This window comes from Serratia sp. PGPR-27 (assembly GCF_022678525.1).
GTDB classification, from domain to species: domain Bacteria; phylum Pseudomonadota; class Gammaproteobacteria; order Enterobacterales; family Enterobacteriaceae; genus Serratia; species Serratia nematodiphila.
Genome location: NZ_JALBYS010000024.1, coordinates 1 through 57671 on the forward strand (window position 1 = coordinate 1; position 57671 = coordinate 57671).

Annotated in this window: 53 protein-coding genes (1 of these 53 running past the window's edge); 27 read left to right on the top strand and 26 right to left on the bottom strand. The window is 60.7% G+C overall.

Annotation, left to right across the window (positions count from 1 at the left end; translation table 11 throughout):
• The 6 genes from MMS95_RS14405 to MMS95_RS14430 all read left to right on the top strand — a co-directional run.
• On the top strand, nt 1-275 hold a 275-nt coding region (locus tag MMS95_RS14405), incomplete at its 5' end, for a YtfJ family protein (RefSeq protein ID WP_277951846.1).
• 28 nt (nt 276-303) lie between these two features.
• The gene (gene lptF / locus MMS95_RS14410) at nt 304-1374 is read left to right on the top strand and encodes an LPS export ABC transporter permease LptF (RefSeq protein WP_242141826.1); all 1071 of its coding nucleotides are present in this window, start codon (nt 304-306) and stop codon (nt 1372-1374) included.
• Entirely contained in the window at nt 1371-2450 is a 1080-nt protein-coding gene (gene lptG / locus MMS95_RS14415; RefSeq protein ID WP_242141828.1) for an LPS export ABC transporter permease LptG, read from the top strand. Before lptF ends, lptG begins: the two co-directional genes overlap by 4 nt.
• A gap of 102 nt (nt 2451-2552) precedes the next feature.
• Nucleotides 2553-3302 carry a glycosyltransferase family 2 protein gene (locus MMS95_RS14420; RefSeq protein WP_033632589.1) on the top strand — a complete coding sequence of 250 codons (750 nt, stop codon included), beginning with the start codon at nt 2553-2555 and terminating at the stop codon, nt 3300-3302.
• Nucleotides 3303-3709: 407 nt separating this feature from the next.
• Complete coding sequence (locus tag MMS95_RS14425; RefSeq protein ID WP_049279661.1) at nt 3710-4468, top strand: ankyrin repeat domain-containing protein; 759 nt, start codon at nt 3710-3712, stop codon at nt 4466-4468.
• 141 nt (nt 4469-4609) lie between these two features.
• The gene (locus MMS95_RS14430) at nt 4610-5383 is read left to right on the top strand and encodes an ankyrin repeat domain-containing protein (protein WP_242141830.1); all 774 of its coding nucleotides are present in this window, start codon (nt 4610-4612) and stop codon (nt 5381-5383) included.
• 108 nt (nt 5384-5491) lie between these two features.
• On the opposite strand, the gene MMS95_RS14435 is transcribed toward MMS95_RS14430, so the two are convergent.
• Entirely contained in the window at nt 5492-6799 is a 1308-nt protein-coding gene (locus MMS95_RS14435; protein WP_242141832.1) for a serine hydrolase, read from the bottom strand.
• 107 nt (nt 6800-6906) lie between these two features.
• On the opposite strand from MMS95_RS14435, the gene MMS95_RS14440 reads away from it, so the two are divergent.
• The gene (locus MMS95_RS14440) at nt 6907-7818 is read left to right on the top strand and encodes a LysR family transcriptional regulator (protein ID WP_242141835.1); all 912 of its coding nucleotides are present in this window, start codon (nt 6907-6909) and stop codon (nt 7816-7818) included.
• Nucleotides 7819-8066: 248 nt separating this feature from the next.
• Here the strand turns inward: MMS95_RS14440 and MMS95_RS14445 are convergent, their stop codons facing one another.
• Nucleotides 8067-8456 (bottom strand): hypothetical protein, encoded by a 390-nt coding sequence (locus tag MMS95_RS14445; protein ID WP_242141837.1) that lies wholly within the window; start codon nt 8454-8456, stop codon nt 8067-8069.
• Between the two features lie 161 nt (nt 8457-8617).
• Nucleotides 8618-9028, bottom strand: a complete 411-nt coding sequence (locus MMS95_RS14450) for a hypothetical protein (protein ID WP_242141839.1) — start codon at nt 9026-9028, stop codon at nt 8618-8620.
• Between the two features lie 384 nt (nt 9029-9412).
• On the opposite strand from MMS95_RS14450, the gene MMS95_RS14455 reads away from it, so the two are divergent.
• Nucleotides 9413-10417, top strand: a complete 1005-nt coding sequence (locus MMS95_RS14455; protein WP_004935582.1) for a LacI family DNA-binding transcriptional regulator — start codon at nt 9413-9415, stop codon at nt 10415-10417.
• A 6-nt stretch (nt 10418-10423) separates the two neighbouring features.
• On the opposite strand, the gene araD is transcribed toward MMS95_RS14455, so the two are convergent.
• The 8 genes from araD to MMS95_RS14495 form a co-directional block, all read right to left on the bottom strand.
• Complete coding sequence (araD, locus tag MMS95_RS14460) at nt 10424-11116, bottom strand: L-ribulose-5-phosphate 4-epimerase (protein ID WP_033651896.1); 693 nt, start codon at nt 11114-11116, stop codon at nt 10424-10426.
• Nucleotides 11110-11979 (bottom strand): L-ribulose-5-phosphate 3-epimerase, encoded by an 870-nt coding sequence (locus tag MMS95_RS14465; protein WP_242141841.1) that lies wholly within the window; start codon nt 11977-11979, stop codon nt 11110-11112. Before MMS95_RS14465 ends, araD begins: the two co-directional genes overlap by 7 nt.
• The gene (locus MMS95_RS14470; RefSeq protein ID WP_075686122.1) at nt 11966-13453 is read right to left on the bottom strand and encodes an FGGY-family carbohydrate kinase; all 1488 of its coding nucleotides are present in this window, start codon (nt 13451-13453) and stop codon (nt 11966-11968) included. Before MMS95_RS14470 ends, MMS95_RS14465 begins: the two co-directional genes overlap by 14 nt.
• An 8-nt stretch (nt 13454-13461) precedes the next feature.
• A complete protein-coding gene (locus MMS95_RS14475) occupies nt 13462-14451 on the bottom strand; it encodes a ribose ABC superfamily ATP-binding cassette transporter permease (RefSeq protein ID WP_015378500.1) in 990 nt (329 codons plus the stop codon).
• On the bottom strand, nt 14448-15938 hold the full coding sequence (locus MMS95_RS14480) for a sugar ABC transporter ATP-binding protein (protein ID WP_085058782.1): 1491 nt from the start codon (nt 15936-15938) through the stop codon (nt 14448-14450). Before MMS95_RS14480 ends, MMS95_RS14475 begins: the two co-directional genes overlap by 4 nt.
• 54 nt (nt 15939-15992) lie before the next feature.
• A complete protein-coding gene (locus MMS95_RS14485) occupies nt 15993-16910 on the bottom strand; it encodes an ABC transporter substrate-binding protein (RefSeq protein WP_015378502.1) in 918 nt (305 codons plus the stop codon).
• A 137-nt stretch (nt 16911-17047) separates the two neighbouring features.
• Nucleotides 17048-18115: an alcohol dehydrogenase catalytic domain-containing protein gene (locus tag MMS95_RS14490; protein ID WP_033632578.1), complete on the bottom strand. Its 1068-nt coding sequence runs from the start codon at nt 18113-18115 to the stop codon at nt 17048-17050.
• Between the two features lie 284 nt (nt 18116-18399).
• Nucleotides 18400-19353, bottom strand: coding sequence for a LysR substrate-binding domain-containing protein (locus MMS95_RS14495; RefSeq protein WP_082996592.1), 954 nt, complete (start codon nt 19351-19353; stop codon nt 18400-18402).
• Nucleotides 19354-19493: 140 nt separating this feature from the next.
• Between MMS95_RS14495 and MMS95_RS14500 the strand changes: the two genes are divergently transcribed.
• Together MMS95_RS14500 and MMS95_RS14505 are read left to right on the top strand one after the other, a co-directional pair.
• Nucleotides 19494-20675, top strand: coding sequence for a M20 aminoacylase family protein (locus tag MMS95_RS14500; protein ID WP_082996591.1), 1182 nt, complete (start codon nt 19494-19496; stop codon nt 20673-20675).
• Between the two features lie 22 nt (nt 20676-20697).
• A complete protein-coding gene (locus MMS95_RS14505; protein ID WP_131164945.1) occupies nt 20698-21486 on the top strand; it encodes an ABC transporter substrate-binding protein in 789 nt (262 codons plus the stop codon).
• Between the two features lie 158 nt (nt 21487-21644).
• Here the strand turns inward: MMS95_RS14505 and tmaR are convergent, their stop codons facing one another.
• The 3 genes from tmaR to MMS95_RS14520 form a co-directional block, all read right to left on the bottom strand.
• On the bottom strand, nt 21645-21962 hold the full coding sequence (tmaR, locus tag MMS95_RS14510; protein WP_004935612.1) for a PTS system regulator TmaR: 318 nt from the start codon (nt 21960-21962) through the stop codon (nt 21645-21647).
• A gap of 160 nt (nt 21963-22122) precedes the next feature.
• Nucleotides 22123-23190, bottom strand: coding sequence for an FUSC family protein (locus MMS95_RS14515; RefSeq protein ID WP_033632575.1), 1068 nt, complete (start codon nt 23188-23190; stop codon nt 22123-22125).
• A 94-nt stretch (nt 23191-23284) separates the two neighbouring features.
• Nucleotides 23285-24052, bottom strand: coding sequence for an N-acetylmuramoyl-L-alanine amidase (locus tag MMS95_RS14520; RefSeq protein WP_021505907.1), 768 nt, complete (start codon nt 24050-24052; stop codon nt 23285-23287).
• 176 nt (nt 24053-24228) lie between these two features.
• Here MMS95_RS14520 and MMS95_RS14525 point away from each other — a divergent pair, with 176 nt between their 5' ends.
• Nucleotides 24229-24975 carry a helix-turn-helix transcriptional regulator gene (locus MMS95_RS14525; protein ID WP_004935623.1) on the top strand — a complete coding sequence of 249 codons (747 nt, stop codon included), beginning with the start codon at nt 24229-24231 and terminating at the stop codon, nt 24973-24975.
• Nucleotides 24976-25011: 36 nt separating this feature from the next.
• Here MMS95_RS14525 and MMS95_RS14530 read toward each other — a convergent pair whose 3' ends face one another.
• The gene (locus MMS95_RS14530) at nt 25012-26121 is read right to left on the bottom strand and encodes an SDR family oxidoreductase (protein WP_031300714.1); all 1110 of its coding nucleotides are present in this window, start codon (nt 26119-26121) and stop codon (nt 25012-25014) included.
• A gap of 258 nt (nt 26122-26379) precedes the next feature.
• Between MMS95_RS14530 and MMS95_RS14535 the strand changes: the two genes are divergently transcribed.
• The 3 genes from MMS95_RS14535 (at nt 26380) to sbcB (ending at nt 28347) form a co-directional block, all read left to right on the top strand.
• The gene (locus MMS95_RS14535; protein WP_033632574.1) at nt 26380-26586 is read left to right on the top strand and encodes a hypothetical protein; all 207 of its coding nucleotides are present in this window, start codon (nt 26380-26382) and stop codon (nt 26584-26586) included.
• A gap of 54 nt (nt 26587-26640) precedes the next feature.
• A complete protein-coding gene (locus MMS95_RS14540) occupies nt 26641-26829 on the top strand; it encodes a DNA polymerase III subunit theta (RefSeq protein WP_004935635.1) in 189 nt (62 codons plus the stop codon).
• 90 nt (nt 26830-26919) lie between these two features.
• Nucleotides 26920-28347, top strand: a complete 1428-nt coding sequence (gene sbcB / locus MMS95_RS14545; protein WP_049278605.1) for an exodeoxyribonuclease I — start codon at nt 26920-26922, stop codon at nt 28345-28347.
• A 71-nt stretch (nt 28348-28418) separates the two neighbouring features.
• On the opposite strand, the gene MMS95_RS14550 is transcribed toward sbcB, so the two are convergent.
• Nucleotides 28419-29786, bottom strand: coding sequence for an APC family permease (locus MMS95_RS14550; protein ID WP_004935642.1), 1368 nt, complete (start codon nt 29784-29786; stop codon nt 28419-28421).
• 535 nt (nt 29787-30321) lie between these two features.
• Nucleotides 30322-31740 carry a glutamine synthetase family protein gene (locus MMS95_RS14555; protein WP_031300715.1) on the bottom strand — a complete coding sequence of 473 codons (1419 nt, stop codon included), beginning with the start codon at nt 31738-31740 and terminating at the stop codon, nt 30322-30324.
• A 395-nt stretch (nt 31741-32135) separates the two neighbouring features.
• On the opposite strand from MMS95_RS14555, the gene puuR reads away from it, so the two are divergent.
• From puuR to MMS95_RS14580, 5 genes are all read left to right on the top strand, one after another.
• Nucleotides 32136-32693, top strand: a complete 558-nt coding sequence (puuR, locus tag MMS95_RS14560) for an HTH-type transcriptional regulator PuuR (RefSeq protein ID WP_004935648.1) — start codon at nt 32136-32138, stop codon at nt 32691-32693.
• A 157-nt stretch (nt 32694-32850) separates the two neighbouring features.
• Nucleotides 32851-34362: a sugar ABC transporter ATP-binding protein gene (locus tag MMS95_RS14565; RefSeq protein ID WP_015378512.1), complete on the top strand. Its 1512-nt coding sequence runs from the start codon at nt 32851-32853 to the stop codon at nt 34360-34362.
• Complete coding sequence (locus tag MMS95_RS14570) at nt 34359-35354, top strand: ABC transporter permease (protein WP_242141843.1); 996 nt, start codon at nt 34359-34361, stop codon at nt 35352-35354. The genes MMS95_RS14565 and MMS95_RS14570 overlap by 4 nt, the downstream gene beginning before the upstream one ends.
• 244 nt (nt 35355-35598) lie before the next feature.
• The gene (locus MMS95_RS14575) at nt 35599-37587 is read left to right on the top strand and encodes a ligand-gated channel protein (RefSeq protein WP_242141845.1); all 1989 of its coding nucleotides are present in this window, start codon (nt 35599-35601) and stop codon (nt 37585-37587) included.
• 55 nt (nt 37588-37642) lie between these two features.
• Nucleotides 37643-38596: a siderophore ABC transporter substrate-binding protein gene (locus MMS95_RS14580; RefSeq protein WP_085337412.1), complete on the top strand. Its 954-nt coding sequence runs from the start codon at nt 37643-37645 to the stop codon at nt 38594-38596.
• A gap of 33 nt (nt 38597-38629) precedes the next feature.
• Here MMS95_RS14580 and MMS95_RS14585 read toward each other — a convergent pair whose 3' ends face one another.
• Both MMS95_RS14585 and MMS95_RS14590 read right to left on the bottom strand, forming a co-directional pair.
• On the bottom strand, nt 38630-39418 hold the full coding sequence (locus MMS95_RS14585) for an ABC transporter ATP-binding protein (RefSeq protein ID WP_004935663.1): 789 nt from the start codon (nt 39416-39418) through the stop codon (nt 38630-38632).
• A complete protein-coding gene (locus tag MMS95_RS14590) occupies nt 39415-40497 on the bottom strand; it encodes an iron ABC transporter permease (protein WP_004935667.1) in 1083 nt (360 codons plus the stop codon). Before MMS95_RS14590 ends, MMS95_RS14585 begins: the two co-directional genes overlap by 4 nt.
• A 364-nt stretch (nt 40498-40861) precedes the next feature.
• On the opposite strand from MMS95_RS14590, the gene MMS95_RS14595 reads away from it, so the two are divergent.
• Nucleotides 40862-41962: a GGDEF domain-containing protein gene (locus MMS95_RS14595; RefSeq protein WP_242141848.1), complete on the top strand. Its 1101-nt coding sequence runs from the start codon at nt 40862-40864 to the stop codon at nt 41960-41962.
• Between the two features lie 45 nt (nt 41963-42007).
• Here the strand turns inward: MMS95_RS14595 and MMS95_RS14600 are convergent, their stop codons facing one another.
• The 3 genes from MMS95_RS14600 to MMS95_RS14610 all read right to left on the bottom strand — a co-directional run bounded on the left by MMS95_RS14600 (nt 42008) and on the right by MMS95_RS14610 (nt 44870).
• Nucleotides 42008-43486, bottom strand: coding sequence for an amino acid permease (locus MMS95_RS14600; RefSeq protein WP_015378517.1), 1479 nt, complete (start codon nt 43484-43486; stop codon nt 42008-42010).
• Nucleotides 43487-43707: 221 nt separating this feature from the next.
• Nucleotides 43708-44574 (bottom strand): DNA-binding transcriptional regulator YeiE, encoded by an 867-nt coding sequence (gene yieE / locus MMS95_RS14605; protein ID WP_021505917.1) that lies wholly within the window; start codon nt 44572-44574, stop codon nt 43708-43710.
• A gap of 98 nt (nt 44575-44672) precedes the next feature.
• The gene (locus MMS95_RS14610) at nt 44673-44870 is read right to left on the bottom strand and encodes a hypothetical protein (RefSeq protein ID WP_103085500.1); all 198 of its coding nucleotides are present in this window, start codon (nt 44868-44870) and stop codon (nt 44673-44675) included.
• Nucleotides 44871-45062: 192 nt separating this feature from the next.
• On the opposite strand from MMS95_RS14610, the gene MMS95_RS14615 reads away from it, so the two are divergent.
• Together MMS95_RS14615 and nfo are read left to right on the top strand one after the other, a co-directional pair.
• A complete protein-coding gene (locus MMS95_RS14615; protein ID WP_004935695.1) occupies nt 45063-46136 on the top strand; it encodes a YeiH family protein in 1074 nt (357 codons plus the stop codon).
• A 90-nt stretch (nt 46137-46226) separates the two neighbouring features.
• Nucleotides 46227-47066: a deoxyribonuclease IV gene (nfo, locus tag MMS95_RS14620; RefSeq protein ID WP_004935697.1), complete on the top strand. Its 840-nt coding sequence runs from the start codon at nt 46227-46229 to the stop codon at nt 47064-47066.
• Between the two features lie 60 nt (nt 47067-47126).
• Here the strand turns inward: nfo and fruA are convergent, their stop codons facing one another.
• Genes fruA through fruB form a run of 3 tightly spaced genes read right to left on the bottom strand, consistent with a single transcriptional unit; the run spans nt 47127 to nt 50895 of the window.
• Nucleotides 47127-48812: a PTS fructose transporter subunit IIBC gene (fruA, locus tag MMS95_RS14625; protein ID WP_156865852.1), complete on the bottom strand. Its 1686-nt coding sequence runs from the start codon at nt 48810-48812 to the stop codon at nt 47127-47129.
• 11 nt (nt 48813-48823) lie between these two features.
• Nucleotides 48824-49765 carry a 1-phosphofructokinase gene (gene fruK, locus MMS95_RS14630; protein ID WP_004935702.1) on the bottom strand — a complete coding sequence of 314 codons (942 nt, stop codon included), beginning with the start codon at nt 49763-49765 and terminating at the stop codon, nt 48824-48826.
• Complete coding sequence (fruB, locus tag MMS95_RS14635) at nt 49762-50895, bottom strand: fused PTS fructose transporter subunit IIA/HPr protein (RefSeq protein ID WP_015378524.1); 1134 nt, start codon at nt 50893-50895, stop codon at nt 49762-49764. Before fruB ends, fruK begins: the two co-directional genes overlap by 4 nt.
• Nucleotides 50896-51142: 247 nt before the next feature.
• On the opposite strand from fruB, the gene MMS95_RS14640 reads away from it, so the two are divergent.
• The 3 genes from MMS95_RS14640 (at nt 51143) to torA (ending at nt 55446) form a co-directional block, all read left to right on the top strand.
• Nucleotides 51143-51565: an NUDIX domain-containing protein gene (locus tag MMS95_RS14640; RefSeq protein WP_004935707.1), complete on the top strand. Its 423-nt coding sequence runs from the start codon at nt 51143-51145 to the stop codon at nt 51563-51565.
• Nucleotides 51566-51798: 233 nt separating this feature from the next.
• A complete protein-coding gene (locus tag MMS95_RS14645; protein WP_031300724.1) occupies nt 51799-52959 on the top strand; it encodes a NapC/NirT family cytochrome c in 1161 nt (386 codons plus the stop codon).
• Nucleotides 52960-52971: 12 nt separating this feature from the next.
• Entirely contained in the window at nt 52972-55446 is a 2475-nt protein-coding gene (torA, locus tag MMS95_RS14650) for a trimethylamine-N-oxide reductase TorA (RefSeq protein WP_242141850.1), read from the top strand.
• A 237-nt stretch (nt 55447-55683) separates the two neighbouring features.
• Here the strand turns inward: torA and MMS95_RS14655 are convergent, their stop codons facing one another.
• Nucleotides 55684-55938, bottom strand: coding sequence for a YkgJ family cysteine cluster protein (locus MMS95_RS14655; RefSeq protein ID WP_015378527.1), 255 nt, complete (start codon nt 55936-55938; stop codon nt 55684-55686).
• Nucleotides 55939-56203: 265 nt separating this feature from the next.
• Here MMS95_RS14655 and mtr point away from each other — a divergent pair, with 265 nt between their 5' ends.
• Both mtr and yeiP read left to right on the top strand, forming a co-directional pair.
• Nucleotides 56204-57448 carry a tryptophan permease gene (gene mtr, locus MMS95_RS14660; RefSeq protein WP_118891850.1) on the top strand — a complete coding sequence of 415 codons (1245 nt, stop codon included), beginning with the start codon at nt 56204-56206 and terminating at the stop codon, nt 57446-57448.
• A gap of 126 nt (nt 57449-57574) precedes the next feature.
• Nucleotides 57575-57671 carry the 5' end (the start) of an elongation factor P-like protein YeiP gene (gene yeiP / locus MMS95_RS14665; protein ID WP_004935725.1) on the top strand. Its footprint extends 476 nt past the window's final position, so only the first 97 of its 573 coding nucleotides appear in the window; its start codon is at nt 57575-57577; the stop codon falls past the right edge of the window.

Below are 57671 nucleotides of genomic sequence, written 5' to 3' on the forward strand. Positions count from 1 at the left end.
CCATCGTCAACACCGACGACGCGATACCGGGCTCCGGCTTCTTCGTGCGCGGCAAGATCGAGAAAAACAAGCGGCATTACCCCTGGGCGCAATTCATCGTCGACAGCGACGGGCTGGGGCGCATGGCCTGGCGGCTGCCGGAGGAAAGCTCCACCATCGTAGTGCTGGACAAGGCCGGGCGCGTGCAGTGGGCGAAGGACGGCGCACTCACCCCGCAAGAAGTTGACCAGGTGATCGCCCTGCTGCGCGCGCTGATCGCGCAGGAGACGCCATGAAGCGCACGCCGCCGGGAACCGATAACGCATGTCTTTGATTGAACGCTATATCACGGTTGAGATCCGCCGCCTGGTGATGATGATCGCCGGGTTTCTGATCTTCATGTTCGCCAGCTACTCCGCCCAGCGCTACCTGACCGACGCCGCCAACGGCACGCTGGCGCTGCGGGTGGTGGCCGACGTGGTTTTCTATAAATCGCTGATCGCGCTGGAGATGATATTGCCCGTCGCGCTGTATGTCTCGGTGGCGGTCGCGCTGAGCCAGATGTACAGCGATGCGGAGATCACCGCCATGCTGGCCGCCGGCGCCAGCCCGCTGCGGCTGTACAAGGCGGTGCTGATACTCGCCGTGCCGCTGGCGATAGCGGTCACGCTGCTGTCGCTGTATGGCAGACCCTGGGCGTACGCCAATATTTATCAGCTGCAGCAACAGTCGCAATCGGTGCTGGACGTGAGCCACCTGCAGGCCGACAAATTCAACGTCAGCGGCAACGGCCGCATGATCCTCGCCAGTCACGTCGACAAAACGGCCAACCACCTGACGGACGCCCTGATTTATGTGCGCGGCGGCCATCACACCAACCTGTACCGCGCGCAGTCGGTGGAGGTGCTCGACGCCTCCCCCGCCAGCCCCGCCGTGCGGCTGAAAACCGGTACCGCCTATGTGCTGGATCGTGAGGGCGCCGACGACAACGGGCAGAACTACGACAACTTCGACATCGCGCTCAAACCGTTCTTGCCCAGCGCCGAGAGCCGGCACAAGTCGGCCTCGCCGGCGGAACTGGCGCGCTCCGCCGATCCGGGCGACGCCGCCGAACTGCAATGGCGCGAGAGCCGCGGGCTGACCACCGTGCTGATGGTGCTGCTGGCGATCCCCTTTAGCCGCATCAAGCCGCGGCAGGGGCGCTACGCCGCGCTGCTGCCCCTCACGGTTCTGTTTACCGTGATTTTCTATGGCGGCAACATTTGCCGCACGCTGGTGGCCAACGGCTCTCTGCCAACGATCCCCGGCGTTTGGCTGGTGCCGATAGCGATGGCTGTCGGTATCGCCCTGCTGCTGGCGCGCGACCTATCCCTGCTGCGGAAACCCTCCCGATGACCCTTTTTAGCCGCTATCTGATCCGCAACGTGTTCATCGGCTTCGCCGCCGCGGCCGGGCTGCTCATCCCGCTGTTCACCACCTTTACGCTGATCAACGAGCTGGAGGACGTGACCCCAGGCGGCTACCGCTGGCAGCAGGCGCTGCTGGTGACCGTGATGACCCTGCCGCGCAGCCTGGTCGATCTGGGGCCGTTTATCGCGCTGCTCGGCGGCATCGTTGGGCTGGGGCAGCTCTCCAAGAGCCTGGAGCTGACGGCGATCCGTTCCGCCGGGATGTCGATATTCCGCATCGCGCTGGTGATGCTCGCCGCCGGGCTGCTGATGAACCTCTCGCTCGGCGCCCTCGATGAATGGGCCGCCTCGCCGCTGCAGCAACGCGCGCTGCAAATGAAGAATAACGCCCTGGCGCAGTCGAATAATAACGACGTTACCGTTAACCCGCTGTGGGCGCGGCACGGCAACGAGTTTGTAACAGTGAAGACCGTCGATGAGAACGACCAGCCCCACGGCATTGAGATCTTCCGTTATCAAGCCAACCGCGCGCTGGAGTCTTACATTTACGCCGACAGCGCCAGAACCGCCGCTGACGGCAGCTGGCTGCTGCACAACGTGATGCAGAAAAGCTGGCAAGGCAGAAAGGAGACGATTGCGCGACAAGACAGCCTGCTCTGGCGCTCACTGTTCGCCGTGCCGAGCCTGAAAGAGCTGACCCTGCCGGCGGGCAGTTTCTCGCTCCAACAGCTGGATCGCTATATCGATTACCTGCAAGGCTCGGGGCAGCCCAGCACCGAATACCGCCTGGCGCTGTGGAAAAAACTCGGCCAGCCTCTGCTGGTGCTGGCGATGATTTTGCTGGCCATCCCGTTTACCTTCACCGCCCCGCGCGCCCCCGGCATGGGCAGCCGGCTAGCGCTTGGCGTCATCATCGGGCTGCTGACCTACATCGCTTACCAGATCGTTCTCAACCTGGGATTGCTGTTCGCCCTCAACGCGCCCTTCACCGCCCTCGCCCCGCCGCTTTTGCTCCTGGCGTTGGCGCTGGCGCTGGTTTATCGGTTTGACCGGCGGGGTTAAGCATTTTCTGAGGTTGATAAGGGATAAGAAGAGAATCGTAATTTCCATTCCAGAGAAAATATCACGCACTCACCTGCTCGCGATTTTTAAGGATGTTAGTTAATGGCAAAGATAGCTGTTTGTATACTGACTTTTAACTCCTCTCGTTTATTACACGAGGTGCTTTCTCCACTCATGGGCATTGCGGATGAGTGGATTGTGGTGGACTCCGGCAGTACGGATAAAACGCTGTCTATTTGCCAAAGCTTTGGAATAAGCCCTATTTATCATCGTTTCGAGACTCACGGACGGCAAATGAACTTTGCGATTTCTCAAGCTCATCATGACTGGGTGTTGTGCCTGGACAGCGACGAAATCCTTGATGCCGAAACCATAGCGTCCATTTTAAAATTCAAAGCGCAGGAAAACCCACCGCCACAGCAAGCCTTTAGAATCAAAAGGAATTGGTTTGTTCTCGGACAGCCAGTCAGAACGATTTATCCCATCTCCTCACCGGACTACCCCGTTCGGCTGTTCAATAGAACGCAGGTCAGGTTCAATGATGCTCCGGTAGATGATGCCGCTGAAGGCTATATTCACACGTCGGTCATTCCCGGCAATGTTAAGCACGATACCTTTTACTCTCTCCATGAAATATTCAACAAGCTCAATAGCTATACGACAAGGGTAGTGAAATACAGAAATATTAGGCCCTCGTTATTTCGTGGCGTCGTTAGCGCGATCGGCGCATTTTTCAAATGGTACGTACTGAGCGGCGCATGGAAGGAAGGCAAAGTCGGCGCCGTCACTGGGTTTTATGCCGTGGCCTACAGTTTCCTGAAGTATTTTAAATCCTGGTATGGCAAAGATTGATAATGTTAAGGACAGAAACAGGGGCACATCCCCGCCGCTACTGATCCTGGCGTTGGTTTATCGATTTATGCGGCGGAGTTAACACCCTACAGCAGCCTTTAGAAAACAAGAACTTTCCAGTTAATAGTTGGCCGGCTTTACAAATTGGCCTGAGCCGTTATCATCCTTTATTTGGTGTCCTATGCGCCGTTAGCTATCGCTGGCTGCCGTTCGATAACATGCCCCTCAGGGGGCCATCGAGTGCAAGGAGTGCGAGCGCCCGCCTGAACAGGCTAAGACGCAGCAAGCAAAGGAAGAGACACACTATGTTTTCCAGTTTGAAACTGCTGTATATCGCCGATGATATTATTTCACCTGATGATTGAAGATCAGAAAGACGAGGATGTCGCCACTATCAGGGGGAGAATATGAGCAAGTTGATAATGGCAATGGCGTTACTGTTTACTGTTCTCATGATGCAAGGATGCAAAAAAAACATGGAATATGAACCACAGGATTTTTTTGAAGGCCAGCAACTGGACATCGCACAGCTGATTTATGATGGCGATGAAGTGAAACTGAAAGAGAAACTTCCCTCTGTCAGCAAGGAAGAACTGAATCGACCGGTTAAGGCAGACATGACCCTGCTGTTTTGGTCGGTGCTAAACTCAATCTATGATAAAAACACGCCAGAAAGGCTGAAAATAATAACCGACTTGGTAAAAACTGGCGCAGACCCGCTGCAACCCAGACCAGAAGGAGGTAGCAGCCCAGCGGAATTCGTCATGAAAGCCGACAAGGGGATTTGGGTCAAAGCCATGCTCGACGGCGGTTTACCGCCAAACGCAAAAGATAAGGTATTCAATGAGCCCATTGTATTCCAGACAATCAAAGCCAAGAACACGGAAACGTTAAAGGTGATGCTGGATTATGGCGCGGATATAAATATCAGAGACTCCTTACAACAAACCTTATTAATGGATGCTTTTTTTAGCTCAGCCTTTGAGCACATGACCCTACTGCTCAATCGGGGTGCGAATCCTAACCCGGTAAATATAAACAATCTTTCGCTGTTAACAGCAGTGAATCGGCAAATAAAAGATAGCCAAGATGGCTCAGAATACAATGAACAGTGTAAGAAAATACTCGAGCTCATGCTTTTGAAAGGGGCAAAGGAAGCGCAGTAATTTCATCAACGCTGATCTGACAGCTGCCGGTTATTTATACCGGGGCTGTCAGATTGCATCTGTTTTCCGATACACACGCTATAGACCACACAATAAAACTGATTGAAGAGACGCGGGTGTCACCATTCTCAGGGGGAGAATATGAGCAAATTGATAATGGCAATAGCGCTACTGTTTACTGTCCTCATGGTGCAAGGATGCAACAAAAGCATGGAATATGAGCCACAGGATTTTTTTGAAGGCCGGCAGCTGGACATCGCACAGCTGATTTATGATGGCGATGAAGTGAAACTGAAAGAGAAGCTTCCCTCTATAAGCAAGGAAGAACTGAATCGACCGGTTAAGGCAGACATGACCCTGCTGTTTTGGTCGGTGCTAAACGCAATCTATGATAAAAATACGCCGAAAAGACTGAGGATTATTACTGACTTGGTTAAAGCAGGTGCAGACCCGCTGCAGCCCAGACCGGAAGGGGGAAGCAGCCCGGCGGAATTTGTCATGAAAGCCGACAAGGGAATTTGGATCAAGGCCATGCTCGACGGCGGTTTGCCGCCAAACGCAAAAGATAAGGTATTCAATCAACCCATTATATTCGAAGCTTTAGAAGCAAAAAAACCTGAAACGTTAAAGGTGATGCTGGATTATGGCGCAGACATAAATACAAGAGACTCATTGGGAAACACCTTATTGATAAGCTCACTGGATTCTCATTCGTTTGATCATACGATTTTTTTGTTAGAGAGAGGTGCAGATAGCAAAATAAAAGGGAAATTTGGTTGGACTATGGGCAATCAGCTTCAGCGCTTTATAGATAGAGGTGTAGGCGATGCCGAGGATAAAGAGAAAATTGACAAGATAAAAGAGTTGTTAATTAAAAATGGTGGTGACTGGCCTCCACTACCTATAGAGAATTGATACTCCCCTCCCCTACGGCATGAATAGGTCGACGTCGAAAACATGTAATATGCCGCTCAGGGGCGAAATGGCAACCGCCCCTGCTCGCTCTGCCGATAGTTGCCGACGTTAACGCAACTCCTTCGCTATCGCGCTAAACATCAGCGATGCTTCCAGCGGTTGCGCGCTGAAAGAAGGCTCCGCCTGCGGCCAGGTGGACCACTGGACGATCACCAGATTCTCCGCCTGATTCACCATGATCATCTGGCCGAAGATCCCCAGCGCCCACAGGGAATGCTTGAGGGACGCCTGCGGAGCGGGTTCTACGTTAGTCGCATTCATTGGCACTTCGTTGTTCCACCACTGGTAGCCGTAGATGCCGTCAGGATGCGCCACCGATACCGAGCCCGTCGCCCGCGTCCAGTTGGACGACTGGGCTACCCAATCTTCCGGCAAGATCTGTTTGCCGTTCGGCAACGTCCCGTTATGCAGAATGAACTCACCGAAGCGCCCCCAGTCTTCCAGCGTGGCGTTGAACCCGTGCGCGCCCACGTCGTGCTGGCCTTTGGCGTAGGCATGCCACACGCCGTCGCTCGCCATGCCGTACGGCTGCCAGATGCTTTGCTCCAGATAGGCCGCCAGCGGCATGCCGGTGGCGCGCTCCAGCACATCGCCCAGCAACCAGGCACCGCCGGAGGAGTAAGACCAGTTCTGCCCGGCCGGATGCGCACGCTGCAGGCCGGCCACCAGCTTGCGCACGCAGGCATAGGTGCCGGGTTTGGCTTCACACTCGGTCAGCTGCGCGAAGTCCGACTTCGGGTTGGTGTAATCCTCATTCCACGCCACGCCGGAGGTGTGGGTTATCAGCTGCCTGAGGGTCACGCCGTCCCACGCGGTGCCTTTCAGATCGGGTTCGTATTGCGTGATGAGATCGTCGAGCGAGCGGATCTTGCCCTGTTTAATCGCCACGCCCACCAGCGTGGCGACCACGGATTTGCCCACCGAGCGCGACGTCCACAGCGTGGCGTCAGCATTGCCCTGCCCCAGATATTTCCAGGCGATTTTGCCGTCTTTCAATACCAGCATGCCGCTGACGTTCTGGCGCTGAAGATAATCCTGCAGGCTGTAGGTTTTGCCATTCACCTGATAGCTGGCATTCGTTAGCTGTTTAGCGGCAGCCGGCAGCGGCGCGGCATTGCCGTGATGAAACACATCCCCGGCATAGTTGCGGTAGTCATTACGAAAACCGATCACCCGGTCGCTCTGGCTCCAGGTGAGCATCTTGTGCGTGTCCGGCAATTGCGCATCGAAAGGCGCCGGACAGGCTCTGAGTTCGGTGCCCGCACAGGCGGCCAGCGCGGCGGGCGCCAACAGGCCGCTGCAGAGACTGATGACAACGCCCGCCAGCAGGCTGCGGTTAAACACTTTGCTTTTCATATTTCTTCTCGCTTAGCTCAGGAAGGCGTTCAGCTTAAAAAAACGCGGCCTATAATAAAAAACGCCTGATGGGGGAAAATCCCCCGAAAAATCGACGGGAGAACCGCGTGCCGAGCCTGATTTATTCCTTTGCCCAACTGGAAGCCTTCACCGCCGTAGCCGAGCACGGCAGCCTGGCGAAAGCCGCGCTCAAGCTGGGCAAAGACCGCACGACGCTGCGCGATTTGATTGATTTTCTGGAGGATGGCTTGGGCTATGCGCTGTTCCTGCGCGAGGGGCGCAGCCTGCACCTGACGCCGGAGGGCGAACAGCTGCAGCGCCAGGCGCACCTGCTGATGCGCCAGGTGAAAGCGTTTGAGGCGTTTGCCAAAGACGTGCCGAAGAGCGCGGCGCAGGAAATCTCGCTGGTCTACGATCCCTTTACGCCCCGCGCGTTGCTGCAGGCGCTGATTGCCGCCATGGCCCAGCGAAACACGCGCCTGAGCCTGATTAACGCCTCACGCGACGAAGCGGAAAGCCTGCTGGCAAGCGGCCAGGCCGATCTGGGCATCTGCCAGGCGCGCAACCGCAGCGTGGGCGACACCATGGAGTGGCGCGCCCTAGGGGCGATAGAGATGGATTTTTACGCCGCCAAAGCGCTTTTCCCCAGCGCGGAACAGCCGCTTTCGCTGCTGGAACTCTCGCTCACACCGCAGGTAATTATGCACCCGGATTCTGACGAACCGGTGGCGCGCCGCCTGCAAATTTCCGGGCACACAATATTTACCAACGAGCTGGAAATGCTGCGCGCCCTGCTCGAACAGGGCTGCGGCTGGGGATTCCTGCCGACGCATATGCATGCCGAACAGTGGAAAAACGTCAACACGCTGCGCACCGAAGTGGGCAGCCAGGGGATAAGCCAAACGATGGTGACTATCTGGAAGCCGGGCAATGACCGACGAGCGCTGATTGATGAGACGTTGGGGTTGTTGCCGGGATTGTGGCGGGGGGTTGGGGGTGAAAAGTTGCTGTTAGATTAGCGGTGTTGTTATCGGTAGTTGATCGTGGGGAGCATCGCCTGCGTTGTTGGTCCGTTCGCTCTTAAGCGGGGATTGATGCTTCCTCCAATGAGCCCCTCAGCGCCTTCGCTCCACCGCTGCTGGCGCTGGTTTGTTGCTTTGAATGGTGGCATTTGAGGGGCTTCTTTGAGCGAGGAGCGGAAGTTCGCAACTCTAACAACTACTTGACTAACATTGAGGTATCTTAACCAACGGAGATCAGGTAATAGTCACTTTAGTTGCTTCAATGGATAAGAATTAGTGGTACTGGAACCGTCGCTGTAGAGCTCGGTAATAATAATTTTTTTACCATCAATAGAATATTTGACCGTACTGTCTGCAGGATCATCCCGCCAGCGACCAGTACTGTCAGGATTGTCAGATGCCCACATAACTTGATCACCTATAAGTTTGCATTTGATTGCCCAACGGGTACCATCGCTCTGTCGGATATAATGTACATAGGCAATACCTGATTCGACTTTATCAAGCTGCATGATCTTATGGTCACGGCCAAACATCGCAGCAGAAGCAGCCCTGCAAACCTGACCTACCATGACTTCAGAAGCCTGTACCGGCGCAGTAAACACCAGCGGAACAAGAAGTAAGAGTTTCTTCATTCGGATCAATCCATTTTGTTTATTTTCAGGAATAACGCTGAATGTATATTTCGGCAACTTAAAGCATTTCTTGACAAGAATTTAGCGTTACTGTGACAGGACTGATTAATTTAGTCCCTAGCGTAATCCCAAACTCTACCTAACTGTCAGCTTTGTTCCTGCTATACATTCTCAGCGTGGTAAGCAAACAAAACATCGGGCATGAGGCCAGTTTTCTCTATGGTTTTCAGCACGGACTGAGTAGATAATTCAGCGATAACCTTCATTGCCTCATCACGGATCTCAACATATGCAGGGTTATCTCGGGGTACAAATGGCTCAAGGAGGTGACCAATCGCTTTACCGTTAACAGAGAGGCTGAATGTGCCAACGGCACGATCCACATTCCAGATATAAATGAGAGGACCTAGCTCAATACCCTCGCAATCATCTTCGTTACGGCCCCCCGGAAGATAGACGGGCATAGACAACTTTTCATCATTCAGCGTCAGCGCAATAAACTGTTTTGCCGTGATTGAGGAACCTTGCCCAGGCTCAGTTTCAGGTCTTTTCTTTCTAAAGAATCCGAACATGCCTTTTCCTTGTTAGTGGTGAGTCAGAAAGATAATTAGCAGTCCTATAGTGCTAAATCATCAGGTCAATGGAATGACCTGTTCCCGCTTGATTAATATATTATGATGTCAGTAATGTCCACTTCTGGCATAAAGCAATCATTGTTACCTAACTTCGACCATGAAACACACTTTGCCAAACTCTCCGCCAACAAAATATGGCCACATAAAATGATTTAATTCGTAACTAATAAATAAATGAAATTATTAATTTCGTTTCCATTTCGTTATTTTCCCTTTCCCACTCCAAAGTCCCAACCATTCCTCCAACCACTCCCCCCTAGCACCGCCCCCGCCCTTTCCCTACAATAAGGGATCTGTTGAGGCATAACGCAAGGAAAGACGGTGTCGAAAGCCAATCCCAATGCCACTATCGTGGATATCGCCCGCCGCGCCAGGGTGACCAATATCACCGTTTCCCGCGCCTTCAATAAGCCCGAGCTGGTCAAGCCGGAAACCCGCGAGCGCATTCACGCCATCGCCAAAGAGCTGAACTATGTGCCCAACGCGTTCGCGCAGGGGCTGAAAAGCAGCAGCAGCCAGATTATCGGCATCGTCACCAGCAGCATGTACAACCCGTTCTATTCCGGCCTGATCAAGACCGTGTCGCGCATTGCGCGCCAGCAGGGCTACCAGATCATGCTGTTCGACACCGACGGCAGCGAAGAGGCGGAAATGCGCGCCATTCAGGCGCTGTTCGGCTACAAGGCGCGCGGCATCCTGCTATCGGCGGTGCGTGACGACAAGCGCTACCGCCCCGCCTATCTCGAGCTGGCCGAGGTGTACGGCGTGCCGCTGATCCTGATCGACCGCGATCTCTACGATCAGCAGCTGAGCGGCGTGTTCCTCGATAACCGCGAGATCGGCGTGCTGGCCGGGCGTTATCTGGCGGAGCAGCCGGAGCAGAAGCTGCTGATTATCGGCGGCCCGGCGGATTCGGAAATTACGCTAACGCGCACCGCCGGCATCGTCGCAGCCTTGCAGGGCAGCGGGCGTGAGATTCATATCATCAACGGCGACTACGATTTCACCTCGCAAGAGAGCGAGGTGCGCGCCTATCTGGCGCAGCCGGAGAACCGCCCGGATTACATCATCGGCCTGAACGGCATCATCACGCTGGGTGCCATCGCCATCTGCCACGAGATGGGGCTTTATCAGCAGGTGAAGTTCTTCTCGATAGACGAGCCGCCGCGCGCCGGCGCTTACGGCCTGCACATTCCGGGGGTGTATCACGATACGCAGAAACTGGGGGAGATCGCCGCGGAGCTGCTGTTCAGCGCCATTAACAGCCCGCGCGGCGAGCTGCCAGTGCGCAGAGAGTTCTTCACCGGCTCGCTGTTGAATCGCTGACGGGTGTTATTGCCCGTAGTAGGCGTGTTTGCCGTGCTTGCGCAGGAAATGTTTGTCCAATAGCTCCGGCTGCATCGGGGCGATGGCCGGCGCCAGCTGGCGCGTCGCCATCGCCATGATCGCCACCTCCTCCAGCACCACCGCGTTGTGCACCGCATCCGCCGCGTCCTTGCCCCAGGCGAACGGGCCGTGGGAGTATACCAGCACCCCCGGCACCTGCTGCGGATCGCGCCCCGCCTGACTGAAGGTCTCGATGATTACCTTGCCGGTTTCCCCCTCGTAATCCCCGGCGATCTCCGCCTCGCTCATCGGCCGGGTGCAGGGAATGTCGCCGTAAAAGTAGTCGGCGTGGGTGGTGCCCAGCGCCGGGATCGGCTGCCCGGCCTGCGCCCAGATGGTGGCGTTGCGGCTGTGGGTGTGCACCACGCCGCCGATATCGGCGAAGGCGCGGTACAGCGCCAGGTGGGTGGCGGTGTCGGATGAGGGCTTGCGGTGCCCTTCGCGCACCTTACCCTCCAGATCCACCACCACCAAATCCTCCAGCGTCATCGCCTCGTAGGCGATGCCCGAAGGCTTGATCACCACCAGCCCGCTCTGGCGGTCGATCGCCGAGACGTTGCCCCAGGTAAAGGTCACCAGCCCGTATGCCGGCAGGCTGAGGTTGGCGGCCAGCACCTGCCGCTTGAGTTCGTTCAGCATGCGATGCCTCCCTCATTCATCTGTTGTTCGATCCAGGCCTTGGCCTGTGCGATGCGTTGCTTATCCCGCCCGTCTTCGCGCGCCCACATCTCCAGCAGATAGGGGCCGCGATAGCCGAGCGCGTTGAGCACGGAAAAGGCGTGGGCGAAATCCACGCAGCCTTCGCCGAACGGCACGTCGCGGAACTGCCCGGCGCTGCCCGGCCCCACCGCCACGGTGTCTTTGAGGTGTATGGCGGTGATGCTGCCGATGCCCAGCGCCAGCTCGGCGGCGACGTCGTTGCCCCAGGCGCTGAGGTTGCCGAGATCGGGATACACCGTGAACCACGGGCTGTTGACGTGGCGGGCGATGTCGCGCCATTTGCTGATGCTGTTGATGAACAGCGTATCCATCACCTCCACCGACAGCATCACCTGCGCCCTGGCGGCCTGCGCCGCCGCCCACTGCATGCCCTCGATAAAGCGCTCGCGGCTGTGGCGATCGGCCGGTTCGTAATAGACGTCGTAACCCGCCAGCTGGATGTTGCGAATGCCGAGATCCGTCGCCAGTTCCAGCGCCTTGCTCATCAGCACCTGCGCCCGTTCGCGGGTGGCAGCGTCGGCGCTGCCGAACGGATCGCGCCGGTGCGCCGACAGGCACAGGCTCGGCACCGTCACCCCGCTGTCGAGCCGCGCCTGGATAAACGCCAGCCGCTGGCGGCGATCCCAGTCCAGCCGCTGCTGGCGCGCCGGCTGTTCGTCTATAGACATCTCTACAAATTCAAAGCCCAGCTCGGCGGCGGTCGCCAGCCGCTGCGGCCAGTCCAGATCGGCGGGCAGCGCTTTTTCATACAGCCCCAGACAGGCAGCGTTAGTCGTTTGCATCAGTCACCTCACTCAAAGCCTGAGCGACCGCCAGATAGCGCGCCTGCTGGGCGCGCAGGCGCCGATGGGCGGCGGTCGCGGGATAATAACAGCGCAGTTTGGGCGGCGCGGCGGCGATCGCTTCGGCGAACCCGGCGTACTCCCCGGCGCCGACGGCGGCGCACAGGGCGGCGGCGCGGCAGCCGCTCTGGCGCGTTTCCACCACCTCAAGCGGCAGGTTGCCGGCGTCGGCGTACATCTGCATCCAGACCTCGGACTGCGTCGGCCCGCCGGTCATGCGCACCCGCTCGATGCGCGGGTTCAGTTGCACCATGCGCTCCTGATGGATCAGGTGCGAGAACACGATGCCCTGGTAGATCGCCTGCACCACGTCCGCCATCTCGTGGTGGGCGCTCAGGCCGATCAGCCCGCCCGGCGTGTTGCCGCCGAGGTTGGAGCCGTACAGATACGGCAGGAACAGCAGCCCGCTGGGCTGCTCGCGGCGCTCGGCCACCCAGGCGTTGAACTGGGCGTAGCGCTGCCGGTCGTCGGCGCAGAACTGGCGCAGGAACCAGGCCAGGTTGCCTGCCGAGGTCGGGCTGCCTTCGTGCACGAAATAGCGGCCGTCGATGCAGTAGCGCCCCCAGGCGTAGGGGTAATCGGCGGGAATGATGCGCTCGGTCACGCAGGTGGCGATCGACCAGGTGCCCGCCACCGCGCTGAGCGTGCGATCGTCGGCCACGCCGGAGCTGAGCGCCGCGCCCACCACGTCGAACAGGCCGCCGTACACCGCAGTGCCCGCTCGCAGGCCGCACTGCGCCGCCGCAGCGGCCGTCACCCGCCCGGCCAGCTGCGCCGAGCCGATCGTTGGCGCGGTCTTCTCCTGCGCCTCTTCGATGCCGAAGGCCGCCATCAGCGCCGGATCGTAAGCGCCGCTGCGCTGGTTAAACAGGTTGCTGCCGGAGATGTTGGTCACTTCGGCCGCCGCCTCGCCGGTGAGGCGAAAGCGCAGGTAGTCGTGCGCCATCAGGATGCGATCGACGGCGGCGTACTGCGCCGGTTGCCGCTGCTTCAGCCAGCGCAGCAGCAGCGCCGGGTGGCTGGGCCACAGCGGCTGCAGGCTGCGCGGGTAGCTCTGCGCATCCACGCCGGCGCAGCGCAGCTCAGCCACCGTGGCCGCCGCGCGGTTGTCCGAAGAGAGGATGCCGTTGCCGACCGGCTTGCCGTGGCGGTCGATGGCGTACAGCCCTTTGCCGTGCGCCGAAAAGCTGACGCCGCGCACCTGCCCGGCCTCCAGCCCCGCCGCGTGCAGCGTCTGGCGGATCGCCGCGCAAACGTCATCCCACAGCGCGTCCATATTGCGCTCGCTAAAGCCCGGCTGGGCGGCGATCGCCGCGCCGTCACGCTCGGCGATCGCCAGTTCTTCGCCGCTTGCCCGGTACAGCCCGGCCTTGATCACCGTGCCGCCGACGTCTATGCCAAGAAAGACTGACATCGCGCCTCCTATTTGCGCCGCACGGAGCTGAGGTAGATGGCGGCCAGGATAATGCCGCCCTTCACCACGTTCTGGATATACGGCGATACGTTCATCAGATTGAGGCCGTTGTTAAGCACCCCGAGCATCATCGCCCCCACCAGCGTGCCGACGATGGCGCCGCGCCCGCCGGAGATCGCCGCCCCGCCCAGCACTACGGCGGCGATGGCGTCCAGCTCGAAGCCTTCACCGGCGTTGGGCTGCCCGCTCATCAGGCGCGAGGTCAGCACCAGCCCGGCCAGCGCGGCGGTCAGGCCGCTGATCACGTACACCAGCATCTTGTAGCGCGGCACGCGGATGCCGCTCAGGCGCGCCGCCTCTTCGTTGCCGCCCATTGCATAGACGTAGCGGCCGAACGGCAGCTGGTTGAGCATCAGCCAGGCCAGCAGGTACACGCCGAGCATGATCAGGATCGGCACCTGGATGCCCAGCACCGTGCCGCGGCCGAAGAAGGAGAAGACGTCGGGCAGGCCGGAGATCGGGTAGCCGCCGGTATAGAGCAGCGCCAAGCCGCGGGCGATGCCCATCGACGCCAGGGTGACGATGATCGGCGGCATGCGCAGGTAGGCGATGCAGGCGCCGTTGGCCAGGCCGAACAGCGCGCCGAGCGCCAGCGCGGCCACCATCGCCAGCGGGATCGGCACCGCCGCCAGCATCAGCCCGGCGGCGACCGAACCGGCCAGCGCCATCACCGGCCCCACCGAGAGATCGATGCCGCCGGTCAGGATGGCGCAGGTCATGCCCACCGCGATGATGGCGTTGATCGACACCTGGCGCGCCACGTTGGTCAGGTTGTTGACGCTGAGGAAGCTGTCGTTCAGCAGGCTCATCAGCACGAACAGGACAGCGAAGCCGATAAACGGCAGAACCGCCGGGTGATGCAGCAGTTTTTCCCAGCGCTTGCCGAGGCTGGGGCCGGCGGCGCGGCGCGCCACGGCGGGTTGTTCAATTCCTATCATAAGGCACTCCCGGTCGCGTGAAGCATGATGTGGTTGGATTCGATGTCGTCGCCGGTCAGCTCGGCGACGATGTGGCCGCCGCGAAACACCAGCACGCGGTCGCACACGCCGATGATCTCCGGCAGTTCGGAGGAAATCATGATGATGGAGATGCCCTGCTGGGTCAGTTGCTGCATCAGCTGGTAGATCTCGGCCTTGGCGCCCACGTCGATGCCGCGCGTCGGCTCGTCGAAGATCAGGATGTTGCAGTCGTTGTTGAGCCAGCGGGCGATCACCACTTTCTGCTGGTTGCCGCCGCTCAGGGTGCTGACGGCGGTCTCGGCGTCCGGGGTTTTCACCCCCACGGCGCGGATCAGCCGCTGCACCACGTCGCGATCCTTGCGGGCGCTGACGAAGATCTTGCCGCGCCGGTGGTGCCGGTTGAGGGTGATGTTCTGCGCCACCGAAAACGGCAGCACCAGGCCCTCGGTTTTGCGGCTCTCCGGCAGCAGGCCGATGCCCTGCGCCAGCGCCTGCGCCGGGGAGCGCAGCGCCGCCGGTTGGCCGCCGAGGCTGACGCGTTTGCGGTGGCAGCGGCTGGCGCCGATCAGCGCCGAGACGGTCTCGGTGCGCCCGGAGCCCACCAGCCCGGCGAAGCCGAGGATCTCACCCTTGTGCAGCCGAAAACGGTCGGTCGCGCCGTGCTTCTCGCGCTGGATCTCCGCCTCCAGCAGCACCGTCGCGGTATCGACCGGATGCTGTTTCACCGGGAAGGCGTTCTCGATTTTGCGCCCGACCATCAGCCGCACCAGCTCTTCCACGTTGGTGTCGCCGGTGGCCAACGTTTCGATGTAGGCGCCGTCGCGCAGCACGGTGATGCGATCGCAGATGGTGAAGATCTCGTCCAAATGGTGCGAGATAAACACCATGCCAACGCCCAGCAGCCGCAGATCGTTCATCACGCTGAACAGGTGTTCGGCCTCGCCCGGCGTCAGCGTGGCGGTCGGTTCGTCCAGCACCAGCACCCGCGCCTCCAGCGACAGCGCCTTGGCGATCTCCACAAACTGCTGCTGCGCCACGCTCAGCTGCTCCACCGGGCAATCGAGATCGATAGCCACCGTCAGCCGCTTGAAGATCGCCTCGGCCTTGCGCCGCATCGCCCGCCGATCCAGCAGGCCCCAGCGGTTCCTGATCTCCCGGTTGAGGAAGATGTTGTCGATGGCGCTCATGTAGGGAATCAACGAGAATTCCTGAAAAATAATGCCGACCCCGGCCTCGATCGCCTGGCGATAGTTGTTAAAGCGGCGCTGCTCGCCGTCGATAAAAATGTCGCCCTCGTCCGGCTGATGGATGCCGCACATGATTTTCACCAGCGTCGATTTGCCGGCGCCGTTTTCGCCCAGCAGGGCGTGCACCTCGCCCCGTTGAATGGCCAGATCGATGCCGTCCAGCGCCTTCACGCCGGGAAAGCTCTTTTTTATTCGCTTCAGTTCCAGTAAAGGTGTCACCGCATTGCCCTCCGCGCCGAACGCCCCGCCGCAGCGGGGCGAACCTGGCCGCTGTTACCAGCTAAAGCCGGCCGCATTGCTGCGGTCGATCAGCTTCACTTTGACCGGCACGGTTTTCGGCACCGTGGCGCCCCAGTAGCGGGCCAGCGCAATGCCGAGCGCGATGCGCAGCTGGTCGCGCGGGAACTGCGCCGAGGTAGCGATGAACGGCGAATTCGGCTTGAGGATCTCTTTGATGGCTTCCGGCTGGCCGTCGACGCTCACCAGCTTGACCTTGGCGCCGTTGCTTTCGATCGCCGCCAGGGCACCGAGCGCGCCGACGTCGTTGACGCTGAAGATGCCCGCCAAATCCGGTGCCGACTGCAGCATGTTTTCGGTGACGGTCAGCGCGGTGTCGCGCTCCTGCTTGCCGTTTTGTTTGGTGACGATCTTGATGTCGGGGTATTTTTTCATCGCCGCTTCAAAGCCGCGCACGCGCTCCAGGATCGGCACCACCGGGATGCCGTCGAGGATCGCCACCTTGCCTTTGCCGCCCAGCGCTTTCGCCAGGTATTCGCCCGCCTGGAAGCCGGCGTCGTAGTTTTCCGAGCCGACGAACGAGTCCAGCGGCCCTTCGGCCTGCGCGTCGATCGCCACCACCACCGCGCCGGCCTTATGGGCGGAGATCACCGCCGACTGCACCCCCACCGAGTCGGTCGGGTTGATCAGCAGGATATCCACCTTCTTCTGCAGCATGTCTTCCACGTCGCCGATCTGCTTGGCGACGTCATGGCGGGCATCGGCCACATACACCTTGGCGCCGATATCCGCCGCCGCCTGATCCAGCGCCTGCTTCATGGTGACGAAGTAGTCGTTGTTCATTTCCTGGAACGACATACCGATAGTGATTTGCTTGGCCAGCGCCCCATGGCTGGCCGCCAACATTCCACCGGCGACGATAAAAGGCAGGGTCTTTTTGAATAATGAAAACATAGCCAATTCTCCTGTAGGGAAGCTTCTTGTTGTGGTTATCAGAGCAACAGCATGTCTTTACGTTTGGCCGACCGGCCGGCCCCCCCATTGCGGAGCGGGCCGGCGATCGTGACTGCAACAGCGGTACGGCGGGAGGGTCAGGGAACCAGGATCACCTTGATGGAGTCGGTCGAGTCCGCCAGGGCGAAGGCTTCGTCCCAGTCGTTCAATGAATAGCTGTGGGTCACCACGCCGCTTGAGGTCACCAGCCCGCGCTCGAACAGATCGATGGCGATCTCATAGCTGTAGGGCGCCAGGTGCGCGCCGCGAATGTCCAGCTCCTTGCGATCGCCGATGATCGACCAGTCGACGGTGGTTTCCTTGCCGAACACGCTGAACTCCACGAAGCGGCCCAGCTTGCGGATCATCTGCAGCCCCTGAGTAACGCCGATCGGCGCGCCGGTGGCCTCGATGTAGACGTCGCAGCCGTAGCCACCGGTCAGCGATTTGACGATCTGGTCGGCGTCTTCCTTCAGCGGGTTGATCACCACGTCGGCGCCAAATTCCTTCGCCAGCGCCAGCCGCTCGTCGATGGCGTCGATCACGATCAGTTTCTTCGGCGTCTTCAGGCGTGCCACCTGCACCATGCACAGCCCAAGCGGCCCGGCGCCGGCCAGCACCACCACGTCGTCCAGCTGAATGTCGCCGCGCGCCACGGTGTGGATGGCGCAGGCCATCGGTTCGATCAAGACCGCGTCTTCATGGCTCAGGCTTTCCGGGATCTTGTGCACGATGGCGTTCTCGGAAAAGCGCATGTATTCCGCCATGCCGCCCTCCGCCACGTCTTTCTGGAAGCCGTAAATGTTATGCGTCTCACACATCCAGTAACTGCCGGATTTGCAGTAACGGCACTCCCAGCACGGCACGATCTGCTCGGCGATCACCCGCTCACCGATCCGGTATTTGCCTTCCGCGCCCTCGCCCAGCGCGGCGATGCGGCCGTAGAACTCGTGCCCCGGCACCACCGGCGGTTTGACCCACGGGGTCTCCCCCCAAAACATCTGTGCGCCGTTCTTGCACTTGCAGTCGCCTGCGCAGATGCCGCAGCCTTCCACCTTGATCACCAGCTCGCGCGCCTTCGGCAGCGGCGTGGGCACCTGTTCGAAACGGTAGTCCTGCGGGCCGTGGCAAACGACCGCGCGCATTTTTTCCGGCAACTGGCTCATCTATTCCTCCAATACTCTCATTAAACTCTTGAAAATTATAAATGTTGACGTTGTCATTTTTATCAAACAAAAAACGAACTGAGTTATAAAATTATAAATTTCAACAAATTAACCATTACACATCCCGATAACTAAAAATGACAACGTGAACATAGAGCGACATATAACCAAAGCTGCAAAAATAATTATTTGAGCAAAATCACAGTTCGTTAACATTGCGGCTAAAAATGCTACAAATGCGGATCGCGATCCCATTTACGGGATCGGCGATCCGGGCAGATCCGCTAAATCAGCAGGCGCACGCGATCGTAGATCTGGCGATCCTCCGGCCGCGACGATCGCACCTGCTGGCGCAGGGTGCGCACCAGCGTGTCGATAAACGCATGGGCGGCGGCGCTCAGAATGCTGTTGCGCCGGGTGACGATATTCAGCTGCGCCGGTTGGCAGCTCTCGCGCAGCGCCAGCGGCTGCAGGCGAGAGGCGAATTGCGGCAGCGCGGCGATCGGCCGCGGGCACCAGGTGCACATCTCGGCGGATTCCACCAGCGCCTGCAGCATGCCGAACGAATGCGCCTGGATAATGCGCTGGCGCGGCAGGCGCGCGCCGTGGCGGTGGAACACCTCGTCGAGCAGCGCATCGAAACTTTCCTGGGTATAGCTCATCACCCAATCCTGCTCCAGCAGCTGATGCAGCGAGGTGCTGTGCGCCAGCGGGTGGCCGCGCCGCACCATGTACGCCGTTTCATACTCCAGCAGCGGCTCGCAGTGAAACTCCTGCGGCGCCGACGACGCCGGCAGCGGCGTGATGGCGAAATCCATCGTGCCCTCGCGCAGCTGCGACTGCGCGTTGGCCATCAGGCTTTCCGACAGTTCCAGCCGCACCGCCGGCACTTTGCCGCGAAACGCCATCACCGCCGGCGGCAGCACCGTCAGCATCAGCCAGGGAGTGATCGCCGCCTTGACCAGATCCGCCGCACTCCCGCGCAGCGCCGCCATTTCGCCCTGCGCCTGCTCCAACTGGTTCAGCACCAGCCGGGCGTGCGCCAGCAGGGTTTTGCCGTAGGGGGTAAAACCCAGCCCGGTCGGCGTGCGGATCAGCAGCGGCAGCGCCTGTTCTTGCTCCAGTTCGCGCAGTGCGCGGGTCACCGCCGCCTGCGACAGCCCCAGATGCCGCGCCGCCGCGCGAATGCTGCCGCTGTCGGCGCTGGCCACCAGCGCCTGCAGTTGGTGCAGTTTCATGTCCACCTCCTGACAATCATAAGTTGTCAGCATAACCGAACGGCGGCTACCCGGCAAAAATGGAGTTTGCTAGTCTCGATGCCTATCCCCTCTGCCCCGTTCCCCGCCCACTGGCCGGGACCCTTTTGCCGGAGACCGTGATGATGCATTCACTGCTACTGCCTGAGATCGCCGCCGTTCATGATGAGATGGTCGCGCTTCGCCGCCACCTTCACGCCCACCCGGAGCTGGGCTTCCAGGAGTTCGCCACTTCGGATCTGGTGGCACAGCGGCTGGAGGAATGGGGTTACCGCGTCACGCGCGGCGTAGGACAAACCGGCGTTGTCGCCACACTGCAGCGCGGGCCGGGAAAATCGCTCGGCATCCGCGCCGACATGGACGCCCTGCCGATTGCCGAAACCACCGAACTGCCTTATGCCAGCACCCATTCCGGGGTGATGCATGCCTGCGGCCACGACGGGCACACCGCCATGCTGCTGGCGGCGGCGCGCTATCTGGCGCGGCAGCCGAACTTTTGCGGCACGCTGCATCTGATCTTTCAGCCGGCGGAAGAAGGCGGCGGCGGCGCCAGAGTGATGATTGAAGACGGCCTGTTTGAGCGCTTCCCCTGCGACGCGGTGTTCGCCATGCACAACGTGCCCGGCTTACCCACCGGCCACCTGGGCTTCGCCTGCGGCCCCTTCATGTGCTCGGCCGATACGGTGCACATAACCCTGCACGGCCACGGCGGCCACGGCGCGGTGCCGCAGAGCACCGTCGATCCGGTGGTGGCCTGCGCAGCCATCGTTATGAGCCTGCAAACCATCGTGGCGCGCAATATCGATCCGCAGGAAACGGCGATCGTCACCGTGGGGGCGATGCAGGCCGGCCAGGCCGCCAACGTGATCCCGGCGACCGCCACCCTGACGCTCAGCGTGCGCGCGCTGACGGCGGCGGTGCGCGCGCGGCTGGAACAGCGCATCACCGAACTGGTCACGGCGCAGGCCGCCAGCTTCGGCGCCCGCGCGGAGATCGACTATCAACACGGCTACCCGGTGCTGGTGAACCACCCGGCAGAAACCGAACTGGCGCGCGCGGTAGCGCTGGAATGGGCCGGAGAGAGCCGAGTGATCCCCACGCTGCGGCCGTTCACCGCCAGCGAAGATTTCGCCTTTATGCTGGAGAAGTGCCCGGGCAGCTACATCTCGATCGGCAACGGCCCCGCCACGCCGGGCAATTCCCTGCACAACCCCGGTTATGACTTCAACGACGACAGTCTGTCGTTGGGCGCCACTTACTGGGTCAAATTGGTCGAGCGCTTTTTGGCTCGCCCCGCGGTTTAATCGCCAACACAGAGGAAATGACATGAAAATCATCAAAGGGCTGTTGTTGCTGCTGCCGCTGGCCGCGAGTTTTCCCGCGCTGAGCGGTGAATTCAGCGGCAAAGTGATCAAGCTGGGCATCGATCCCACCTTTCCGCCGCTGGAGTATAAAAATCAGCAGGGCAAGCTGACCGGCTTCGGCGTCGATATCGCCCAGGCGCTGTGTGACCAGATGCAGGCCAAATGCGTGTGGGTGGAAAGCAGCTGGGACGGCATGATCCCCGGCCTGCAGGCGAAGAAGTTCGACGCCATCGCCTCGTCGATGACCATCACGCCGCAGCGCCGGCAGCAGATCGCTTTCTCCAGCAAAGTCTCCAACGCCCCGGCGCGGCTGGTGGCGCATAAAGGCAGCAATCTGCAGCCTACCGCCGCCTCGCTGAAGGGTAAATCGGTCGGCGTGCAGCAAGGTTCCAGCCAGGAGACCTACGCCAACGCGCTGTGGCGGCCGGCCGGCGTCAACGTGGTGGCTTACCAAAGCCAGCAGGAGGTGAACGAAGATCTGGCCAACGGCCGCCTGGATGCGTCGCTGCTGGCCAGCGTCAGCGCCAGCGAATTCTTCAAAACGCCCGGCGGCAAAGACTTCGCCTTTATCGGCGCCGAATTGAGCGACAGCAAGTACTTCGGCGTCGGCGACGGCATCGGGGTGCGCAAAGAGGATACCGCGCTGCTTAACGCCTTCAACGCCGCGCTGCAGGCGATCCGCGCCAACGGCACTTACAAGAAAATCAACGACAAGTATTTCGATTTCGACATGTACGGTGCGGAGCAGTAACACGCGTTCCCCGGCGGTCACCTGCAGATCCTGCAGGATGGGGAGGCGCCTTCGGCCGCCGGGGAACGCCCCAACGGAAACGGCAATGTCGGCAAGAACGGAAAATCAGGCGGGATAAGGATGCGGGCCAGGCAGGACGCCCGGCCCGCTAAAGCGGGTTACTTCACTTCGCCCATCGCCTTCAGCTTTTTGGACAGCTCGCGGCGTTCTTTGGACAGATCGGCATTTTTGATGATGTAGTCATCAACGCGATCTTCGTAGTCGCTGCGCATGTTGGCGATGATGCCCTGAATGTCTTCAATGCTCATGCCGGGCTTGATGTACTCACTCAGGTTGTCGAGCAGCAGCACGCGCTTCTGGTTATCACGAATTTTCTTTTCGTTGTCGACGATCTCGCGTTGCAGTTTGTTTTTGCGGCGGAACATACGCACAAACTCCAGCACGTCCTGGAAACTCGGCTTATTTGCATTATCCATCTTTATACCCTTGCTTTAGTAATACACAGATTCATTTGCTTACGGCCACATGGCACCAAGATACAGGTTTGTGGCGGTCCGGCACAACAGTGATTGGCTTATCTTATCCACTTTGCCCCGGCGGCCAAAACCCAAAGCGCCGCCTTCATGATCTGACCCCTTATTCGCGCCCGGCGGCGGTGCAAACCTGGAGCAGATCCCCCAGCTCTTCCAACTGCTGCGCCAGCTCCATGCTGAGCCAGACATAGCCGTAAATCGGCGCTTCGCCGTGCTGGCCAAGGCTGACCTCTTGCATCAGCGTTTTCAGCTCGCCGGCGATCTCCGCCAACTGCCCCGCCGCCGCCTGCCGCTGCGCCTGCGGCCCTTCGCGCATCAGCACCGCCAACGACTCCAGCGAGCTCAGCGTCAGCAGCTGGGTGCTGCGCAGCGTGCGGGCGTTCAACATGATGAAGTGCGTTTCACGCGAGGCCCAGTAGGCGTCGGCCATCAGCTCCAGCGTGCATACCAGATTGCGGCTGAGGGTTTGCACCGCCTCGAACACCGCTTTGGGGATGCGGGTTTCCTTGCTGGCGGGCACGATCAGGCTGCGCAACTTCACCACCTGATTCAACAGATCCTTGAGCTGCGGCTCCAGCCGCGGCCGCTCAATGACGTTCGGCGAAAAATACGCGCCGTAGAGGCGGGCGGCGGTTTGCAGGCAGTCCGCCATCTGCATGCGCCACAGAATATAGGCGCGCTGCGGGTAGATGCTGGTGAACAGCAGCGCCAGCAGCGAGCCGAAGATCACGTCGCCGCTGCGCCACAGCGCGGTGTGCATGTCACCGGCGCCCGCGCCGCACACCACCGCCAGCGTGATCCCCACCAGCAGCGCCATATACGGCCGTTTGCCGAGCGTCAGGTAACCGCAGACGAACATCACCACGCCGCACCATGCCAGCATCAGCGGCAGCGAATAGAGTTCCAGATACAGGGCGATCAGGCCGGAAGCCGCGCCGAACACCGTGCCGGCAATGCGTTGCAGCGCCCGCTGCAGCACGTTGCCCCAAAACGAGATCGGCCCCATCACCACCACCAGGGTGATCAGCGGCCAGGTGCCTTCGGGCACCGCCAGCAGGCGGATCAGCAGAAAGGTCAGGATAAACGCCAGCCCGATGCGCACGCCGTGAACGATGCGATAGTGGCGATAGGTCAGCAGTTCAAGTGAAGAGATTTTTCGATCGAGGCGCACAGTGCCTCCGATAAACACCAGCCAGGCCGCTATTTTAGCGGAGGAAGCCCGGCGAGGAAAAGGCGAATGAGGCGTCCCCCATTCACCTTCAGGCTCAGGCGGCGTATTTGTCGACCAACGCGCGCAGAACGGCGGCGGTCTCCACATCCATCACGCCGTCATACTTCTGCGGACGGAAGTGCAGCTGGAACGCACGCACCAGCTGGCGATAGCCTTCTGCGGTGTTCGCCGCCGAGGTGTCGTAGCCGTATTGGGCGAACAGTTTCAGCAGCTCAGCCTGCGCCGGCAGGCCCTGGCTGCAGTATTCCTGCTGGCGCTGCTGCTTGGTCGCTTCGTCATACCAGGCGCCGACGCCGGCCTGATACAGCTGCTGCCACGGGAACTGCGGGCCCGGATCGCTCTTGCGGCCCGGCGCGATGTCGGAGTGCGCCACCACGTTCACCGGCGAGATGTCCGGATAGCGCTGCAGGATGTTCTGCGCCAGCTGGGTGACCGCCTCGATCTGCTGCGGATTGAACGGCGGGAAGGTGATGTTTCCACCGTCGCCGCTCGCCAGGTTGACGATCTCGATGCCGATCGAGGTGTCGTTGATATTGCTGCGGGTGCCCCACTGGCTGGTGCCGGCATGCCAGGCGCGCTCGTTCTCGTCCACCAGGTTGAAAATGCGCACGCCGCTGAAGCCGGCGGCCTGGTAGGTGGCATCGGTCGGATCCGGCACCAGATAGTGCGCGCTGACCGATTTTCCGGTCAACGACGTCACCGAGTCGGCGAAGTTTTGCGCCGTGTAGTGCAGCACCAGAAAACGCACGCGGTGGCCGAAGCTGGCGACCGATCGGTAGCTATTGTAATCAATCTTGTACATCGTAAAGTCCCTCTCTCGTTTGATTTCACTGAGCGGCCTCTCATCATGACAGGCCGCTCCGCACAGGTGAACCCTTGGCTCACCCTTTTTGTTTTAGCTAATTGCTAAATCATGCGCAAGCGTTTTTTAGCAAAACAGTTATTTACCTTTTTGCTAAAGAGTGCGATCATTGCACGATGGAAACTAAAGAAATCAGGCGCAACAATCTGCGCGAATTGATGGCCCGCTACGCCCGACAAGGTGTCAACCAGAATGAGTTCGCCACGCTGGTTGAGTCTTCCGCGCCGACGCTGAGCCAAATCATCGGGGAGAAATCCTCCCGCAATCTTGGCGACAATCTGGCCAGGCGGATCGAGGCCAGGCTGAATTTGCCCAAGGGCTGGTTCGACGTGTTTCATGAAAAGCAGCTGGTGCGCCCGTTTGACAACGTGGCGGCGGAGTCGGACTTCCAGCCCGCCCGTTTGAAACCGGTGGTATGGGAAGATACCGAACAAGACAAGGAAGAGTTTGTGGAGATCCCGCTGCTGGATATCGATTTTTCCGCCGGCGACGGCTGCTACGAAATCGTCGATCGCGAGGAGTTTTCGCTGATCTTCCGCCGTTACTATCTGCACAAGATGGGGGTGGCGGTCAACGCCGCGCGCATTATCCGCATCTCCGGCTCCAGCATGGAACCGCGTCTGCAGGACGGCGACGTGGTCGGCATCAACACCGACGACACGCGCATCCGCGAGGGCAAGACCTACGCCATCCGCCACGGCAATTTGCTGCGGGTGAAGGTGCTGATCGAACAGCCGGACGGCGGCGTCGTCATCCGCTCCCTCAACCGGGAAGAGTACCAGGACGAGCATCTCAGCTATCAGCAGCGCAAGGAGCAACTGGTGGTGCTCGGCCGCGTCTTCTGGTCGTCTTCGTCCTGGTAACGGACGATAACCTCGGGCGCCCGTTGCGCCCGGCGGTTATTTGAAGTCCACCACCATCTGCTGCTGGATAGACAGCCCGCGCGTCGACTGCACGCAGCCGGCGATGTAGTCGGTGAAACGCGGCGGTTTCGGCATGCCCAGCTTGAGGATCTTCTCGTTGCTGAAACGCACGTTGAGCATGGCGAACGATCCGTACAGGCGCATCGCCTTCAGCATCAGCCGCTCGTTGCACGGACCGAAAATGTCTTTCAGCTGGCGGCGCATTTTCACCAGCGCGTCATAGGTCACCTGCGCATACTCATCGCCCACCGGCGCTTTTTCCAGGGCCGCCGCCATGGCATTGTCAATTTCGGCAAAGCTGACGCTGCTCTCCTCACCGGCGGAGATGTGATAAACGTCGTTCTCCAGCGTTTCGCTGTTCATCAGCATCACCAGCGCATCCGCGCAGTAGTCCGCCGGGATCACGTCGATATTGTCCTGCAGCGAGCACATGAACTTGCGCAGCATCAGCGCCATGCCAAACACCCAGAAAATGCTGCTGGAAGGCTGGCAGCCCAGGCGGGTGTGCCCCACCACGATCGACGGACGAGCGATGGTCAACGGCATTTGCGGGCAGCGCTGGCGCATCAGCTGTTCGATGGTGGATTTGGAACGGGTATATTCCACCAGGTGTTCGGCGTCTTCCTCAAACTCGCCGCTCTCCGCCACCAGCGAACCCGGCTCCGGCGAACAGGACATGGCGGTGCCGACGTGCAGGAAACGTTTTAATCCCGGCACCTGCGCCATTCTTTCGGCAAAGGCCAGAGTGCCTTCTACGTTTACCTTCCAAATGAGCGGGTTATTACCAAATGAAGCAACGGCCGCGCAGTTAATAACGTGCGTAACATTGTTAATACGAGCGTCAGTTAAAAAGTCGGCCGGCTCGGAAAGGTCGCCCAATAATATATTTTCAATCGTAATTTTAGACAGCAGGTTCGCATCGATATTAAACTTTTCCATATTCTCGCGAATACGGGCCAGCCCTTGCTGCGCATCGTCTGCACGCACCAGTAAAAGATAATTAACAGACTGATTTTCAATCAATAATTTTTCGAGAACCGCACCACCAAGAAAGCCGGTAGCGCCGGTCAACAGTAGCGTTTTCATCATTGTCACCCACATTGGCATTGAATGTGGTTGATTGTATCCGCGGATATTTAAACAAATATTAAATAGAATTACGGCGCCCTTAAACACTTTTCTTAATATTATCTTAAGGAATCTTTTGAAACATCCATCATGGGTTTAGTAACAAAAGAACCGCGTAGATTCTATGATTAATCTCCGCCGTTTAAATACTATTGATGTAGTGCCTGATTTAATTTAACGGTCAATGTTATTTCTCTTCTCGTCCGTGGAGGACTTATGACCTATAACCAAAAAATCTGGTTGGGGGTTTTGCTGCTGTGCACCCTGTTTTGGGGGGCAGTGATAAGCGGCGCCTGTTCGCTGTATAATCGAACAGATCGCCTCAATGCGCACCAGGCGCAGAGCGAGTTCGCCGCCCGCCACAGTCTGCCCCCCTGCCCGCAGCAAAGCGTTCAGGCCTCCGCCGCCCCCCGGAATGGGTAGGGACAAGACCGGCTAACGATCCTATTATACCCTAAGATTAACAGGGAGATAACGATGGCTCGAAAGCTGGATAGCTTACCGCAGGCGCAACGCGAGAAAATAGAAACCGATTTGCTGGCCATCAGCGTGATCTACAACGAGCGCTACGGCATCGCCTCGACCCAGACGGAAACGGAACAACAGATCCCCGATCACCTGCTCCCCTACTTTCATCAGCGGCTGGATTACTATCGCCGTGCGTAATTGCGCGCATTTCGCTAACCGCCGCTTGGCATCGCTCCCCACGCCGTTACAATAGAGGCATATTGTATCCGCCACTGAAGAGACGCGATTTTGAGCAGCAAGGCAACGGCCACATTTTATATTCACGATTACGAGACCTTCGGCAAGAGCCCGTCGCTGGACCGCCCGGCGCAGTTCGCCGGCGTGCGCACCGATATGGATTTCAACATTATCGAAGAGCCGCTGGTCATCTACTGCGCCCCGGCCGACGATTACCTGCCGGAACCCGAGGCGGTGATGATCACCGGCATCACGCCACAGGTGGCGCGCGCCAAAGGCGTTAACGAGGCCGAGTTCACCCGCCAAATCCATCAGGCCTTCAGCGTGGCCGGCACCTGCATTCTCGGTTACAACAACATCCGCTTCGATGACGAAGTGAGCCGCAATATCTTCTATCGCAACTTCTACGATCCCTACGCCTACAGCTGGCAAAACGGCAACTCGCGTTGGGATTTGCTGGATGTGATGCGCGCCTGCTACGCCCTGCGCCCGGACGGCATCGTCTGGCCGGAAAACGAAGACGGTTTCCCCAGCTTCCGCCTCGAACACCTCACGCGCGCCAACGGCGTCGAACACACGCAGGCTCACGATGCGATGTCGGACGTTTACGCCACTATCGCCATGGCCAAGCTGGTCAAGCAAGCGCAGCCGCGGCTGTTCGATTTCCTGCTGCAGCACCGCAACAAGCACAAGCTGAACGCCCTGATCGACGTCGCCGACATGACGCCGCTGGTGCACGTCTCCGGCATGTTCGGCGCGGCGCGCGGCAACACCAGCTGGGTGTCGCCGTTGGCCTGGCACCCGGACAACAAGAACGCGGTGATCATGTGCGATCTGGCCGGCGACATGACGCCGCTGCTGACGCTGAGCGCTGAGCAGCTGCGTGAAAGGCTGTACACCCGCCGCGACGATCTGGCGCCGGATCAGGCGCCGGTGCCGATCAAGCTGGTGCACATCAACAAATGCCCGGTGCTGGCGCCGGCCAAAACCCTGCTGCCGGAGAACGCCGAGCGGCTGGGCATCGATCGTCAGGCGTGCCTGCAAAATCTGCAGCTGCTGAAACAGCACCCGGAAGTGCGCGAGAAAGTGGTGGCGCTGTTCGCCGAAGCCGAGCCGTTCAAAGGTTCCGAGGACGTCGACGCCCGCTTGTACGACGGTTTCTTCAGCGACGCCGACAAGGCGGCGATGAGGATTATCCAGCAGACCAAGCCGCAGAACCTGCCGGCGCTGGATCTGGCCTTCAGCGACGGCCGCATGAAAGAGCTGCTGTTCCGCTTCCGCGCGCGCAACTATCCGAATACGCTGGACGACGCCGAGCAGCGCCGCTGGCTGCAACACCGCCAGGAAACGTTGAGCGCGGAGCGCGTGCAGAGTTACCTGCTGCAGCTCGAATCGCTGTATAACCTGCACGAAGGCGACAAAGAGAAAACCGCCCTGCTGAAAGCGCTGTTCGATTACGGCAAAGAGTTGGTGGGATAAAACCCGCAGCAAGCAGAAAAGGAAAAGGCCGCGAAAGCGGCCTTTTTTGTGGCTGAGGAGACGGCTCGCGCTTAGGCGGCGTCTTCACTCGCTTGCGGCACCGGCAGACGGAAGCTGCGGGTAACGAAGGCCAGGTAGATCAGACCGATGGCCGCCCAAACCAGGCCCAGCGTCATCGAGCTGGCTTCCAGGTTGATCCACAGCGCGCCGACGGTCAGTGCGCCCATCACCGGCAGGATCAGGTAGTTGAACGTGTCCTTCACGGTGCGGTTCATCTTGTCGCGAATATAGAACTGCGAGATCACCGACAGGTTGACGAAGGTGAAGGCCACCAGCGCACCGAAGTTGATCAGCGCGGTCGCGGTCACCAGGTCAAACGACACCGCGGACAGCGCGATGGCGCCAACCAGCAGCACGTTCAGCGCCGGGGTACGCCACTTCGGATGCACATAGCCGAAGAAGCGAGTCGGGAACACGCCGTCGCGGCCCATCACGTACATCAGACGCGAAACGCCCGCGTGCGCCGCCATGCCTGACGCCAATACCGTCACGCAGGAGAACACCAGGATCACCGACTGGAAGAACTTGCCCGCCACGTACAGCATGATTTCAGGCTGCGACGCGTCAGGATCCTTGAAGCGCGAGATGTCCGGGAAGTACAGCTGCACGAAGTAAGACACCACGATAAAGATGATGCCGCCGATCAGCGCCGTCAGGAAGATGGCTTTCGGGATCACTTTCTCTGCGTCTTTGGTTTCTTCGGACAGCGAGCTGATGCCGTCGAAGCCCAGGAACGAGAAGCACAGGATGGTCGCGCCGGTAATCATCGGCACCACGTGAGCGTTATCGGACCAGAACGGGCGGCTGCTGACCAGCGTACCGGCGCCTTCGCCGTGGTAAACGCCGTTGATCACCAGACCCAGGAACACGATCATGATCGCCACCTGCACCACCACGATGATGGAGTTCAGGTTGGCCACCAGCTTGATGCCGCGCAGGTTGAAAATCGTCATCAACCCGACCAGCACCGCCACGAAGATCCAGGACGGGACGCCCGGGAAGATCGCTTCCAGGTAAATCTTGGCCAGCAAAATGTTGATCATCGGCATGAACAGGTAGTCCAGCAGCGATGACCAGCCCACCATAAAGCCGACGTGCGGGCTGATGGCTTTCTGGGCGTAAGTGTAGGCGGAACCGGCGGAAGGGAACTTCTTCACCAGCTTGCCGTAGCTCAGGGCGGTAAACAGGATCGCCAGCAGAGCGAAGGCGTACGCGGTCGCGACGTGACCATCGGTCAGGCCGGATACGATGCCGAAGGTATCGAAGATGGTCATTGGCTGCAGATAAGCCAGACCCATCATCACTACCGGAACTAATGTCAGGGTTTTACGCAGCTGAGTGCGCTGAGCCGGAGCGGCGTTAAGGGTGTTATCGGACATTGTTCAGCCCCCCCTTACCTTGAGCCTTGCGGATGGCGGACACGCCAAGACTTAAGGTTGCGGGGAAACTTCGCAACGAGCGACTTAATTCTAAAAGAAGGGGATTGTAAGCTGGATAACGGGTCGAGGTAACCTCGGCTGCTCCATAGTCGCTGCGGCCACAGCGGAAACCGGCGGGCACCGGCGCTAAAGTGAAAAATTGCCCCATCTTTCTAATCCTCATGAGTCACGACCATAAAGTTTTGTTTGATCGTGCACGAAACTATTTATCTATCCGGATCGGTGTCCGGCCTCGCTTGGTGTATGAAACGCTACGTTGGTAAAACTTAATGCAAAAAAAATAACCGACGCTTTCAAAACGTCGGCTATCTGCATTTGAGATATTTTGCACCAGAATGCCTCCGGATGACAAGATCCGGAAGCCCTCAAATACAAATTCTTTTTGTCGATCGAACGGAAAACCAGCCCGGCAGGCGAATTAATCCGCTACCGGCAGGCCGGTCGCCCGCACATACTTCTTACTTTATACGCCCATTCAGGCATTTTTCAACATCCAGTCGATCTCGGTTTCCGTCACCCGCCGTTCAAACTGCAGCAATTCGTCCGTCTTGCAGGCGTGATAAACCTGGGTGAAACGCTCGCCCAGATAGTGGGTCAACGCGTGCTGATGTTCAAACTCGTACAGCGCATCGCTCTGGCGGATCGGCAGCGGCAGCCCCTCCTGCTCCAGCCCGTTGCCGGTCACCGGCTCAGGCAACGGCAGCGCGTTGTCCAACCCGTACAACATGCCGGCCAGGATCGCCGCCATCACCAGATAGGGGTTGGCGTCGGCGCCGGCCACGCGGTACTCCACCCGATGATTCTCCGGTTCGCCGCAGGGAATGCGCAGCGCCACGGTGCGATTGTTGTGGCCCCAGGCGGCCTGGATCGGCACATACATCCCCGGTTGGAAACGCCGATAGGCATTGACGTTCGGCGCCAGCAGCGCCATCGACGCCGGCATCAGGGTGATCATCCCGGCCAGCGCCTGTTTCAGCAACGGTGAATCCTCGCCTTCGCCGTCGGCAAACAGGTTGTTGCCCGCCCCGTCCTGCATGCTGACATGCACATGCATGCCGCTGCCGGCGTAATCCTCATAGGGTTTGGCCATAAAGGTGGCGTGCATACCGTGGTTCTCGGCCACCAGCCGCACCAACCGTTTCAGCGCCAGCGCGTGGTCGCAGGCCAGCAAGATGTCGTCGGAATGGCGCAGGTTGACCTCGAACTGCCCCGGCGACGCCTCCGCCACCGCGCCGTCCGCCGGCAGCCCCTGCAGCTTCGCCAACGCGTCGATATCGTTCAGCACCTCGGCGAAATGGTTCAGGTTATCGACGGAGTACACCTGGCTTTGGGTATTGCGCTCCTGAGTGCCGGGCGCACACGGCGGCTGCAAATCGCCTTCTGCGTCGCGCTGCCTGTCGATGAGATAGAACTCCAGCTCTACCGCTGCCACCGGGAACAAGCCGCGCTGTCGCAGCGCCTGCCACACGCGGTTCAGCACATTACGGGGTTCAACGTCAAAGGGAGTGCCATCTTCATCCAGCATGGTCAGCAACACCTGGCCGATATGCTCCGGATCGGCGGCCGACGGCGTCAGCGAACCGGGCACCGGCAGGCAAATGCGATCCGGCTCGCCGAGCTCCTGCCCAAGACCGGTCTCCTCCACCACGTTACCGAGGATGTCCATGGCGAACACCGACGCGGGGAAGTAGCTGCCTTTTTCCAGTTTTTTCAACCCTGAGACGGGTATACGTTTGCCGCGGAAGGAACCATTGAGATCGGTAAGAAGGATATCGACATACTGCGTGGCGGGATGGCGTTCCAAATAATGAGCAACCTCATTTTGGAACGCGCTACTTCGCCTCTCTTCATGATGCTGTGCAAAATGTTCAACTGCTGCGCTATTGGTTTGCATACGTCACCCGCCATTATGCTCTTAAGGCGCGTTAGCGCCCGTCCGCCGTTCGATTCAACACATGATTGGATTTCTCGCCAGGTCGCGCCGCTGCCGGGCGCTCAAAATAACATCCACAATATGAAACATAGTATTAACAGAATGGGTTTGCAAATGTTACAATCCTGTTTGATTATTCACCACCGGCTGCTAAATTGATAAAATATTGACCGAAAAGGCCTTGCTGCCATTTTTACGTCAACTATTTCGTCCAACGCACCGAGAGTGAACATGGGCAATATATTTTCCAAACCTGCCCTAACTATCGATATCATGCAGCATCGTTATCGCCCAGACAGGCGCCCGATAACGATATTCATGTCTGCCTGTCGCCCCTACCAGAAGGAAGTACCGCTATGAGCGAAGCCAGCTTGGCACCGGGCAAACGCCTGTCACAGATCCGTCAGCAATTGGGTTTGTCGCAGCGCCGGGTCGCCGAACTGTCCGGGTTAACCCACAGTGCGATCAGCACCATCGAACAGGACAAGGTCAGCCCGGCCATCAGCACGCTGCAAAAGCTGCTGAAGGTGTATGGCCTGTCGCTGTCTGAATTCTTTGCCGAACCGGAGGCCGTCGACGAGCCGCGCGTGGTGATCGACGCCGAGGATCTGATTGAGATCGGCAGCCAGGGGGTGTCGATGAAGCTGGTGCACAACGGCAGCCCGACGCGCAACCTGGCGATGATGCTGGAAACCTACCAGCCCGGCACCACCACCGGCGAAAAGATCAAGCATCAGGGCGAAGAGATCGGCACCCTGCTGGAAGGCGAGATCGTGCTGACCATCAACGGCCAGAGCTATTGCCTGAGCGCCGGTCAGAGTTACGCCATCAACACCGGCATTCCGCACAGCTTCAGCAATACCTCGGCTCGCGTTTGCCGCATCGTCAGCGCACACACCCCTACCACCTTCTGACCGCTTCTCGCACCGGCGCAGCCTGACGCGGGTTGCGCCCCTGCCCACCCACGATTTTTTCATCGCCGTTATGCCATTTTGTTGGTTGCCAACGGCGCAATCTATGTTACAACAGAGCAAAACAGCCATCTAAACATCTAAACGGCCTTAACACCCTATGTCAACCGCAACGCCTTCACGCCTCGAGATGCGCAATATCTCGATCGCCTTCGCCGGCTTCAACGCGCTGCAGGACGTGGACTTCACGCTGCAGGGCGGATCAATCCATGCGCTGGTCGGCGCCAACGGCGCGGGCAAGTCGACGCTGATGGCGATCCTCTCCGGCGCCCACGATCATTATCGCGGCGAGATCCTGATCGACGGCCAGCCGGTGGCGATCCACTCCCCGTTGCAGGCGCGCCGTCACGGTATTCACGTGGTGCAGCAAGAGGTCGACGTCGCGCTGATCCCCACGCTGTCGGTAGCGGAAAACATCATGCTGGACTGGCTGAACGAGCCGGGCCACTGGCTGAACTGGGCGGAGCTGCACCGCCGCGCCGTGCAGCTGCTGCAGCAATGGGCGCTGCCGCTCAACCCGCGCAGACGCCTGGCGGACTGCACGCTGGCGGAAAAACAGCAGGTGCTGCTGGCGCGCGCGCTGTCGCACCGCTGCCGTTTTCTGGTGCTCGACGAGCCGACCGCGCCGCTCGATCGCGCCGAGAGCGAGCGCCTGTTTAACGTGGTGCGCCGCCTGCAATCCGAAGGCATCGGCATCGTGTTTATTTCCCACCGCATCCACGAACTGAGCGACATTTGCGATCGGCTGACGGTGCTGCGCGACGGCCGGCGCGTCAGCGAAGACGCCATGCGCGGGCTGAGCGGCGAACAGATCGTCGAGAAGATGCTCGGCCATCGGCTGGACGACATTTTCCCGCCGCCGCGCCCGCCACACCCTGAGCGAACGCTGCTGCAGGTGCAGGGCTTGCACGATCGCCATAAGCTGCGCGACGTTTCGCTGCGGCTGCATGAGGGCGAGATCCTCGGCATCGCCGGGCTGGCCGGGGCGGGCAAAACCGAACTGTGCAAGGCATTGTTCGGCGCCAGCGCCGTGCAGCTCGAGCGCGGCGAACTGCGCGGGCAGCCCTGGGTGCCACGCGCGCCGCACCTGTCGGTCGAACAAGGATTGGCGCTGGTGCCGGAAGAACGCCGCAAAGAAGGCATTTTCATCGACGAGGCGATCCCGATGAACCTGAGCGTCAGCGCCGACGACAGCTTCTCGCGCTGGAGCCTGTTCAGCCGGCGGCAAGAGCTGCGCTGGGCGCGCGAGATCATGCAGCGTCTGAATATTCGCGCCTCCGGCCCGCAACAGCGGCTGGCGCGCCTGTCCGGCGGCAATCAGCAAAAAGTGGCGATCGGCAAGTGGCTGCGCGGCGACGCCGAGGTGCTGATCTTCGATGAGCCGACCAAGGGCGTGGACATCAAGGCCAAACAGGAGCTGTTCAGCCTGATCGACGGCCTGGCCCGCGCCGGCAAAGGCGTGATTTACGCCTCCGGCGAGTTCGCCGAGCTGATTGGCCTGTGCGATCGCATCTGCGTGCTGTGGGACGGCCGCATCGTGGCGGAATTGAACGCCGCCGACATCGACGAAGAAACCTTATTGCTCTATTCCACCGGAGGAACCCCTGCGTGAGTAAAGAATTTGCCTTGCGGCCTGCGCTGCCCTGGCGCCAACAGCTGTTTGATTTCCTCTACAAGTGGGGCATGCTGCTGACCGTGGCGGCGCTGATCGCCCTGTTTGGCCTGGCGTCGGACAACTTTCTCGATGCCAACAACATCATCAATATCCTGCGTTCGATCGCCATCGTGACGGTGATCGCCATCGGCGTCTCCATCTCGCTGTCGGTCGGCGGTTTCGATCTGTCGGTCGGTTCGACCGCCTCGTTGGCCAACGCGCTGGTGATTTCGCTGTTCGTCTGGCACGGGTTCGGCACCGCCGGCGCCATCGTAGTGACGCTGTTGCTGTGCACGCTGGTCGGCCTGTTCAACGCCCTGCTGATCGTGGTGTTCAGAATTCCCGATATGCTGGCGACACTGGCCAGCCTGTTCGTGATCCAGGGCGTGGCGATGACCTACAGCTACGGCAGCTCCATCACCCAAAACATGGTGCTGCCGAACGGCGACATGGCGGAAGGCCCGATCCCGGAAGTGTTTGCCGCTCTCGGTCAGGTGCCGGTGATCGTGCTGATCATGCTGGCGGTCACCGTGGCGGTGCAGCTGTTCCTGTCGTTGACCAAGCACGGCCGCCGCATGTACGCCATCGGCGGCAACCCCGAGGCGGCGCGTCTGTCGGGCATCCGCACCGTGCGTTACAGGGTTGCCGCTTACGTCATTTCTTCTTGGCTGGCGGCGCTTGGCGGCATCTTGCTGGCGTCACGTATCGGCTCTTCGCAGGTCAATGCCGGCGGCGGCTATCTGATGGACGCGGTGGCGGCGGCCTATATCGGCTTCTCGCTGGCCGGCGCCGGCAAACCCAATGCGCTCGGCACCCTGATCGGCGCGGTGATCCTCGGCGTGCTGCAAAACGGCCTGGTGATGCTGTCGGTGCCCTACTACGCCATGGACATTATCAAAGGCCTGGTGTTGGCGCTGGCGCTGGCCATCACCTATATCCAGAAACGCTGATCCTCTCCGGCGCACGTCTGCTGCGCCGCTTTTCCCTTTAATTCATCCGGTTACTCTTTCCCGCCAGAATAACAAGCATACAAATGATATGAATTATCATTAGCGTTTACATTCAGTAAAAAATCCTTACAATGGCCTCACGCAACGCTGACGAAGCGACGGATTTCTCAGCGAACGATGAATTATTTCATTAGAAATTCAATTGGTTAATTACTTTCACTTCAATCCAGGAAAGGTTTACCTCATGGAAACGCCACGTTACAGCAAGCTCGCCGCTCTGGTGATCGCCTCACTCAGCGCCACCGCCGCACTGGCCGCGCCGCAGGACGGCACCCAGGACACCATGGTCGTCACCGCCTCCGGCTTCCAGCAAAAAATTCAGGACTCCGCCGCCTCCATCTCGGTGATCCCGCGCCAGCAGATCGAAGATAAGGCCTATCGTGACGTGACCGACGCGCTGAAAGACGTGCCGGGCGTAGTGGTCACCGGCGGCGCCAGCAGCAGCGACATCAGCATTCGCGGCATGTCTTCCAAGTACACGCTGATCCTGGTGGACGGCAAGCGCGTCGACACCCGCGGCACCCGGCCGAACAGCGATAACGCCGGCATCGAACAGGGCTGGCTGCCGCCGATGGAAGCCATCGAACGTATCGAAGTGGTGCGCGGGCCGATGTCTTCGCTGTACGGTTCCGACGCCATGGGCGGCGTGATCAACGTCATCACCCGCAAAACCTCGCGCACCGAGTGGAAAGGCTCGCTGCACGGCGACGCCACCCTTCAGGAAAACCGCGATTCCGGCGATCTGTTCCAGACCAACGCCTACGCCTCCGGCCCGCTGGTTGAAGGCCTGCTCGGCCTGCGGGTCAACGGCCTGCTGTCGCGCCGCGCCGAAGATAAAATCACCAACGGTTACAACGAGCAGCGCATGCGCAGCGGCACCGCGGTGTTCACCCTGACCCCGGACGAGAAAAACGAATTCGACTTCGAAATCGGTCGTTCGCTGCAGGATCGCAACAGCACGCCGGGCAAATCGGTGGTAGCGGAACGCTGCAGCAAAGGCAAATGCACGCCGACATCGCGCAGCGAAAGCCTGTATACACGCACCAACTACGCGCTGACCCACAACGGCTATTACGACTTCGGCAACTCCACCAGCTACGTTCAGCGGGAAGAGACCAACAACCCGGGCCGCAAAATGAAGATGTACAACACCATCTTCAACACCCAGAACCAGTTCGAGCTGGGTTCACACATGCTGAACCTCGGCGGTCAGTATCGCTATGAAAAACTGAGCGACAGCGGCAACCAGCTTGAATCGGCACAAGGTCTCAGCAAGCTGACGCGCTGGAGCTGGGCGCTGTTCGCCGAAGATGAGTGGGCATTGACCAACGACTTCAGTCTGACGACCGGCATCCGCATGGATCAGGACGAAAACTTCGGCAGCCACTGGACGCCGCGCATGTACGGGGTCTGGCACCTGACCGAACAGTGGACGCTGAAAGGCGGCGTCTCCGCCGGCTACAAATCGCCGGATCTGCGCCAATCCTCCGCCAACTGGGGCCAGGTCACCGGCGGCGGCGTGCGTAAAGGCATCATCGTCGGCAACCCGGATCTGCAGCCGGAGAAGAGCCTGAGCGAAGAGATCGGCCTGATGTGGGATAGCCTGAAAGGCGTCAACGCCGGGGTCACCGTCTTCAACACCGACTTCAAGAACAAGATCACCGAAGTGCGCCGCTGCGAAGACACGCCGGACTGTAAGATCGGCAATGACGTCTACGACTTTATCAGCGATCGCGTCAACGTCGACAAAGCCAATATGCGCGGCGTAGAAGCCACCTTCGGCTGGCAGATCAACAAAGACTGGAAGTGGAACGCCAACTACACCTACACCTCTTCCGAGCAGAAGAGCGGCGAGTTCCAGGGCAAGGCGCTCAACCAGATGCCGAAGCACATGGTTAACACCGTGCTGGATTGGCGCGCCACGCAGGACCTCAGCCTGTGGTCGCGCGTTAATTTCCGCAGCAAAACGTCTGAGTATCTGAGCCGCACCTCGATGGCCAAGAGCACGCCGTCCTACACCTTCGTCGATGCGGGCCTGAGCTACCAGGCGGCGAAAAACCTGCAGCTGACCGGCGGGGTCTACAACATCCTCGACAAGACCGTGGATTACGATCACTACAACACCACGCTGGACGGCCGCCGTTACACCGTCGGCATGACCTACAACTTCTGATGCCCCTGGGCGCGCGCCGCGCGCCCTTTTCATTCCATCACCGTGAGGAAGCTCCATGAAATTACGCCGCTCCCCCCTGATGATCGCCCTGCTGGCCGCGATGGCGCTGGCGGGTTGCCACAGCAAAACCGATACGCAGGTAGCCGCTACCCCGGCTACCGTCAACGTCCAGCACCTGAACGGCAGCACCGAGGTGAAGAAGCACCCGCAGCGCATCGTGGTGCTGGATTACGCCTCGCTGGAAACGCTGCAGCTGCTGGACGTCGAGCCGCTGGCGCTGCCCGGCAACCGCAAGAACTTGCCGGATAGCCTGAAGCGCTATCAGGATGACAAATACCTCAATGCCGGCACCCTGTTCCAACCGGATATGGCCGTGCTGCGCGCCGCCAAACCGGATCTTATCCTGATCGCCGGCCGGGCGTCCAAAGCCTATGACGAGCTGAACACGCTGGCGCCGACGTTGAACATGTCCGTCGATCAGCAGGATCAGTTGGGCAGCCTGAAACAGCGCACGCTGCAGCTGGGCGAGCTGTTCGATAAGCAGCAACAGGCGCAGGCGGCGATCGACAAGCTGGATGCGCAGATCGCGGCGGTCAAACCGCAGGCCGCCCAGGCCGGACGCGGGCTGGTGGTGCTGTTTTCCGGCGGCAAGATCAGCGCTTACGCCCCCAAGAGCCGTTTCAGCTTCGTCTATGACGCCCTCGGATTCGCGTCCGCACTGCAGTCCGATGAAAAAGACGTGCGCGGCAACAAGCTGACGCCTGAGCAGGTGGCCAAACTGAATCCGGACTGGCTGTTCGTCATCGACAGAGACGCCGCGACCGGACGGCCGAACGCGGTGGCGCCGCAGAAGATCCTCACCGGCACCGCGCTGAAGAAAACCACGGCGGTGAAGAAAGGCCAGGTAGTTTACCTGCCGGCGGCCGAGGTCTATCTGTCCGGCGGCATCGTCACCGCCCAGCACGTCGTCGAACGCGTGAGCGAGGCGCTAACCCACGCTGCGCGATAAAAAAAGCCCGGCGATGCCGGGCTTTTTCCTGGATTAAATCGTCGGCTGGTTTACCAGGCCGTCTATCAGCACCTGCGGCGTGCCCTGCGAACAACGCTCGATGCGCCCGCGCACGCCGTAGACCCGCGCCAGGCTCTGCGGCGTTATCACCTGATCCGGCGCGCCGTCGGCGATCAGATCGCCATCCTGCAGCATCAGCACGTGGTCGCCGTGACGCAGCGCGATGTTGATGTCATGCACCACCACCACCGTCACGATATTGCGCTTGCGGGTTTCGCGACGCACCAAATCCATCACGTGGAACTGATAGTTAAGATCGAGCGCGCTCAGCGGCTCATCCAGCAGCAGCAGCGACGGCTGACGGATCAGCGACTGCGCCAACCCCACCAACTGTTTCTGGCCGCCGGAGAGCTGATCGAGATAACTCAGCGCCAGGTGGGCGATGCCCAGCTGTTCCAGCAAAGCCATGACTTCCGCTTCGCTGCCGGCGTTGCTGCGTCCGCCCGAGGCGCGCTGCGCCACGATGATCGACTCCAGCACGTGCAGATGCACCCCGGCGGGCAGCGACTGCGGCAGGTACACCACTTTCTCCGCCCGACGGGCGAACGGCATCTGCATCAGATCGCCGTCGTCCAGCCACAGCTTGCCCTGCGCCGGGTTCAGCCCGGCCAGCGAGCGCAGCAGCGTCGATTTGCCGCTGCCGTTCGGCCCCAGCAACACGGTGATTTGCCCGCGCGGCAGCATCGGCACCGAGAGATTGTCGATCACCTGGCGTTTCGGGTAACCCGCCGAGAAGTTTTCTATCCGTAACCCCTGGCTCATACGTTCCCCCGATGGCGCAGAATAATGCTCAGGAAGAACGGCACCCCGACCAGCGAGGTGACGATGCCCACCGGAATGATCACGCCGGGCACCAGATTTTTCGACGCCACCGAGGCCATCGACAGCACCAGCGCGCCAATCAGCGCGCTGGCCGGCAGGTAGAAACGGTGATCTTCGCCGAAGATCATGCGGGCGATGTGCGGCGCCACCAGGCCGATAAAGCCGATCGGCCCGACGAAAGCCACCGCCAGCGCCGAGAGCATGCTGATGCGCAGCAGCGTGGTCAGCCGCAGGCGACGCACGTCGATGCCGAAGCTCACCGCCCGGTCTTCACCCAGACGCAGCGCGGTCAGTTTCCACGAGCTCATCATCGACAGCGGCAGCAGCACGGCGAACACCCCGAACAGAATGCCCAGCTTGTCCCACGAGGCGCGCGCCAGGCTGCCCATGGTCCAGAACACCAGCCCCTGCAGCGTATCCTCGCTGGCGATGAATTGCATCATCGAGACCAGCGCGTTGAAGGTAAACACCAGCGCGATGCCGAACAGCACTACGCCGGAGGTGGCGACCCGCGTCCAGCGCGTGATGCCGTCGAGCATCAGCGCGGCGAACAGCGCGAAGATAAAAGCGTTGGCGGAGATGAACCACTGATCGGGAATGCCCGGAATGCCGATGCCGAGCACGATCGCCAGCGCGGCGCCAAAGGCCGCGGCGGAAGACACGCCGAGAGTAAAGGGACTGGCCAGCGGGTTATTCAGGATGGTCTGCATTTCCGCCCCGGCCAGGCCGAGCGCAAAGCCCACCACCACCGCCATCAGCGCATAGGGCAAGCGGATGTCCCAGACGATCACCCGCGTGCCGGCATCGGCCGCGGCGGGATCAAGCAGCGTTTGCCACAAAGACGACAGCGACAGGCCGGATGGCCCCATGGTGAAATCCAGCAGCAGCGAGCCCAGGATCGCCAGTGCCAACACGCCCATCATCAACAGGCGATGGCGAAGAATATGCTGATAACGCCCCATCACGCCGGCGTTGGGTTGCCCCTTGGCGTCAGTCATGGGATCGGTGGATACGCTCATTCGTTAAGATACCTGTTACAACCATCATGACAGCGGCGCGAAGGCGTCCGCCGTAAACCGGAAAGCGCGCGGCGACAGCCTGCGCGCAGCCGCCCACAATAAAGCAAACGATAATACTTATCAATCATATCAATGGGTGAAAACAGCGTTGTCGAAATGTAATAATTTGTTTTTTATCGCCATTTTTCAAACCACCACGCTTTCCCCCGCCAACGGCCAGTAGGTTAATTATTCTGAAAATTATTCCTGATCCGACCAGACTCTGACAAATAGCGGCAAAACCACATAGAATCCAAAACCACAGCACCGCGCGTGCAAAAAACTTTCAGGCCGCCGCAAGAGCGGCCTTATTGACGAGGCTGTAATGAGAAGTCCATCTCCGGCGGTAACGCCCAAACGCCCGGCGCTGCTGAACTGGCTGTTGCACAGCCCGCTGCACGCCGATGACGAACCGTTTCAACGCCAGCTGCGTCTCACGCTGACGCCCTCTCCTCTCACCCCCTGGCTGAATGCCGTGGGGCCGGCCGCGCTGTTGGTGGGGTACGCCTGGCTGAACCAACCGCTGGTCGGTATCGGCCTGTTGCTGCTGTTGCTGCTGTTGACCGCCGGGCGCGCCAGGTTGGCGCAAAGGCGCCAACCCGCCTGGCCGAACGCCATGCTGGTGACGGTGTTGTTGTGGGCGCTGCTGGTTGGCGCCGGCGCCGCGCTGGCGATGCTGTCGGGCCGCTTCGTGCTGATCCTGTTCGCCGGCCTGACCATCACCGCCCTGGCCTGCTGGTTGATGCAGCGCCATGCCGCCGCGCCGCGCTTCGCGCTGCTTGAGGTGATCGCGCTGACGCTGCCCTACCTGCTGGCGGCGCCGCTGTCGCGCGTGCAAAATCTGTTTGTCATGGCGGATCTCGCGCCGCTGTGGCTGGTGCTGGCCCATGGCATGATCGCGCGCTACCACCGCCAGTTGGTGCAGCACGTCACGCTGGCCTGGGAGAAGCAGCAGGCATCGCACCGCGATCGCCTGACCGGCTTTCTCAACCGCGCAGGCGGCGAGGTGGTGATGCGCAGCATCTGCCGCCCCGCAACGGCGCAGCCGATCTCCCACCTGTTCATTCTTGAGTTCGGTCCGCTGGCGGCGCTCTACCAAAGCCACGGCGTCCAGATCGGCGACGACGTACTGCGCACCGTCGGCGAGCGTCTCAAGACGCTGATCCGCCCGAGCGACTACGTCTGCCGCTATACCGGCGGCCTGTTTTTGATTCTGGTGCACGATCTGCCCTACGGCGCGGAAAGCGAGTTCCTGGCGCGCATCGTGCCACCGCTGGAGGCGCCTTACGATTTTGGCGCATTCGGCGAGGTGAACATGCAGCTCAACGCCGGCATTGTGGCGCTGACGCAGCATTATGCGACGGTGGAAGATTTGATGAGTTCGGCGCAGCAGGCGCTGGCGGAAGCCAAAGGCGGGAAAAAGTAAAGCCAAACGCGGCGGGAACCCCCGCCGCGTATCACTCACCGAAAATTACTTCACGTCCATCTTCGGAAATTCCATTTCGCTGTACTTCACGACACGGGTGCCTTGCGACAGCTTGTAACCGAACCAGATCAGCAGGAACAGCGGAATGCCGATGTAGGTCGCGGTCACGCCGTACCAGTCAATCTTGTCTTGCAGGAAGGCCTGGTAGTTCTGCCCCAGGGTAATGATCAGACACAACACGAAGGCGAAGATCGGCCCCAGCGGGAAGAACCCGGAACGGTACGGCAAGTCGTTGAGATCGTGTCCCTGCAGCATGTAACCGCGACGGAAACGGTAGTGGCTGATGGCGATGCCCAACCAGGCGATGAAGCCGGTCATGCCCGAGGTATTCAGCAGCCACAGGTAAACCGACTGGTTGCCGAACATCGAGGTCAGGAAGCACAACCCGGCCACCACGCAGGTCGCGTACAGCGCGTTGCGCGGCACGCCGCCTTTCGACAGCTTGGCGAAGATGCGCGGCGCTTTGCCTTCCGATGCCAGGGTGTACAACATGCGGGTCGATGCGTACATGCCCGAGTTACCGGCGGACAACACCGCCGTCAGGATCACCGCGTTCATCACCGCCGCCGCCGACAGCAGGCCGGCATGCTGGAACACCAGGGTGAACGGGCTGACGCTGATGTCTTTCACGTCATTGCGCAGCAGGCTCGGATCGGTATACGGAATGATCAGGCTGATGATCAGGATGGCGAAGATATAGAACAGCAGGATACGCCAGAACACCTGACGCACCGCGCGCGGAATATTTTTACCCGGGTTTTCCGATTCGCCGGCCGCGATGCCGATAAGTTCAGTGCCCTGGAACGAGAAGCCGACGATCATGGCCACGCCGATCATCGCCGAGAAGCCGCCGGCGAACGGCGCATCTCCAATGGTCCAGTTCTGCCAGCCGGCATGCTCGCCGCCTTTCAGAATGCCGACAATCATCAGCACGCCGACGGCGATGAAAATAATCACGGTGCTGACCTTGATCAGCGCGAACCAGTATTCCGCCTCGCCGAACCCTTTCACCGAAATGTAGTTCAGCAGGAACATCAGGCCGAGGAACAGCGCGCTCCAGATCCAGCCGGGCGTGTCCGGGAACCAGTAGCTCATCACCAATTGCGAAGCCACCAGGTCAACGGCGATGGTCACCGCCCAGTTGTACCAGTAGTTCCATCCCAGTGCGAAGCCGAAGCCTTCTTCCACGTATTTGGCGCCGTAGGTGGAGAATGAACCGGAGACCGGCATAAAGGCCGCCAGTTCGCCCAGACTGGTCATCAGGAAGTACACCATCAAACCGATCAGAGCGTAAGACAGCAGCGCCCCGCCGGGGCCTGCCTGAGAAACCGTGGCGCCCGAGGCGACGAACAGGCCGGTGCCGATGGAGCCGCCGATGGCGATCATGGTCAAATGCCGGGCTTTCAGCTCGCGGCGCAATCCGGGAGCTTGCTGCCCCGATGTTTTTATATCCTGCTGAGCCATTCGTTCCCTATCTATCTGCTCTTCGAAAAATGAGGGCGGATTGTAACAAATACCCGCCGGTGAACTAGCAACATTGCACCGATATAAGATAGCTTCATAATTCAGAGGCAATTATTAGCCGCGCCCCTTATGGCCTTACTTACTCTCATTAATGTGAGCGCGCGCAGGTTTTTATGCTTTCTTTGGCCTGCGCGGCGATAGAAGACGTGACGCGCTGTCGATTACAGCACGCAATAGCTGAGAAAACGTTGCAACGCGTTGGAGACGTGCTTTTGCCGATGGCGGATCAGGTACAGGGTGCGGCGCAGCGGCGGCAACGGCACCGGCAGTTCCACCAACGCGCCGCTGGCCAGCTGCTCAGCCACCACCCGCCGGGACAGGCAGCTGATGCCGATACCGTGCCGCACCGCATGCTTGATCGCCTCCGAGTTGCCGAGCTCCATCACCAGCTGAAAGTGCGGCAGGTGCGCCAACAGCAGATGATCCAGCACCTCGCGAGTGCCCGAACCGCGCTCACGCAGGATCCAAGGCGCATTCGCCAGCGCCTCCAGCGTCGGCGGTTGACGGGTCAGCGGGTTATCCGGCGCAGCGAACACCACCAGCTCGTCCTCCAGCCACGGCTGCGTCACCAGCTCCGGCATATGGCAAGGCCCTTCGATCAGCCCCAGATCGACGCGAAAATCCGCCACCGCCACGATCACATCCTGGCTGTTGCCGACGTTCAGCTCCAGCGGCGTGGCCGGAAAGTCCCGGCGGTAACGGGCGATCATCTCCGGCAGCATATAGTTGCCGATGGTGCTGCTGGCGGCGATGCGCAGCGCCCCGCCATCATGGCGAAACAGCTGCTCGATCTCCCCCGCCTGCTCCAGCAGCGCCAGCGCCTTGGGGTACAGCAAGCGGCCGTGTTCGTTGATCACCAGCCGTTTGCCGACGCGATCGAACAGCTGCACGCCCAACTGCCCCTCCAGATCCGCCAGCGCCGCGCTGACCGCCGACTGCGACAGCGCCAGCACCACCGAGGCCTGAGTGGTCGAACCGCTTTTCAGCACTTCGGTGAAAACTTCCAGTTGACGCAACGTGATATGCATAGCCGTCCCGGTATTGAAAGAAGGTTCTGCCAGAGAACCCCAACATGGTGATGTGGGCAGCCCGGCCAGGCTACCCTGTTTGCGGCCAGATCGGCGCGCTATTTGCCCAAGGCGACCAGCTGCGCCGCCGCGGCCAGCACCGGCTCTTGCGGCGTGCCGGCTTCGTCCCGCAGTATCAATTGCAGCATCGCCACGAGATGCTCGCGGTCGATCGTCTTGTTTTCTTCAATCAACCGCCGCACCGCGCGGCCCACTTCCTGATCTACCTGCTCTCTGCGTTGATCGTCGGTATCCATCGCCTGCTCCTGTTAGTTGGAAAGTTGACGGCGGCTCGCCGCTCCTCCACACCCTAGCCGCAATGCGGCGTTATGCCAATGCCTGATCCCATACCACTTATTCAGATAGGTTATAAATATATAATCAATTTCTCTTTTATTCAGCCCAAACGTACTCTTAGCAGCAAGAAACAGACTGAAGGACTGACTTTTATGGCGACTGATACCACTCACACCTATCCCGAGCGACGCTTTCCGCTGTTTGGCCTGCCGCGGCTGGTGCCGGGGCTGGCGCTGACCGGCGCGCTCACCGCGCTGGCCGTCTGGGCCGGCGATATTCCCTGGGTGGCGGAGCTGGGGCTGGGGGCACTGACGCTGGCGATCCTGCTCGGTATTCTGGTGGGCAACACGCTGTACCCCCACTGGCAAACCGTTTGTCACAGCGGCGTACAGCTGGCCAAACAGCGTCTGCTGCGTCTGGGCATTATCCTTTACGGCTTCCGGCTGACCTTTCAGCAGATCGCCGACGTCGGCGCCAGCGGCATCATCATCGACGCGCTGACCCTGATCACCACCTTCCTGCTGGCCTGCTGGCTCGGCAAGAAAGTGTTCGGCATCGACAGCCAAACCGCGATACTGATCGGCGCCGGTAGCAGCATTTGCGGCGCGGCGGCGGTGATGGCCACCGAACCGGTGCTGAAGGCCGATTCCAGCAAAGTGGCGGTAGCGGTCTCGACCGTGGTGGTGTTCGGCACCCTGGCTATTTTCGTTTACCCCTGGCTGTATCAGTTGAATGAACACTTCCAGTGGCTGCCGTTCAGCCAGGAAACCTTCGGCATCTACGCCGGCTCCACCATTCACGAAGTGGCTCAGGTGGTCGCCGCCGGGCACGCCATCGGGCCGGACGCCGAAAACGCGGCGGTGATCGCCAAGATGATCCGCGTGATGATGCTGGCGCCGTTCCTGCTGCTGCTGTCGGGCTACATCAGCCGCGGCAGCGCAGGCAAGGCGGAAAAATCCGCCATCACCATTCCGTGGTTCGCCGTGCTGTTTATCGCCGTCGCCGGGCTGAACTCCTTCAACCTGCTGCCGGCCACGCTGGTGCGCCATCTGATCACCGCCGACACCTGGATGCTGGCAATGGCGATGGCGGCGCTGGGGTTGACCACCCACATCAGCGCCGTGCGCCAGGCCGGGGTGAAACCGATTCTGCTGGCCACGCTGCTGTTCGTCTGGCTGCTGGTCGGCGGCGGCGCGATAAACCAGCTGGTGCAACACCTGCTGTAATCGCCCTCGGGGGGGCGGGCCGCCGCTTTTCACCATTCAATCCGCCCGCCATCAATGCCATAATGTCACCGATAACACAGGAGAATGAAGATGAAGTTTGTCGGTGCACATGTCAGCGCGTCAGGCGGCGTGGATCAAGCGGTTATCCGCGCGCACGAATTGGAGGCGACCGCGTTCGCCCTGTTCACCAAAAATCAGCGTCAATGGAAGGCCGCGCCGCTGGCCGCCGACGTGATCGATAAGTTCAAGAGCGCCTGCGCCCAGTACGGTTACGGGCCGGGGCAGATCCTGCCGCACGACAGCTACCTGATCAACCTGGGGCACCCGGTGGCCGAGGCGTTGGAAAAATCGCGCGAGGCGTTTATCGACGAGCTGCAGCGCTGCGAGCAGCTGGGGCTGACGCTGCTGAACTTCCACCCCGGCAGCCACCTGCTGCAAATCGATGAAGACAAGTGCCTGGCGCGCATCGCCGAATCGATCAATATCGCGCTGGACAAAACCGCCGGCGTGACGGCCGTGATCGAAAACACCGCCGGCCAGGGCAGCAACCTGGGCTTCAAATTCGAACATCTGGCGGCGATCATCGACGGTGTGGAAGACAAAAGCCGCGTCGGCGTCTGCATCGACACCTGCCACGCTTTCGCCGCCGGTTACGATCTGCGTACCGAAGAGACCTGCGAACACACCTTCAAACAGCTCGGTGACATCGTCGGTTTCAACTACCTGCGCGGCATGCACCTGAACGACGCCAAGAGCGAGTTCAACAGCCGCGTCGACCGCCACCACAGCCTGGGGGAAGGCAACATCGGCAAAACGGTGTTCAGCTACATCATGCGCGATCCGCGTTTCGACAATATCCCGCTGATTCTGGAAACGGTAAACCCGGATATCTGGGCGGAAGAGATCGCCTGGCTGAAAGCGCAGCAGTAACGCGGCGCCCAAACGACAAAACCGGAGCCTGGGCTCCGGTTTTTTATGGCTGGCTCGCCGTTACGCCACGCTGGCCGCCGGTACTTCAGCACGTTTCAGCAGGGCATAAGCCACCCCGGCCAACAGCGTGCCGGCGGCGATCGCCACCAGGTACAGCAGCACCGGCGAAATCGCGCCCGGGATCAGCAGCACGAACAGCCCGCCGTGCGGCGCCATCAGCTTGGCGCCGAACGCCATCGACAGTGCGCCGGTCAGCGCCCCGCCGGCGATGCAGCACGGCAGCACGCGCATCGGGTCACGGGCGGCGAACGGAATCGCCCCTTCGGTGATGAAGCACAGCCCCAGCACCAACGCCGCCTTGCCGCCTTCCTGTTCGGATTTCGGGAACTTGCGGCGCGCCAGCAGCGTCGCCAGACCCATCGCCAGCGGCGGCACCATACCGGCGGCCATGATGGCTGCCATCGGCGCATACACCGAGGAGCTGAGCAGCGCCACGCCGAAGGCGTAGGCCGCTTTGTTCACCGGCCCCCCCATGTCGGTGCACATCATGCCACCGAGGATCGCCCCCAGCAGTACGGCGTTGGCGGTGCCCAGCGATTGCAGCCAATGGGTCAGGCCTTCCATGATTTTCGCTACCGGCGTGCCGACCACGTAAATCATGATGAGACCGGTGATCAGGCTGGCCACCAGCGGAATGATCAAGATAGGCTTCAGCGCTTCCATACTCTGCGGCAGATGCAGTTTGCTGCTGATCGCCTTGGCGACGTAACCCGCCAGGAAACCGGCGATGATGCCGCCGAGGAACCCGGCGCCGGTGCTCACCGCCAGCATGCCGCCGATCAGGCCCGGCGTCAGGCCCGGACGATCCGCGATGGAAAAGGCGATGAAACCGGCCAATACCGGCACCATCAGCGCGAAGGCGGAGCCGCCGCCGATCTGCATCAGCGCCGCCGCCAGGGTGCCTTTGACTTCAAACGCCTTGATGCCGAACACGAACGACAGCGCGATGCACAACCCGCCCGCCACCACCATCGGCAGCATGTAGGACACGCCGGTCAGCAGGTGACGATACGGGCCGTTGCCCTCTTTCTTTTTCGCCGCCGGCGCCGCGTTGCCGCGCTGCTGCGGCTGGAACACTTCCGCCTCGGCCTGCGCCTTGTCCAGTTCCTGGGCGGTTTTCTTCAGCGCCAGGCCCGTCGAGGTGCGGTACATCGGTTTGCCGGCAAACTTGTCCAGATCCACTTCGATGTCCGCCGCGACGATCACCAGATCCGCCGCCGCCACTTCTTCCGGGGTGATGGCGTTGCCGGCGCCTACGGAACCGCGCGTTTCCACCTTCACCCACCAGCCGCGCTTCTTCGCTTCGCTTTCAATGGCTTCGGCCGCCATAAAGGTGTGCGCCACGCCGGTCGGGCAAGCGGTGATCGCCACGATGCGTTTTTGCCCACCGGCTTTCACCGCAGCCGCCGCCTGCGGCGCCTGATAGGTTTCAGCTTCGGCCTGGGCGCGCGCCAGAAACGCGTCCGGTTCACGCACCGCCTGTTCTACCTCGCCCACATACACCAATTTGCCGTTCAGCCCGGCGTCAGCAGGGGCAGCCTGCCCCGCCACCGCCACCAGTTCGGCGTCCTGCAGCGACTCGACCAGCGTCAGGCCGGCTTTGGCCGCGGCGGCCACCAGCATGCGTTTCGCCAGGTGGCCACGGGCCTGCCCCAGCGAACTGTCTACCATCAGCAGCGTTTTCATTCTGCCTCCTGCTATTGATTGAAAGGTTTCAGATCGACGCGCGCCATCATCGCGGCCAACTGGGGACGATCGGTCACGCCGACGTTGCTCTGGCTGACCGCCAGCGCCGCTACCGCCGTGGCCAGACGCAGAGTGTGCTCGCTGGATTCGCGCATCAGCAGGCCGTAAATCAGGCCGCCGACCATCGAATCGCCGGCGCCCACGGTGCTGACCACCTCACAGGACGGCGGTTTGGCGATCCAGGCGCCGGACGCGTTAACCCACAGCGCGCCTTCCGCACCGAGGGAGATAACCACGTGGGCGATGCCCTGCTCGCGCAGCGCATGCGCGGCCTCAACCACGTCCGCCAGCGCCGGCAGCGGGCGGCCGGCCCAGATTTCCAGCTCGCGGCGGTTCGGTTTGACCAACCACGGCGAGGCCTTCAGCCCGGCGACCAGCGCTTCGCGGCTGCTGTCGAAAATGATGCACGGGCACTTGGCGCGCAGCTGGGTCATCCAGTCGGTAAATGCGTCAGGATCGACGCCGGCCGGCAGGCTGCCGCTCACCGCCACCATGTCGAACTGGCCCAGCCAGCTCAGCGAGTCGCTGACGAAGCGATCCCAGTCCTGCGGCGTCACTTCGAAACCGGAGAAGTTGAAGTCGGTGACTTCGCCGTCTTTTTCCGTCAGCTTGACGTTGATGCGGGTACGGCCTGGCACCACCTGAAAGCGGTTGGCGATCCCCAGATCGCTGAACAGCAGCTGGAAACCGTCCTGATTGTCTTTGCCCAGGAAGCCGCCGACGGTGACGTCGATGCCTAAATCCTTCAACACCTTGGCGACGTTGATGCCCTTACCGGCGGCGTGCAGGCCGGCGGTTTTTACCCGGTTGACTTCCCCGCGTTCGATCTGCGGGCAGAAACCCACCAGATCGTACGCCGGGTTCAGGGTGATCGTTGCTACTCTTCTGCTCATGCTGCGCCCTCGCCCAGTCCTTCATTAATCGCTTCGCCAATCGCCTTCAGCGCGGCTTCAGCATCTTCTCCATTGGCGGTAAAGCGCAGGTGATGCCCTTTCTTCACGCCCAGCGCCACCACCTTCATCAGGCTGCGCCCGTTGGCCGGCTTGCCGCTGCCGTCCAGGTTGGTGACGGTGATGTCACTGTTGAAACTTTTGATCACGTTGACCAGCGCCGTGCCCGGCCGCGCGTGCAGACCGTGCTCGTTGCGGATCACGAACTCGGCGCTCAGCACGCTGCTCTCCTCAGCCACTTCGCTGGTCAGCAGCGCCAGCACGCCGGCGGCATCCGCCTTCAGCAAGCGTTCAGCTTTATTGGCCAGCAGCAGATCGCTGAGGTAGTTGAGCACCGCCAGCGGCTGCGCGTCGGCGACCGACACCGTCAGCAGCAGCGCCACCGGCTCGCCGTCTTCCACGAAAGCCTGCGCCGGGCGGCTGACGGTGGCCGCGCTGGCCAGGTTGCCTTCGACGCTGTCGCTCAGCCAGATGCCCTGCCCCAGGTTCAGCGGCTTGCGGGTGATGACATCGCTGACGAACTGCGCGTTGACCGCGCCGGCCTTTTGCAGCCGGCCGGCGTTCAGCGCCTGCAGCGTCATCAGGCTGTCGGCGGCGACGTCGAGCGCAATCAGCGAGACGTCGAACTGGAATTCGGCGCTCTGCTGCTCGCCCATCAGCAGGCTGCGCAGCTCTTCCGCAGAGGTGGTTTGTGCCAGCCGCTCCGCCACGCTGTCATCGCTCAGGACGTGGGTGAGCTGGCGCAGCAGCGCCAAATGCTCGTCGGAGCGGGCGGCGATGCCGATCGCCACATAGGCGGTCTGGCCTTCGCCCCACGCAATGCCCTGCGGGAACTGGAACACCTGCACGCCGGTTTTCAACACCAGATCGCGGGTATCGGTGGTGCCGTGCGGAATGGCGATGCCGTTGCCCAGATAGGTGGACGTTTGCAGTTCGCGCTGCAGCATGCCGTCCACGTAACCGGCGCTGACGCAGCCGGCTTCGGTCAGGGCGGCGGCCACCAGGTGGATGGCCTCTTGCTTACCGTCGGCAACGGCGCCCAGATGAATGTCTTGCGGTGACAACTGGAACATGATTCTCCTCTCCTGCTGAATTGAATCGTTTCAGCTTCATTGAGAAAAAGGAGCGTTATCCGTTCGTCATAAGCGGCCGGACAACGCTGAAACGTTTCAAGGAGTGTGTGAGCAGCACAAGGCGAAAGCAAGCTTTCTCCCTTTCGCCATTGCAGATTTTTGAGCTTACGCACACTTTTTCCGGCGTATTGGCCAGCGCCGGGGCAAAATGACATACTGTGCTGAAAGCTTGCTGACGGAGAAAAGCATGAACGTAGTGACAGGCGTCGGGGTGATCATCGTCAACCCGCAAGGCGAGATTTTGTTGGGCAAACGCTGCGGTTCCCACGCGCCCTTTTGGTCGATCCCCGGCGGGCATCTGGATGCCGGTGAAACCTTCGAGCAGTGCGCCCAGCGCGAAATCGCCGAAGAGACCGGGTTGCTCATCGACCCGCCGCGCTTTGTTGGCGTCAGCAACAATCTGCAAACCTGGCGCGCCGAAGGCAAACACACGGTGTCAATCTGCCTGCAGGTGGATCACCCCGGCGGCAACGCCGAGCTGAGAGAGCCCGAGAAATGCGCCGAGTGGCGCTGGTGCGCGCCTGAAGCCCTGCCGGAACCCCATTTCGAAGCCAGCCGCACCGCCATCCGCCTGTGGCTGAGCGGCCTGGCCTATTTGCCCACGGCCTGACCCATCGCGAGCGCGTGCTGCGCTCGCTTCCCCTGCCGCAGCGCCCTATCGCTATATAAATTGGAATATAACGCTATTTTTTGCGATATACGCCATTTTTTTGACTACGGATAACCCTATGGGGTTAACCCTCTTCTATCATTACCCCTGCAATCGACGTGGCATTCTGACCTCCGGTCGGCGGCCTTTTGGCAAGATTTTATTTTAAATTCATAATTATAAGCGGGTTTACCATGAGCAAAAAACTGACTGGCTTTGAAAAAAAGCGTCGGTGGGGATGGCTATGGCTTTTGCTGCTGGGGATTATCCTCGGCGCAGCGCTGTTGGCCGGGACCGCCACCGTCTTCCATAAAACCAGCGATACCGCCTTCTGCGTTTCCTGCCACACCATGCAACAGCCGCTGGCCGAATATCAGGGCAGCGTCCACTTCCAGAACACCAAGGGCATCCGCGCCGAGTGCGCCGACTGCCACGTGCCGCACCAGCCGATCGACTACCTGTGGACCAAGATCCGCGCGGTAAAAGACATCTACGGCGAGATGGTCGGCACCATCGATACGCCGGAGAAATACGAAGCGCACAAGCTGGCGATGGCACAGTCGGTCTGGAAGACGCTGAAAGAGAACGACTCGGCCACCTGCCGCTCCTGCCACAGCTACGACGCCATGGACATCACCGCCCAGCGCCCTGAGGCGCGCCTGCAGCACCCGGTGGCGATCAAACAGGGCGAAACCTGCATCGATTGCCACAAGGGCGTGGCGCATATCCTGCCGGACATGAGCGGCGAAACCCAGGCCGGCGCCGCCGAGCTGGCGAAGGCCGCGGCGCTGACCGCACCGGACGCCACCACCCTTTACACCATCGCCACCGAACCGTTCTTCCTCGGCGCAGACGACAGTCATAACGCCGGCAACCTGATGCCGTCCACCGAAGTGCAGGTGGTCAAGCAGGATGGCGACAAGGTGCTGGCCACCGTGAGCGGCTGGCAGCAGGACGGCGTCAGCGAAGTGTTCTACGCCGCGCAGGGCAAGCGCATCCTCAGCGTGCTGCTGGGTGAGGATGCGCGCCAACAGCTGAAGACCGCGTCGACTCAGACCGATGCGGAAACCGGCCTGGTCTGGCATCAGGTCTCTCTGCAGGTGTGGCTGCCGCGCAAGCAGCTGATCGACGATCAGCAAAAAATCTGGCGCTACGCCGCGGACATGATGTCGGCCAACTGCACCGGCTGCCACGGGCTGACCGCGCTCGATCGCTTCAACGCCAACCAATGGATCGGCGTCATCAAAGGCATGGCGCCACGCACCTCGCTGACGCAGGAACAGCTGCGCGTGCTGACGCAATACGTACAAAAACACGCCAGCGACATGCCACCTGCCGCACCGGCCAAGCTTTAAGGGAGAAGCGCAATGAGCAACCAACAACCGTTAACCATGAGCCGCCGCCGCTTCCTGACCGGCGCCGCCGCGCTGGCCGCCGCCCCGCTGCTGGCGGGCTTATGGCCCAAAGCGGCGCTGGCGCAGGCCATCAGCGAAGCGCTGCCGCAGTTCATCGTCTTGCGTCAGGCGCAAAAAGGCATTCTGACCGGCGCCCACTGGGGCGCGTTTGAGGCCATCGTGCAGGGCGGCAAGATGGTCGGCGTGCAGCCGGTGCAGGACGATCCGTATCCCAATGAGCTGATCACCATGGCGCCTTATCAGGTGCACGCCGAGAACCGCATCAAATATCCGATGGTGCGCAAAAGCTGGCTGGAAGGCGGCCCCGGCAGCCGCACCGAACTGCGCGGCCGCGACGAGTGGGTGCGCGTCAGTTGGGACAAAGCGACCGAGCTGGTGTGCAATGAGATCGTTCGCCTGCAGAAAGATCACGGGCCGCAGTCGATCTACGCCGGTTCCTATGGCTGGAAAAGCGTCGGCATGCTGCACAACAGCCGCACGCTGCTGCAGCGTCTGATGAACCTGACCGGCGGCTTCCTCGGCTACGCCGGCGACTACTCCACCGGCGCAGCGCAGGTGATCATGTCGCACGTGGTCGGCTCGATGGAGGTCTACGAACAGCAGACCGCCTGGCCGAACGTGATCGAGAACAGCGAGCTGGTGATCCTGTGGGGCTGCAACCCGATGGTCACGCTGAAAAACAGCTGGAACGTGCCGGATCACGTCGGCCAGACCGGCTTCGAGGCGCTGAAGAAGAAAGGCACCCGGGTGATCAGCATCGATCCGGTGCACAACGACAGCGCCAAGTTCGTCAATGCGCAGTGGATCGCCCCGCGCCCTTATACCGACGGCGCGATGCTGATCGGCATCGCCCACACGTTGCTGACCGAGAAGCTGCATAACCCGGACTTCCTGAAAACCTACACCGTCGGCTTCGACAAGTTCCAGGCCTACCTGCTGGGCGAGAGCGACGGCGTGGCGAAAACCGCCGAATGGGCGGCCGACATCAGCGGTGTCGATGCCGATACGCTGCGCGGACTGGCGCGCGAGATGGCGAAGCATCGCACCATGATCATGGGCGGCTGGGGCATCCAACGCCAGCACCACGGCGAGCAGCAGCACTGGCTGCTGGTGACGGTGGCGGCGATGCTCGGCCAGATCGGCCTGCCGGGCGGCGGCTTCGGCTTCAGCTATCACTATTCCTCCGGCGGCAGCCCGACCGCCAAGGGCGGCATCATCGCCGGCATCTCCGCCGGCAACGCGCCGAAGAACTCCCCGGCGCCGATCCCGGTGGCGCGCATCGCCGAATGCCTGAGCAACCCGGGCAAAACCATCGACTTCAACGGTGCCAAGGTCACTTACCCCGAGGTGAAAATGGTGTATGTGGCGGGCGGTAACACCTTCCACCAGCATCAGGACACCAATAACCTGGTCAAAGCCTGGCAGCGGCCGGACACCATCGTGGTCAACGAGCCTTACTGGACCGCCACCGCCAAGCATGCCGATATCGTGCTGCCGGCCACCACCAGCTACGAGCGCAACGATCTGGAAATGGGCGGCGACTATTCGCAGCTCTACGTGTTCCCGATGCATCAATGCGTGCCGCCGCAGCACGAGTCGCGTAGCGACTTCGACATCTTCTCGGCGATGGCGGCCAGGCTGGGCGTGCAGGAAGCCTTCACCGAAGGCAAGGATGAAACCCAGTGGCTGAAAGGCATGTACGACGACATGAAGAACCAGGCGCGCGCCGCGCGGGTGGCGCTGCCGCCGTTCGACATGTTCTGGCAATCCAACAACTACGTGCGCTTCCCGGTGCCGGAGGCCAATAAGCAGTGGGTGCGCTTCGCCGACTATCGCGACAACCCGCTGCTGAACCCGCTGGGCACGCCGTCGGGCAAGATCGAGATCTACTCCGACGCCATCGCCAAAATGCATTACGAGGATTGCCCCGGCATTCCGACCTGGATGCCGCCGCACGAGTGGTATCGCGGGCCGGAAGCGGCCAAATATCCGCTGTCGCTCAATACCGCGCACCCGACCAACCGGCTGCACTCCCAGCTCGATAACACGCCGCTGCGCGAGAAATACGCGGTAGCGGATCGTGAAGCGATCCTGATCCACCCGCAGGACGCGCAGCCGCGCGGCATCAGCGGCGGCGATCTGGTGCGGGCGTTTAACGATCGCGGTCAGATCCTGGTGGGCGCGGTGGTCAGCGAAGACGTGCGGCCCGGCGTGGTGCGCATCAGCGAAGGCGCCTGGTTCGATCCGGCCGATCCGGCGCAGCCCGGCTCGCTGTGCAAGAACGGCAACGTCAACTGCCTGACCTTCGACATCGGCTCTTCCAGCCTGGCGCAGGGCAACTGCGGGCAGATGGCGCAGCTGCAGATCGAGAAGTATCGGGGGCCGGTATTGAAAAATACCGCGCACGCGGTGCCGCAAGGCGCCTGATCCCGCGGTAAACAGAGGGCGCAACGCGTAATGCCGGTCAGTTAAGCCTGACCGGCATTTTTTTATCCAGTCTCAGTACGCGCCGTGCAAAAGGAATAGCCTTAAATATCCGGTATTTCTCTGCGACCGCCATGAACGGCACCTGGAGAGACAGCCACTACGCCGGTCCCCCACACCGTTCGGGGCGGCTGCGATGGCGGCAGGCACGACGCTGTGTCTGTGGCGGTTGAAAGACGCTTAAGGCGCGGTGTCCGCTTCCAGTCTGGCGAGGTAGATCAGCGCCTGATCGCGGTGATCGTGGCACATGTCGCGGCTCGGCTGCAGGCTGCCGCACACCTTCGGCCGCAGCGGCGAATGAAACAGGCCGCAGCGCAGCCGTTCATCCAGATGAATGCAGCGGGTATTGGCGGGCTTGCCGTTCGGCATGCCGGGGATCGGGCTGGATATTGACGGCGCGATACAGCAGGCGCCGCAGTCGCTGCGACAGTCCATCAGCGCTACTCCTGGTGGGCTGGGGGGAAAGAAGCGCGACAATAGCAGCCGCACGCGGCCACCGCCAGCAGAATCCCTGCGTCCCCGCGATCTTTACACTCATCGCTCTGCGCCGGCCGGCTGCACCCGATGGCGAATAAACGCCCAGCAAACCTTGATTTAAAGAAAAAAACGCGTGAAACGTGCAATTCCTTCACTTTACATGCGCCATGCGCCCATGTACTATTGAGCTAGTACAAAAGAACTTCTTCCCTCAGGAGCACACATGTCTACGGACACCATCCAGAAGCTGGCCCGCCCTTCCGTCCTCGGCGGCGCGATGATCATTGCCGGAACCGCCGTTGGCGCCGGCATGTTTTCCATTCCGATCGTCACTTCCGGTGTCTGGTTCAGCGGCTCCGTCGCGCTGCTGGTGTATACCTGGGCCTGCATGCTGCTGTCCGGCCTGATGATCCTCGAAGCCACGCTGCACTACCCGAGCGGCGCCAGCTTCAACACCATGGTCAAGGATCTGCTGGGCAAAGGCTGGAACGCCGTGAACGGCCTGTCGGTGGCGTTCGTGCTGTACATCCTGACCTACGCCTATATCTCCGCCGGCGGCTCGATCATCGCGCACACACTGGAGGGCATCGTCGGCGTCGGCCAGACTACCGCCGGCCTGGTGTTCGCGCTGGTGGTGGCGTTTATCGTCTGGCTCTCCACCCGCGCGGTCGATCGCCTGAGCACCATTCTGATCGGCGGTATGGTGATCACCTTCGTGATGTCGGTGGGCGACATGTTCACCCACGTGCAGCCCGCGGTGCTGTTCAACACCGGCGACGATCGGGCCAGCTATCTGCCTTACGCCCTGGCAGCGCTGCCTTACCTGCTGACTTCGTTCGGCTACCACGGCAACATTCCCGGGCTGGTGAAGTACTACCACAAGGACAGTGGCTCCGTGGTGCGCAGCCTGGTGTACGGCACCCTGCTGGCACTGGCGATCTACATCCTGTGGCAGTATGTGATTCAGGGCAATATCGCGCGCGACGCCTTCAAGCAGGTGATCGCCGAGGGCGGCAATATCGGCAGCCTGCTCAAGCAAATGGGCAACGTCTCCAGCAGCCAGACCGTCAGCCAACTGCTGAACGCCTTCTCCTATATGGCGCTGGCCAGCTCGTTCCTCGGCGTGTCGCTGGGCCTGTTCGATTATCTGGCGGACTTCTGCAAGTTCAAGGACGACGCCGTCGGGCGCAGCAAGACCGCGCTGGTGACCTTCGTGCCGCCGACCCTGGCCGCGCTGCTGTTCCCGAACGGTTTCCTGTACGCCATCGGCTTCGCCGGGCTGGCGGCCACCGTCTGGGCGGTGATCGTGCCGGCGCTGATGGCGCGCGCCAGCCGCCGCCGTTATCCGCAGGCCGGTTACCGTGCACCGGGCGGCAACGGCGTGATCCTGTTCGTCATCCTGTTCGGGTTGATCAACGCCGCCGCGCATATTCTGTCGCTGTTCGGCCTGCTGCCGGTCTTCCAGTAATCCCCGACGGGAGGGCTGCCGCCCTCCCTTTCCCGCACTGTTTTTGCGCCGGGCTATTGCCTGAAATCGGCGGCGCGAGTACCTTGTCGCAACTTCTCTAATACTCTTCATTGCGGATGAATTGAAATGGCAAGAGCTAACGAAATTAAACGCGGCATGGCGATCAGCTACAACGGCAAGCTGCTGCTGGTAAAAGATATCGACGTGCAGAGCCCGAGCGCCC

Bases quoted from the DNA above. Each gene is read 5' to 3' on its own strand.
- MMS95_RS14600 (WP_015378517.1), bottom strand. From the start codon at position 43,486: ATGGCTCAGCAGGATATAAAAACATCGGGGCAGCAAGCTCCCGGATTG.
- MMS95_RS14585 (WP_004935663.1), bottom strand. From the start codon at position 39,418: ATGAGCCAGGGGTTACGGATAGAAAACTTCTCGGCGGGTTACCCGAAA.
- MMS95_RS14580 (WP_085337412.1), top strand. From the start codon at position 37,643: ATGAAATTACGCCGCTCCCCCCTGATGATCGCCCTGCTGGCCGCGATG.
- puuR (WP_004935648.1), top strand. From the start codon at position 32,136: ATGAGCGAAGCCAGCTTGGCACCGGGCAAACGCCTGTCACAGATCCGT.
- MMS95_RS14615 (WP_004935695.1), top strand. From the start codon at position 45,063: ATGGCGACTGATACCACTCACACCTATCCCGAGCGACGCTTTCCGCTG.
- lptF (WP_242141826.1), top strand. From the start codon at position 304: ATGTCTTTGATTGAACGCTATATCACGGTTGAGATCCGCCGCCTGGTG.
- mtr (WP_118891850.1), top strand. From the start codon at position 56,204: ATGTCTACGGACACCATCCAGAAGCTGGCCCGCCCTTCCGTCCTCGGC.
- MMS95_RS14610 (WP_103085500.1), bottom strand. From the start codon at position 44,870: ATGGATACCGACGATCAACGCAGAGAGCAGGTAGATCAGGAAGTGGGC.
- MMS95_RS14640 (WP_004935707.1), top strand. From the start codon at position 51,143: ATGAACGTAGTGACAGGCGTCGGGGTGATCATCGTCAACCCGCAAGGC.
- MMS95_RS14525 (WP_004935623.1), top strand. From the start codon at position 24,229: ATGGAAACTAAAGAAATCAGGCGCAACAATCTGCGCGAATTGATGGCC.
- fruK (WP_004935702.1), bottom strand. From the start codon at position 49,765: ATGAGCAGAAGAGTAGCAACGATCACCCTGAACCCGGCGTACGATCTG.
- MMS95_RS14435 (WP_242141832.1), bottom strand. From the start codon at position 6,799: ATGAAAAGCAAAGTGTTTAACCGCAGCCTGCTGGCGGGCGTTGTCATC.
- MMS95_RS14490 (WP_033632578.1), bottom strand. From the start codon at position 18,115: ATGAGCCAGTTGCCGGAAAAAATGCGCGCGGTCGTTTGCCACGGCCCG.
- yieE (WP_021505917.1), bottom strand. From the start codon at position 44,574: ATGCATATCACGTTGCGTCAACTGGAAGTTTTCACCGAAGTGCTGAAA.
- fruA (WP_156865852.1), bottom strand. From the start codon at position 48,812: ATGAAAACGCTGCTGATGGTAGACAGTTCGCTGGGGCAGGCCCGTGGC.
- MMS95_RS14420 (WP_033632589.1), top strand. From the start codon at position 2,553: ATGGCAAAGATAGCTGTTTGTATACTGACTTTTAACTCCTCTCGTTTA.
- MMS95_RS14520 (WP_021505907.1), bottom strand. From the start codon at position 24,052: ATGTACAAGATTGATTACAATAGCTACCGATCGGTCGCCAGCTTCGGC.
- MMS95_RS14565 (WP_015378512.1), top strand. From the start codon at position 32,851: ATGTCAACCGCAACGCCTTCACGCCTCGAGATGCGCAATATCTCGATC.
- tmaR (WP_004935612.1), bottom strand. From the start codon at position 21,962: ATGGATAATGCAAATAAGCCGAGTTTCCAGGACGTGCTGGAGTTTGTG.
- MMS95_RS14535 (WP_033632574.1), top strand. From the start codon at position 26,380: ATGACCTATAACCAAAAAATCTGGTTGGGGGTTTTGCTGCTGTGCACC.
- MMS95_RS14425 (WP_049279661.1), top strand. From the start codon at position 3,710: ATGAGCAAGTTGATAATGGCAATGGCGTTACTGTTTACTGTTCTCATG.
- MMS95_RS14655 (WP_015378527.1), bottom strand. From the start codon at position 55,938: ATGGACTGTCGCAGCGACTGCGGCGCCTGCTGTATCGCGCCGTCAATA.
- MMS95_RS14470 (WP_075686122.1), bottom strand. From the start codon at position 13,453: ATGTCAGTCTTTCTTGGCATAGACGTCGGCGGCACGGTGATCAAGGCC.
- MMS95_RS14465 (WP_242141841.1), bottom strand. From the start codon at position 11,979: ATGCAAACGACTAACGCTGCCTGTCTGGGGCTGTATGAAAAAGCGCTG.
- MMS95_RS14575 (WP_242141845.1), top strand. From the start codon at position 35,599: ATGGAAACGCCACGTTACAGCAAGCTCGCCGCTCTGGTGATCGCCTCA.
- MMS95_RS14505 (WP_131164945.1), top strand. From the start codon at position 20,698: ATGAAAATCATCAAAGGGCTGTTGTTGCTGCTGCCGCTGGCCGCGAGT.
- fruB (WP_015378524.1), bottom strand. From the start codon at position 50,895: ATGTTCCAGTTGTCACCGCAAGACATTCATCTGGGCGCCGTTGCCGAC.
- MMS95_RS14500 (WP_082996591.1), top strand. From the start codon at position 19,494: ATGATGCATTCACTGCTACTGCCTGAGATCGCCGCCGTTCATGATGAG.
- MMS95_RS14590 (WP_004935667.1), bottom strand. From the start codon at position 40,497: ATGAGCGTATCCACCGATCCCATGACTGACGCCAAGGGGCAACCCAAC.
- MMS95_RS14445 (WP_242141837.1), bottom strand. From the start codon at position 8,456: ATGAAGAAACTCTTACTTCTTGTTCCGCTGGTGTTTACTGCGCCGGTA.
- araD (WP_033651896.1), bottom strand. From the start codon at position 11,116: ATGCTGAACGAACTCAAGCGGCAGGTGCTGGCCGCCAACCTCAGCCTG.
- MMS95_RS14555 (WP_031300715.1), bottom strand. From the start codon at position 31,740: ATGCAAACCAATAGCGCAGCAGTTGAACATTTTGCACAGCATCATGAA.
- MMS95_RS14475 (WP_015378500.1), bottom strand. From the start codon at position 14,451: ATGATAGGAATTGAACAACCCGCCGTGGCGCGCCGCGCCGCCGGCCCC.
- MMS95_RS14530 (WP_031300714.1), bottom strand. From the start codon at position 26,121: ATGAAAACGCTACTGTTGACCGGCGCTACCGGCTTTCTTGGTGGTGCG.
- MMS95_RS14430 (WP_242141830.1), top strand. From the start codon at position 4,610: ATGAGCAAATTGATAATGGCAATAGCGCTACTGTTTACTGTCCTCATG.
- lptG (WP_242141828.1), top strand. From the start codon at position 1,371: ATGACCCTTTTTAGCCGCTATCTGATCCGCAACGTGTTCATCGGCTTC.
- MMS95_RS14595 (WP_242141848.1), top strand. From the start codon at position 40,862: ATGAGAAGTCCATCTCCGGCGGTAACGCCCAAACGCCCGGCGCTGCTG.
- MMS95_RS14645 (WP_031300724.1), top strand. From the start codon at position 51,799: ATGAGCAAAAAACTGACTGGCTTTGAAAAAAAGCGTCGGTGGGGATGG.
- torA (WP_242141850.1), top strand. From the start codon at position 52,972: ATGAGCAACCAACAACCGTTAACCATGAGCCGCCGCCGCTTCCTGACC.
- nfo (WP_004935697.1), top strand. From the start codon at position 46,227: ATGAAGTTTGTCGGTGCACATGTCAGCGCGTCAGGCGGCGTGGATCAA.
- MMS95_RS14485 (WP_015378502.1), bottom strand. From the start codon at position 16,910: ATGTTTTCATTATTCAAAAAGACCCTGCCTTTTATCGTCGCCGGTGGA.
- MMS95_RS14450 (WP_242141839.1), bottom strand. From the start codon at position 9,028: ATGTTCGGATTCTTTAGAAAGAAAAGACCTGAAACTGAGCCTGGGCAA.
- MMS95_RS14540 (WP_004935635.1), top strand. From the start codon at position 26,641: ATGGCTCGAAAGCTGGATAGCTTACCGCAGGCGCAACGCGAGAAAATA.
- MMS95_RS14550 (WP_004935642.1), bottom strand. From the start codon at position 29,786: ATGTCCGATAACACCCTTAACGCCGCTCCGGCTCAGCGCACTCAGCTG.
- MMS95_RS14495 (WP_082996592.1), bottom strand. From the start codon at position 19,353: ATGAAACTGCACCAACTGCAGGCGCTGGTGGCCAGCGCCGACAGCGGC.